Origin of the sequence: Candidatus Aeolococcus gillhamiae, from assembly GCF_016464765.1 — a bacterium.
GTDB lineage: Bacteria > Chloroflexota > Dormibacteria > Aeolococcales > Aeolococcaceae > Aeolococcus > Aeolococcus gillhamiae.
The window spans coordinates 1-53,640 of record NZ_JAEKNS010000080.1; the positions used below are offsets into that span (position 1 = coordinate 1).

Annotated in this window: 57 protein-coding genes and 2 tRNA genes; 28 read left to right on the plus strand and 31 right to left on the minus strand. The window is 69.7% G+C overall.

Going from position 1 to position 53,640, the window contains the following annotated elements:
* From JF886_RS07790 to JF886_RS07800, 3 genes are all read right to left on the minus strand, one after another.
* Positions 1-263 (minus strand): Y-family DNA polymerase (locus JF886_RS07790; protein ID WP_502711411.1); only part of this gene is annotated, 263 nt, incomplete at its 3' end.
* Complete coding sequence (locus JF886_RS07795; RefSeq protein WP_337311219.1) at positions 256-1,068, minus strand: P-loop NTPase family protein; 813 nt, start codon at positions 1,066-1,068, stop codon at positions 256-258. The genes JF886_RS07795 and JF886_RS07790, both read right to left, overlap by 8 nt.
* Positions 1,069-1,260: 192 nt before the next feature.
* A complete protein-coding gene (locus JF886_RS07800) occupies positions 1,261-2,043 on the minus strand; it encodes a hypothetical protein (RefSeq protein WP_337311221.1) in 783 nt (260 codons plus the stop codon).
* Between the two features lie 96 nt (positions 2,044-2,139).
* Here JF886_RS07800 and JF886_RS07805 point away from each other — a divergent pair, with 96 nt between their 5' ends.
* From JF886_RS07805 to JF886_RS07815, 3 genes are all read left to right on the plus strand, one after another.
* Complete coding sequence (locus JF886_RS07805; RefSeq protein ID WP_337311223.1) at positions 2,140-2,535, plus strand: hypothetical protein; 396 nt, start codon at positions 2,140-2,142, stop codon at positions 2,533-2,535.
* Positions 2,536-2,596: 61 nt separating this feature from the next.
* On the plus strand, positions 2,597-3,484 hold the full coding sequence (locus JF886_RS07810) for an SDR family oxidoreductase (protein WP_337311225.1): 888 nt from the start codon (positions 2,597-2,599) through the stop codon (positions 3,482-3,484).
* Positions 3,485-3,940, plus strand: a complete 456-nt coding sequence (locus tag JF886_RS07815) for a RidA family protein (protein WP_337311227.1) — start codon at positions 3,485-3,487, stop codon at positions 3,938-3,940.
* A gap of 25 nt (positions 3,941-3,965) precedes the next feature.
* Here the strand turns inward: JF886_RS07815 and JF886_RS07820 are convergent, their stop codons facing one another.
* A complete protein-coding gene (locus JF886_RS07820) occupies positions 3,966-4,778 on the minus strand; it encodes an alpha/beta fold hydrolase (protein ID WP_337311229.1) in 813 nt (270 codons plus the stop codon).
* A gap of 9 nt (positions 4,779-4,787) precedes the next feature.
* Positions 4,788-5,228: an Lrp/AsnC family transcriptional regulator gene (locus tag JF886_RS07825; RefSeq protein WP_337311231.1), complete on the minus strand. Its 441-nt coding sequence runs from the start codon at positions 5,226-5,228 to the stop codon at positions 4,788-4,790.
* Between the two features lie 192 nt (positions 5,229-5,420).
* On the opposite strand from JF886_RS07825, the gene JF886_RS07830 reads away from it, so the two are divergent.
* The 4 genes from JF886_RS07830 to JF886_RS07845 are packed head-to-tail and all read left to right on the plus strand — an operon-like array spanning position 5,421 to position 9,792.
* The gene (locus tag JF886_RS07830; RefSeq protein ID WP_337311233.1) at positions 5,421-6,296 is read left to right on the plus strand and encodes a hypothetical protein; all 876 of its coding nucleotides are present in this window, start codon (positions 5,421-5,423) and stop codon (positions 6,294-6,296) included.
* Positions 6,293-7,405: a 4-hydroxyphenylpyruvate dioxygenase gene (gene hppD, locus JF886_RS07835; RefSeq protein ID WP_337311235.1), complete on the plus strand. Its 1,113-nt coding sequence runs from the start codon at positions 6,293-6,295 to the stop codon at positions 7,403-7,405. Before JF886_RS07830 ends, hppD begins: the two co-directional genes overlap by 4 nt.
* A 10-nt stretch (positions 7,406-7,415) precedes the next feature.
* Positions 7,416-8,600, plus strand: coding sequence for a homogentisate 1,2-dioxygenase (locus JF886_RS07840; protein WP_337311238.1), 1,185 nt, complete (start codon positions 7,416-7,418; stop codon positions 8,598-8,600).
* 10 nt (positions 8,601-8,610) lie between these two features.
* Positions 8,611-9,792, plus strand: a complete 1,182-nt coding sequence (locus tag JF886_RS07845; protein ID WP_337311240.1) for an aminotransferase class I/II-fold pyridoxal phosphate-dependent enzyme — start codon at positions 8,611-8,613, stop codon at positions 9,790-9,792.
* A 2-nt stretch (positions 9,793-9,794) separates the two neighbouring features.
* Here JF886_RS07845 and JF886_RS07850 read toward each other — a convergent pair.
* Positions 9,795-9,887: transfer RNA gene (locus JF886_RS07850), tRNA-Ser, on the minus strand.
* 62 nt (positions 9,888-9,949) lie between these two features.
* Here JF886_RS07850 and JF886_RS07855 point away from each other — a divergent pair.
* The 3 genes from JF886_RS07855 to JF886_RS07865 all read left to right on the plus strand — a co-directional run bounded on the left by JF886_RS07855 (position 9,950) and on the right by JF886_RS07865 (position 11,863).
* Positions 9,950-10,882 carry a fumarylacetoacetate hydrolase family protein gene (locus tag JF886_RS07855; RefSeq protein ID WP_337311242.1) on the plus strand — a complete coding sequence of 311 codons (933 nt, stop codon included), beginning with the start codon at positions 9,950-9,952 and terminating at the stop codon, positions 10,880-10,882.
* The gene (locus JF886_RS07860; protein ID WP_337311244.1) at positions 10,879-11,409 is read left to right on the plus strand and encodes a DinB family protein; all 531 of its coding nucleotides are present in this window, start codon (positions 10,879-10,881) and stop codon (positions 11,407-11,409) included. Before JF886_RS07855 ends, JF886_RS07860 begins: the two co-directional genes overlap by 4 nt.
* 85 nt (positions 11,410-11,494) lie before the next feature.
* On the plus strand, positions 11,495-11,863 hold the full coding sequence (locus JF886_RS07865; RefSeq protein WP_337311324.1) for a response regulator: 369 nt from the start codon (positions 11,495-11,497) through the stop codon (positions 11,861-11,863).
* Positions 11,864-11,891: 28 nt separating this feature from the next.
* Here JF886_RS07865 and JF886_RS07870 read toward each other — a convergent pair whose 3' ends face one another.
* Complete coding sequence (locus tag JF886_RS07870) at positions 11,892-12,593, minus strand: hypothetical protein (RefSeq protein WP_337311246.1); 702 nt, start codon at positions 12,591-12,593, stop codon at positions 11,892-11,894.
* A gap of 216 nt (positions 12,594-12,809) precedes the next feature.
* Between JF886_RS07870 and JF886_RS07875 the strand changes: the two genes are divergently transcribed.
* Positions 12,810-12,899 (plus strand) — tRNA-Ser (locus JF886_RS07875).
* Positions 12,900-13,089: 190 nt separating this feature from the next.
* Here JF886_RS07875 and JF886_RS07880 read toward each other — a convergent pair.
* From JF886_RS07880 to JF886_RS07915, 8 genes are all read right to left on the minus strand, one after another.
* Positions 13,090-13,272 (minus strand): hypothetical protein, encoded by a 183-nt coding sequence (locus tag JF886_RS07880; protein WP_337311248.1) that lies wholly within the window; start codon positions 13,270-13,272, stop codon positions 13,090-13,092.
* Between the two features lie 26 nt (positions 13,273-13,298).
* The gene (locus JF886_RS07885; protein ID WP_337311250.1) at positions 13,299-13,529 is read right to left on the minus strand and encodes a hypothetical protein; all 231 of its coding nucleotides are present in this window, start codon (positions 13,527-13,529) and stop codon (positions 13,299-13,301) included.
* A 239-nt stretch (positions 13,530-13,768) separates the two neighbouring features.
* The gene (locus JF886_RS07890; protein ID WP_337311252.1) at positions 13,769-14,683 is read right to left on the minus strand and encodes an alkaline phosphatase family protein; all 915 of its coding nucleotides are present in this window, start codon (positions 14,681-14,683) and stop codon (positions 13,769-13,771) included.
* A gap of 1,173 nt (positions 14,684-15,856) precedes the next feature.
* Positions 15,857-16,801 carry an acetamidase/formamidase family protein gene (locus JF886_RS07895; RefSeq protein WP_502711412.1) on the minus strand — a complete coding sequence of 315 codons (945 nt, stop codon included), beginning with the start codon at positions 16,799-16,801 and terminating at the stop codon, positions 15,857-15,859.
* A gap of 472 nt (positions 16,802-17,273) precedes the next feature.
* Positions 17,274-18,281, minus strand: a complete 1,008-nt coding sequence (gene speB, locus JF886_RS07900; protein WP_337311326.1) for an agmatinase — start codon at positions 18,279-18,281, stop codon at positions 17,274-17,276.
* 103 nt (positions 18,282-18,384) lie between these two features.
* Positions 18,385-19,359 carry a sensor histidine kinase gene (locus JF886_RS07905; protein ID WP_337311256.1) on the minus strand — a complete coding sequence of 325 codons (975 nt, stop codon included), beginning with the start codon at positions 19,357-19,359 and terminating at the stop codon, positions 18,385-18,387.
* 158 nt (positions 19,360-19,517) lie between these two features.
* Positions 19,518-20,204, minus strand: coding sequence for a response regulator (locus JF886_RS07910; RefSeq protein ID WP_337311258.1), 687 nt, complete (start codon positions 20,202-20,204; stop codon positions 19,518-19,520).
* Between the two features lie 69 nt (positions 20,205-20,273).
* A complete protein-coding gene (locus tag JF886_RS07915) occupies positions 20,274-20,561 on the minus strand; it encodes a hypothetical protein (RefSeq protein WP_337311261.1) in 288 nt (95 codons plus the stop codon).
* A 102-nt stretch (positions 20,562-20,663) separates the two neighbouring features.
* Between JF886_RS07915 and JF886_RS07920 the strand changes: the two genes are divergently transcribed.
* The gene (locus tag JF886_RS07920) at positions 20,664-21,683 is read left to right on the plus strand and encodes a YeiH family protein (protein ID WP_337311263.1); all 1,020 of its coding nucleotides are present in this window, start codon (positions 20,664-20,666) and stop codon (positions 21,681-21,683) included.
* A gap of 6 nt (positions 21,684-21,689) precedes the next feature.
* Here the strand turns inward: JF886_RS07920 and JF886_RS07925 are convergent, their stop codons facing one another.
* Genes JF886_RS07925 through JF886_RS07935 form a run of 3 tightly spaced genes read right to left on the minus strand, consistent with a single transcriptional unit; the run spans position 21,690 to position 24,043 of the window.
* On the minus strand, positions 21,690-23,084 hold the full coding sequence (locus tag JF886_RS07925) for an MBL fold metallo-hydrolase (protein ID WP_337311266.1): 1,395 nt from the start codon (positions 23,082-23,084) through the stop codon (positions 21,690-21,692).
* 45 nt (positions 23,085-23,129) lie between these two features.
* Positions 23,130-23,270 (minus strand): hypothetical protein, encoded by a 141-nt coding sequence (locus tag JF886_RS07930; RefSeq protein WP_337311268.1) that lies wholly within the window; start codon positions 23,268-23,270, stop codon positions 23,130-23,132.
* A gap of 5 nt (positions 23,271-23,275) precedes the next feature.
* Complete coding sequence (locus tag JF886_RS07935; RefSeq protein ID WP_337311270.1) at positions 23,276-24,043, minus strand: SDR family oxidoreductase; 768 nt, start codon at positions 24,041-24,043, stop codon at positions 23,276-23,278.
* A gap of 103 nt (positions 24,044-24,146) precedes the next feature.
* Between JF886_RS07935 and JF886_RS07940 the strand changes: the two genes are divergently transcribed.
* The 5 genes from JF886_RS07940 (at position 24,147) to JF886_RS07960 (ending at position 28,335) form a co-directional block, all read left to right on the plus strand.
* On the plus strand, positions 24,147-24,521 hold the full coding sequence (locus tag JF886_RS07940) for a hypothetical protein (protein WP_337311272.1): 375 nt from the start codon (positions 24,147-24,149) through the stop codon (positions 24,519-24,521).
* A gap of 65 nt (positions 24,522-24,586) precedes the next feature.
* On the plus strand, positions 24,587-26,008 hold the full coding sequence (locus JF886_RS07945; RefSeq protein WP_337311274.1) for an aldehyde dehydrogenase family protein: 1,422 nt from the start codon (positions 24,587-24,589) through the stop codon (positions 26,006-26,008).
* Entirely contained in the window at positions 26,005-27,102 is a 1,098-nt protein-coding gene (locus tag JF886_RS07950) for a Zn-dependent alcohol dehydrogenase (protein WP_337311275.1), read from the plus strand. The genes JF886_RS07945 and JF886_RS07950 overlap by 4 nt, the downstream gene beginning before the upstream one ends.
* Complete coding sequence (fabG, locus tag JF886_RS07955) at positions 27,099-27,881, plus strand: 3-oxoacyl-ACP reductase FabG (RefSeq protein WP_337311277.1); 783 nt, start codon at positions 27,099-27,101, stop codon at positions 27,879-27,881. Before JF886_RS07950 ends, fabG begins: the two co-directional genes overlap by 4 nt.
* 1 nt (position 27,882) lies before the next feature.
* Complete coding sequence (locus JF886_RS07960; protein ID WP_337311279.1) at positions 27,883-28,335, plus strand: MaoC family dehydratase; 453 nt, start codon at positions 27,883-27,885, stop codon at positions 28,333-28,335.
* 5 nt (positions 28,336-28,340) lie between these two features.
* Here the strand turns inward: JF886_RS07960 and JF886_RS07965 are convergent, their stop codons facing one another.
* Genes JF886_RS07965 through JF886_RS07975 form a run of 3 tightly spaced genes read right to left on the minus strand, consistent with a single transcriptional unit; the run spans position 28,341 to position 31,305 of the window.
* A complete protein-coding gene (locus JF886_RS07965; protein ID WP_337311281.1) occupies positions 28,341-29,534 on the minus strand; it encodes a thiolase family protein in 1,194 nt (397 codons plus the stop codon).
* Complete coding sequence (locus tag JF886_RS07970) at positions 29,534-30,685, minus strand: acyl-CoA dehydrogenase family protein (RefSeq protein WP_337311283.1); 1,152 nt, start codon at positions 30,683-30,685, stop codon at positions 29,534-29,536. Before JF886_RS07970 ends, JF886_RS07965 begins: the two co-directional genes overlap by 1 nt.
* Positions 30,682-31,305: a TetR/AcrR family transcriptional regulator gene (locus tag JF886_RS07975; protein WP_337311285.1), complete on the minus strand. Its 624-nt coding sequence runs from the start codon at positions 31,303-31,305 to the stop codon at positions 30,682-30,684. The genes JF886_RS07970 and JF886_RS07975 overlap by 4 nt, the downstream gene beginning before the upstream one ends.
* 132 nt (positions 31,306-31,437) lie before the next feature.
* Between JF886_RS07975 and JF886_RS07980 the strand changes: the two genes are divergently transcribed.
* The 5 genes from JF886_RS07980 to JF886_RS08000 are packed head-to-tail and all read left to right on the plus strand — an operon-like array spanning position 31,438 to position 36,168.
* On the plus strand, positions 31,438-32,190 hold the full coding sequence (locus JF886_RS07980) for an ABC transporter ATP-binding protein (RefSeq protein WP_337311287.1): 753 nt from the start codon (positions 31,438-31,440) through the stop codon (positions 32,188-32,190).
* Complete coding sequence (locus JF886_RS07985) at positions 32,183-32,890, plus strand: ABC transporter ATP-binding protein (RefSeq protein WP_337311289.1); 708 nt, start codon at positions 32,183-32,185, stop codon at positions 32,888-32,890. Before JF886_RS07980 ends, JF886_RS07985 begins: the two co-directional genes overlap by 8 nt.
* A 1-nt stretch (position 32,891) precedes the next feature.
* Positions 32,892-33,770, plus strand: coding sequence for a branched-chain amino acid ABC transporter permease (locus JF886_RS07990; RefSeq protein WP_337311291.1), 879 nt, complete (start codon positions 32,892-32,894; stop codon positions 33,768-33,770).
* Between the two features lie 5 nt (positions 33,771-33,775).
* The gene (locus JF886_RS07995) at positions 33,776-34,819 is read left to right on the plus strand and encodes a branched-chain amino acid ABC transporter permease (RefSeq protein ID WP_337311293.1); all 1,044 of its coding nucleotides are present in this window, start codon (positions 33,776-33,778) and stop codon (positions 34,817-34,819) included.
* A complete protein-coding gene (locus JF886_RS08000) occupies positions 34,816-36,168 on the plus strand; it encodes an ABC transporter substrate-binding protein (RefSeq protein WP_337311294.1) in 1,353 nt (450 codons plus the stop codon). The genes JF886_RS07995 and JF886_RS08000 overlap by 4 nt, the downstream gene beginning before the upstream one ends.
* On the opposite strand, the gene JF886_RS08005 is transcribed toward JF886_RS08000, so the two are convergent.
* Positions 36,165-36,809 carry a TetR/AcrR family transcriptional regulator gene (locus tag JF886_RS08005; RefSeq protein ID WP_337311296.1) on the minus strand — a complete coding sequence of 215 codons (645 nt, stop codon included), beginning with the start codon at positions 36,807-36,809 and terminating at the stop codon, positions 36,165-36,167. The two genes, JF886_RS08000 and JF886_RS08005, sit on opposite strands and share 4 nt — an antisense overlap.
* A gap of 82 nt (positions 36,810-36,891) precedes the next feature.
* Here JF886_RS08005 and JF886_RS08010 point away from each other — a divergent pair, with 82 nt between their 5' ends.
* The 3 genes from JF886_RS08010 to JF886_RS08020 all read left to right on the plus strand — a co-directional run bounded on the left by JF886_RS08010 (position 36,892) and on the right by JF886_RS08020 (position 41,214).
* The gene (locus JF886_RS08010) at positions 36,892-38,682 is read left to right on the plus strand and encodes a hypothetical protein (protein ID WP_337311298.1); all 1,791 of its coding nucleotides are present in this window, start codon (positions 36,892-36,894) and stop codon (positions 38,680-38,682) included.
* Between the two features lie 95 nt (positions 38,683-38,777).
* Entirely contained in the window at positions 38,778-39,977 is a 1,200-nt protein-coding gene (locus JF886_RS08015) for a hypothetical protein (RefSeq protein WP_337311299.1), read from the plus strand.
* Between the two features lie 238 nt (positions 39,978-40,215).
* Entirely contained in the window at positions 40,216-41,214 is a 999-nt protein-coding gene (locus JF886_RS08020) for an ROK family protein (RefSeq protein WP_502711413.1), read from the plus strand.
* On the opposite strand, the gene JF886_RS08025 is transcribed toward JF886_RS08020, so the two are convergent.
* Positions 41,211-41,648 carry a hypothetical protein gene (locus JF886_RS08025; RefSeq protein WP_337311303.1) on the minus strand — a complete coding sequence of 146 codons (438 nt, stop codon included), beginning with the start codon at positions 41,646-41,648 and terminating at the stop codon, positions 41,211-41,213. The two genes, JF886_RS08020 and JF886_RS08025, sit on opposite strands and share 4 nt — an antisense overlap.
* Positions 41,649-41,687: 39 nt before the next feature.
* Positions 41,688-43,223, minus strand: coding sequence for a Ppx/GppA phosphatase family protein (locus tag JF886_RS08030; protein ID WP_337311305.1), 1,536 nt, complete (start codon positions 43,221-43,223; stop codon positions 41,688-41,690).
* A 67-nt stretch (positions 43,224-43,290) separates the two neighbouring features.
* Between JF886_RS08030 and ppk1 the strand changes: the two genes are divergently transcribed.
* The 3 genes from ppk1 to JF886_RS08045 are packed head-to-tail and all read left to right on the plus strand — an operon-like array spanning position 43,291 to position 47,268.
* Positions 43,291-45,384 carry a polyphosphate kinase 1 gene (gene ppk1, locus JF886_RS08035; protein ID WP_337311307.1) on the plus strand — a complete coding sequence of 698 codons (2,094 nt, stop codon included), beginning with the start codon at positions 43,291-43,293 and terminating at the stop codon, positions 45,382-45,384.
* Positions 45,377-46,819: a CHAD domain-containing protein gene (locus JF886_RS08040; protein ID WP_337311309.1), complete on the plus strand. Its 1,443-nt coding sequence runs from the start codon at positions 45,377-45,379 to the stop codon at positions 46,817-46,819. The genes ppk1 and JF886_RS08040 overlap by 8 nt, the downstream gene beginning before the upstream one ends.
* Positions 46,804-47,268: a SixA phosphatase family protein gene (locus JF886_RS08045; protein WP_337311310.1), complete on the plus strand. Its 465-nt coding sequence runs from the start codon at positions 46,804-46,806 to the stop codon at positions 47,266-47,268. Before JF886_RS08040 ends, JF886_RS08045 begins: the two co-directional genes overlap by 16 nt.
* Here JF886_RS08045 and JF886_RS08050 read toward each other — a convergent pair.
* From JF886_RS08050 to greA, 7 genes are read right to left on the minus strand one after another with little or no spacing between them, the layout of a single operon-like run.
* Positions 47,237-47,635, minus strand: coding sequence for a glycerophosphodiester phosphodiesterase (locus JF886_RS08050; protein ID WP_337311312.1), 399 nt, complete (start codon positions 47,633-47,635; stop codon positions 47,237-47,239). The two genes, JF886_RS08045 and JF886_RS08050, sit on opposite strands and share 32 nt — an antisense overlap.
* A gap of 39 nt (positions 47,636-47,674) precedes the next feature.
* The gene (locus tag JF886_RS08055; RefSeq protein ID WP_337311314.1) at positions 47,675-48,823 is read right to left on the minus strand and encodes an NAD(P)/FAD-dependent oxidoreductase; all 1,149 of its coding nucleotides are present in this window, start codon (positions 48,821-48,823) and stop codon (positions 47,675-47,677) included.
* Between the two features lie 13 nt (positions 48,824-48,836).
* Entirely contained in the window at positions 48,837-49,463 is a 627-nt protein-coding gene (locus JF886_RS08060) for a CYTH domain-containing protein (RefSeq protein ID WP_337311316.1), read from the minus strand.
* Positions 49,460-49,963, minus strand: a complete 504-nt coding sequence (locus tag JF886_RS08065) for a PaaI family thioesterase (RefSeq protein WP_337311318.1) — start codon at positions 49,961-49,963, stop codon at positions 49,460-49,462. The genes JF886_RS08060 and JF886_RS08065 overlap by 4 nt, the downstream gene beginning before the upstream one ends.
* Positions 49,964-49,997: 34 nt before the next feature.
* Positions 49,998-51,251: a serine--tRNA ligase gene (gene serS, locus JF886_RS08070; protein ID WP_337311320.1), complete on the minus strand. Its 1,254-nt coding sequence runs from the start codon at positions 51,249-51,251 to the stop codon at positions 49,998-50,000.
* Between the two features lie 4 nt (positions 51,252-51,255).
* Complete coding sequence (gene lysS / locus JF886_RS08075; RefSeq protein ID WP_337311321.1) at positions 51,256-52,851, minus strand: lysine--tRNA ligase; 1,596 nt, start codon at positions 52,849-52,851, stop codon at positions 51,256-51,258.
* 31 nt (positions 52,852-52,882) lie between these two features.
* A complete protein-coding gene (greA, locus tag JF886_RS08080; protein WP_337311323.1) occupies positions 52,883-53,344 on the minus strand; it encodes a transcription elongation factor GreA in 462 nt (153 codons plus the stop codon).
* Positions 53,345-53,640: the final 296 nt, after the last annotated feature.

The following is a 53,640-nucleotide window of genomic DNA, read 5'->3' on the forward strand; positions in this document are numbered from 1 at the left end:
CCTCCCAACCGTTCGACGTCGCCGGCGGCGACACTCACGAAGGCCGCTTGCGGGCAGAGCTGCTGGGCCTGGCGAAGCGGCTGGCCGGGAGCCACGCCGCACGCCGCGGCCGCCGTCGAGGCGGCGAGCACGGGAAGGCGCAGCTCGGGCGCACCCCCCACGATCACCGCCTCCCCACGCAGCTCCGGATGGCGGCGCAGCGCCGCCACCAGGCCGAGGTGGGGGTGGCGGGCACAGAGCCACCGCAGGGGGGCGTCATGCACTGAGATGCACCACGGTCAGCTCGGCGGCCTCTTCCTCGCGCGCCGGTGACATCACCGCCGGGTAGCCCACCACCTCGGCGGTGGCGTAGGGACGGGGATAGCGGAGCAGCAGGGTGTCGGTGGCGCCGGGCGCGAACAGGCGGCTCTTGCTCACCTCGAGCGCAACCCGCAGGCCGGTGATATCGCCATGCGACTCCTGCCATCCCGCGGGCCGGCAGGAGAGCGTCAGCGAGGACGCGTAGGCGAGCGGGGCCGCGGCCGGCGCGGGAGCGGCGACCACGCAGACGGCACGACGCCGATGGACCGCCTCGACCAGGCCGTTGAGTGCCTGCTCGATCTCGGCGTTGCGGGGATGCCCACGATCCAGCGCCACCCCCACCCAGGGCGACCCGGCGACGACCAGGGCACGGGCCATGGCCAGCCCCTCGCGCCAGCGTCCCCGGCCGGGGAGGACGGCAAGGCAGCTGCCGAGGTCAGCCCCGAGGTCGGCGAGGAAGCCGGGATCGAGGCTGGCGGCGACGTCGACGTAGACCACCTCGCCCTCACGGCTGGCCTGGGCCGCCAGCGCCTGGAGCAGGGTCAGCCGGCCACTCACCCCCGTCTGGGCCGCCTGGAGAAGGGTGATCCGACCGCGAGGCAGGCCGCCGGGGCTGAGCCGGATGTCGAGGGCGGGGATGGCGGTGAGCCAGCCGCCGTTCTCGCCACCATCCGGCTCGGGGCCGCGATGCACGGCGGCGTTGCCATAGCGCCGCTGCAGCCCGGCAACGGTGTCGGCAAGCACCCGTCCCCTGGTCTCCGCGTGCATCCACAGCTCCTCACCGTCGTTGCACCGAACCGCCTCATCGGGAACGAGGGCTCAGACCGCGGTCGGGACGTCGATGATAGCGAACAGATGTTCGATGGGCAACGGCCGGGCACGGCCGCCTGGGGCGTGGCCCGCGATGGAGGGTCAGCGAGGACCTTTCGCGTAGCTCATCGCATCACACCGGCGCATCGGTCAGCGTGAGGCAGCGTCCGCCGGCAGCTGGAGGCTGTTGACGATGGGCGCCGCTTCGGCCGCGAGCTGTGTGAGACCGGCGTCGGTGGGAGCGTCGAGAACGACGAACAGCGTCTGCGGTTGACCGGACACCGTGATGGCCGCCAGGTAGATGCGGAACTCCTCATCTCCCGCCACGCCCACGAATTGGTTCGCGCCCCAGAGCGCTCGGTTGGTGAAGAGGTCCGCACATCGCGGATTCGATGGGCAAGTGGGGTCGCCGTAGTGTGCCGAGTGGGACGCGCCGACCACCAGGCTCGTGGCCTTGATGCCCCTCCCGATCGTCGCCGGCGCTGGCGGAACGACCACGGTGAAATCCGGGTTGCTGGTCATCCACGCGACCAGCGCCTCCGGCGTGGTCCCAACGTTGGTCAGCACCGTGCCGTGTCCGGTGCCGGTGCTCTTCACCGCGGTGAGGTCATCCCAGACGGTGAAGAAGTCGTTGGGTGTGTTCGGACTCAGGCTGAGGCCACCCGGATCGTTTCCCGTGCCGTGCCAGCCGCCCCCCGGGACGGTTAAGGTGAAGCCGGGCAGCACCGTCCCATCACCCAGCACATACGTCCCGGCTCCAATGCTGCAAGGCGCGCCGTCGCTGCAATGGGTGGTGAGCGTCGGCGTTGGTCTTGCGGTGCCGGCTGGCGACGAGGCCTGCTGCGTTGGGCTGGCCGGTGCAGCGCTACTGCCGCATGCGCTCGCCGCGACGGCGAGCATCACCGTCAGCTGCCAGGTGACCGCACGTCGCATTGCACCCCTATCAAAGCGGATCGGCGTAAGGGCGGATCCTAACCGATCCCAAGCGAAGTCGGGCCGGGGCGCCCGCTTGCGCCACACTGCACCGCCATGCAGGTGACCTCGCAGTGCCGTGTCGACGCCTCCCCTGACTGGGTGCGCTCATTCCTCCTAGCAGGGACGCGTGAGGATGACGTGACCGTCGACGGCGATGTCATCGAAGTGCGCCAGCGCGACAGGCTCATCGACCTGGTGGTGCGCAACCGACTCAGCCCCGACGGCGATGGCGGGACCTGTGTGGATGTGGACGCCAACCTGCGCCTGCTGGGCCTGGCGCGTGTCGTCGGTGGTTTGTTCCACCGCCGCGTGCGCCGCACCCTCGAGCGCGGCCTCGACCGACTCCCCACCGCCATGGAGCGGGCTCTCGACGAGCAGGAGGGTGGCGGTTGCGAGGAGCGGGACGACCCGGGGGCGGCCGGGAGAGCGGAGGACGGCGCGGGAAGCTGATCACCGGCACGGAGGCTTTTCGTACCCTCCGCGGGCAGCGTCAGAGGAGGGTCGAGCCAAGGTGCGCGTCGCCATCACCGGGGGAACCGGCTTCGTCGGCAGCAACACGGCGCGCGCGTTGCTCGCCGCCGGGCACGAGGTCGTGCTGGTGTCGCGCGGAACCCGGCGGGTGGCCCCTCGCGAAGGTCTGCGCGTGGTGCGTGCCGATGTCATTGCCGGCAAGGGTCTGGCCGAGGCCTTCGCCGGCTGTGACGCCGTCGTCCACCTCACCGCGATCATCCGCGAGAAGGGCAAGCAGACCTTCGACGCCGTCATCCGGCGCGGCACCGAGAACGTCGTTGACGCGGCGCGCACGTCGGGCGTCGCACACCTCGTGTACATCAGCGCGATCGGTGCCGACCCCGATCCGGCCTTTCCCTATCACTACACCAAGTGGATGGCCGAGCAGGCGGTGCGGAGCAGCGGCGTGCCCTTCACGATCCTGCGCCCGAGCCTCATCTTCGGGCCCGGCGATGGCTTCTTCACCACGCTGTGCTCTCTGGTTCGCTACAGCATCCCGGTCATCCCCATCGCCGGGGACGGCGGCGCGCTGTTCCAACCGATCGGCATCGATGACGTGGTGCACTGCATCGCGCTGTGCCTGGAGCGCGGGCCGACGATGCGCGTCATCGAGATCGGCGGTCCCGAGCAGCTCTCCTACGAGGGCATCGTCGACGTCATCCACGACGCCATCGGCGCGGGCATGCGCATCAAGGTGCACGTCCCGGTGGGCGCATTGCTGCCCGCCGCCATGGTCATGGACAAGGTGCTCCCCAACCCTCCGGTGACACCGTCGCAGCTGCGCATGCTGGCGCGACACAACATCACCCGCATCGACTCGGTGCGCAGCGCCTTCGGCTTCGCGCCGGCTGCGTTCACCGCCAACGCCGGCTATCTCAACGAGCGCTGAGTGCTCAGCGAGCGACTGGCCGCGCTGGGACTGGAGCTCCCGCCGGCGCAGACGCCGCTGGCCAGCTACGTGATGGCCCGACGGTCCGGCGATCTCCTCTACCTCTCCGGCCACGTGTGCCGCGCCGACGGCGCGGTGGTTGAAGGAATCGTCGGTGACGACGTCGACATCGAATCGGCGCAGCGGATGGCGCGGGGCGTGGCTGTCGACCTCCTCGCCAGCGCCGCCGCTGCCCTGGGCTCGGTCGACCGCGTCGGCGGCGTGGTCCGGGTCACGGGCTTCGTGCGCAGCGCGCCGGGCTTCGCCGGCCAGCCCGCGGTGATCAATGGGGCGTCGGATCTCTTCGTCGAACTGTTCGGTGAGCGGGGGCGGCACGCGCGCAGCGCAGTCGGTGTCGGCGAGCTGCCGCTCGGCGCGGCGCTCGAGATCGAGGCCATCTTCGAGGTGTCGGGCTGAACGTCTGTCGTGGCCGTTCCCGGAGTTAGCCCGGGGCCTTGCTGCCCATCGCGATACCCGATTCGATGGCGTCGACCAGCGCCTCCGGTGCCTCCATCGGCGTCATATGACCGGCACCGGGGATCCGAACAAGCCTGGCGTCCTTGACGTCGCGCGCCAGGATGTCGGACATGGTGATGAAACAGGGCACATCGCGTTCGCCGATCACCACTGTTGTCGGCACCGTCACCCGGTCGAGCATGTCGACGGCGTGAGGGTTGACGGGCCGCGCGCAGTCCGCGCCCATCCAGTGATGTCCCGGGTAGGTGGCGACCATGGCGGCAAGTCGTTGCGCCAGTACGGGGCGCTCGTTGGCCGGTCCGAACAGCGGATGGTCGAGCCACGCTGCCCGGCCACCCTGCGGTCCCTCGGTGCGAGTGCGGGCAATCACCGCCTCCGACCCCGCCTGCGAGGCGGGATCCCAGGGCACCTCGTCGAGCACGGCGTCGACGAGGATGAGCGCGCTGACGCGCTCCGGTGCGGCGATCGCCGTCAACAGAGCGACCTGGCCGCCGAAAGACAGACCCACCAGCGCGGTCCGCGTGATGCCTAGCCCGTCGCACAACGCAATAAGGTCGTCACCGTGGCTGTACGAGACGCTGGCGTCGAAGGCTGCAGAGTCGCCGAACCCGCGGCAGTCGTAGCGCACCACCTGGTGATGGGCAGCGAGGCCGGGCACGACGTCATCCCACATGTCACGAGTGAGCGCGAAACCGTGCACCAGCACGATGGGCGGTCCCTCGCCGGAGCTCTCCCAGGCGAGCGAGCCGCCGTCAACAGTCAGCCTGCCACTAGCCATGCTTGCTCCTCAGTCCTGAGGCAGCACCAGAGGGCGCTTCACCAGCTCCTCGAGCACGAAGATGGTCTGGGTGGCGCGGATCTCCTCACTGGCCTGGAGACGCTCGAGCACCACGTCACGGAGCGTCTCGACGTCGGGGACGCGGACGACCAGGAGCGCGTCGTACTCCCCGGTGGTGAACGCGCAGTACTCCACCTCCGGCATGGAGACGAGACGGCGGCGCAGTGATCGCCACGCCGGCTGGCGACCCGAGATCAGCACCAGCGCGGTGACGCCGAGCCCCACCCGCGCGGGGTTGACGCGCACCGAGTACCCCTCCACCACTCCCGTCTCACGCAGGGTGTCGAGACGGTTGTAGGTGGCGGCGCGGGAGATGCCGGCGCGTTGCGCGAGCGCAGCCACCGAGATGCGCCCGTCCTCGGCGAGCACCTCGAGCAGACGGCGGTCCACGGCATCGAGCCCCGGCGCGGCAGATTGTGAGCGCGAAGGCCGCTGGGGGGCGGCTGTGTTGGACACTGTGTAAGGATCATGGCATTATGTGAGCAGTATGTCCAGCGAACCGAACTGTCACTGGACAGAAGTGGTCCGCAGCGGGACAATCTGGCGCAGGTCCTGCAGCCCAGGCGCATGGAGGCGAACACGATGTCGACCCTTGTCAGCGAGCCGCCGGTCTCTGTCGGCGGGTCCGACTGGGACACCTTTCTCGAGCAGGTCCGCGAGACGGTCATGAGCCATCCCGTGGTCACCAACAACGAGTACTGCATCTGGTTCGACCGCGGCGAGGCGTCGCGGGACCAGGTCCGTGACCTCATCCAGCAGTTCTCGGTGTTCAGCAACCTCTTCATCGTGGCCCAGCTCCTCAAGACCATCAACGCGCCGACCATGTCGCAGGCGCGGGAGTCGTGCGAGATCCTCGTCAACGAGCTCGGCGTCGTCTTCAACAGCGGCCGCACTTCTCCGTCGGCCAACGGCGTGAGGAGCGATGACGACAACGATCGCGAGGGCGACCCCGAGCTTGTGTCCACGGAGGGCACCGTCGACGGCGGCGTCTACCGCTTCAGCGCCCGTCACTTCGAGTGGCTGGTCAAGGTGGGTGAGGCCGCGGGCCTCGGCTTCGACGACCTCGGCAAGCGCAAGTTCGGACGCGAGGAGACGCTCTTCTTCTGCGACGAGCTGGCCCGCATCTACGGCAGCGACGACCCCGACGTCGCCGAGGGCGCCAGCTTCGCCGTCGAGCACTGGGCGGCCGCCGGCTTCTGGAAGCAGCTCATCAACGGTCTCGACGGCTACAAGAACCGCGAGGCTCCCGACCTGCGCCTCGCCTTCTTCACCTGGCACGACCGCGTCGAGGACCAGCACGCCGCGCACACGATGGACGAGCTCGAAGGTGCGTTCCAGCGCCCCGGCTTCGACCAGCAGAAGTTCCTCGAGGGCGCCGCGGAGATGCTCAACGGCGTCAAGACGTTCTGGGACGGCCTCGAGAAGCGGCGCAGGGAGCTGGAGCCCACCCCGGCGTGACCAACGCTCTGGAAACCCCGGTCGAGATCGGCACCCCGGTCCTCGAGGGTACCGACCACGTCGAGCTCTGGGTGGGCAACGCCCGGCAAGCGGCGTACCACTACCGCAACGCCTTCGGCTTCGACGTCATCGCCTACGCCGGCCCCGAGACCGGCGTTCGTGATCGCGCCTCGTACGTGCTCCAGCAGGGCAAGGTGCGGCTGGTACTCACCGCCCCGCTGCAACCCGACGGGCGCATTGCTGAGCACGTGCGCATGCACGGCGACGGCGTGCGGGCCATCGCGCTCCGCGTCGAGGATGCGCGTGGCGCCTACGAGGCCGCCACCGCGCGCGGCGCCCGCAGCGTCGCCGAGCCCACCACGGTGACCGACGGCGACGGCGCGATCACTTTCGCGTCGGTGGCCACCTTCGGTGACACGGTGCATCACTTCGTCGAGCGCAACGAGTACAGCGGTGCGCATTGGCCCGGCTATCGCGAGGAGCGCCGAACCAGCGGCGGGGTGGGGCTGCGGTTCATCGACCACACCGTCGGCAACGTCGAGCTCGGCAAGATGGACGACTGGGTCTCCTTCTACTCCGAGGTGTTCGGCTTCCACGTGTTCCAGGAGTTCGACGAGCACGACATCGCCACCCAGTACAGCGCCCTGCGCAGCAAGGTGGCCCGCGATCCGCGCAGCATGGTCACCTTCCCGATCAACGAGCCCGCGGTCGGCATCAAGGCCTCGCAGATCCAGGAGTACCTCGACTACTACCGCGGCAGCGGCGTCCAGCACATCGCGCTGCACACCGACGACATCGTCGGCACAGTCGCGGCGATGCGCGACCGTGGCGTCGAGTTCCTCACCGCGCCGCACTCGTACTACGAGGCGCTCGGCGACCGCGCCGCAGGAATCGGTGAGGACCTCGACCGCCTCGAGGAGCTCAGCGTGCTCATCGACCGCGACGACGACGGCTACCTCCTGCAGATCTTCACGCGCCCTGTGGGCGACCGGCCCACCCTCTTCTTCGAGGTCATCCAGCGCAAGGGCTGCAAGGGCTTCGGCAAGGGCAACTTCAAGGCGCTGTTCGAGGCCATCGAGCGCGAACAGGCGGCGCGCGGCAACCTCTAATCTGCAGCTGGTGAGAACCTACCGCCGGCTCGGCGACGTGCCCCGCAAGCGCCACATGCGCTTCGAGGTGGGTGGCAAGCCGATCTTCGAGGAGCTCTTCGGGCGCGAGGGGTTCAGCGGTCCCTCATCGCTGCTCTATCACCGCAACATGCCGGAGTCGGCACACGACATCAGCGAGGGACCGGCCGAGATGATGGCGCCGGAGCGTGAGCAGGTGCACGAGCACGCGCACCTCCAGGGGTTCAACCTCCAGCCCGACGGTGACGTGGTAAGCGGTCGCAAATGGCTGCTGGTCAACGACGACATCCACATCGGCCTGGCCTTCCCGGTGCGCCAGCAGGAGGTGCTCTGCGTCAACGGCAGCGCCGACGAGATCCTCTTCGTCCACCGGGGCGCGGGCGTGCTGCACACCCAGTTCGGCACGCTGGCGTTCGGCACGCACGACTACGTGGTGATCCCGCGGGGCACCATCTATCGGGTCGAGTTCGAGTCACTCGACGACGTCCGCATCCTCGCGCTGGAGGTCGCCGGGCTCGTCGACTCTCCGGATCGCTACCGGGCGCGCAACGGCCAGCTCACCGAGATCGCGCCGTACTCGGAACGCGACTTCCGGGGTCCTGATGAGCTCGAGGAGGGCGGGGACGGGCCCGTCGAGGTCTGGCTGAAGCGTGCCGGGCGGGTGAGCCGCTACCGCCTCGATCACCACCCCTTCGACCTCGTCGGCTGGGACGGCACCATCTACCCGGTGGCCTTCAACATCCACGACTTCGAGCCGCGCGCCGGCCGCTTCCACGTCCCACCACCGATCCACCAGACCTTCCAGGCGCACAACGTGGTGATCTGCTCGTTCGTCCCGCGCAAGCTGGACTGGGACCCGGACGCGGTCATGCTCCCCTACCACCACAGCAACCTCGACTCCGACGAGGTGCTCTATTACGTCGACGGCGACTACGCGGCACGGCGCGGGGTCAAGCAGAGCTCGTTCACCCACCACGTCGGCGGTGTGCCACACGGCCCCCAGCCGGGCGCGCTCGAGGCGTCGTACGAGCGTCCTCGCGAGACCAACGAGCTGGCGGTGATGGTCGACACGTTCCGCCCGCTCCATCGCACCGAGGTTGCGCGCCAGCTGGTCGACCGCGAGTATCCGTTCTCGTGGCACACCGGCGGGATGCGCGGCACCGAGTCGATCGCCTGAGCCCGCGGCGGTGAACGAGTCGCCGCTGTCGGGGTGGGCCGCGTCGCAGGTGGAGGCCGGCGGCTGGATCAGGCGCATGTTCGCCGAGGGCCAGCGCCTGCGCACCGAGCACGGCGACGACAGTGTGATTGACCTCTCACTCGGCCAACCGCTCGACGCCCCGGCGCCGGTTCGCGACGCCCTGGCCCGCGCCGGCAGCGAATTCTTCCCCGGGCGTCATGCCTACATGCCCAACCTCGGCTACCCCGAGCTGCGCGAGCGTGCCGCCGAGGACGTCGGCGCGCCCGGCGTCACCGCCGCGTGCATCGCCATGACCGGCGGTGCCGCCGGAGCGGTGTGCCTGGCGCTGCGCGCCTTCCTCGACGTCGGCGACGAGGTGGTCGGGATCGCCCCGTACTTCCCCGAGTTCCGGCCCTACTGCGAGACCGGTGGGCTGTCGTTCACGCCCGTGCGCGCCGACGACACCAGCCAGCGCGTCGACATCGATGCGCTGGTGCACGCGCTGACCGACCGCACCGCGGCCGTGATCATCAACAGCCCGAGCAACCCCAGCGGACACGTCATCGAGCACGAGGAGATGGCCGCGATCGTCGATGTGCTCGAGCACCACAACCGCCGCACCGGCCGGCGCATCCTGCTCATCGCCGACGAGGCGTACCGCAATCTCGTGTACGCGCCGGCGCGACGCGTCGAGCCATTCGCGTACTACGAGCACACCGTGCTGGCCCGATCCTTCTCGAAGGACATGGGCCTGGCGGGAGAGCGGATCGGCTACCTGGTCCTGCACCCCTCGCTGGCCGGCGAGCAGACCGATCGTGGGCTGGAGGGCTGCATGCGCGCGCTCGGCATGGTCAACGCGCCCGCGACTGCGCAGCGCGCGCTGCTCTACCTGGACTCGTGGAACATCGGTGTCGAGCAATACCATCGACTCCGTGACCACGGACGTGACGCGGCGGTGGCGGCCGGGCTGGACGTCGCCGAACCGCAGGGGGGCATCTTCCTGTGGATCCGCAGCCCCTGGCCGGACACGCTCGCCTACGTCAGCGCGCTCGCCGAGCGGCGCGTGCTGGTGACGCCGGGCATCGCGTTCGAGGTCCCGGCGCGGTTCCGGCTCTGTTTCACGAGCACGCCGGAGCGGCTGTCGCAGGCTCTCGCGACCGCCGGCGAGGTGGCGGGGAGCGCTCCGGGATGAGCTGGCGGGAAGGGGGGGATTCGAACCCCCGGAGGGACTTAACATCCCTCACCCGCTTAGCAGGCGGGCGCTTTCAGCCTCTCAGCCACCTCCCCGCGGAGAGCGCCAGTATATGGAGTGCACGGCGCCGCAACTGTCGCCGGAAGGAGTCGAAGCCATGCGCTGGGTGACGTTTGGACACGGACAGCAGGACGGCGACCGCGTGGGTGTCGTCGTCGATTCGCACGTGCACGCGCTCCCCGTGGGCGCGACGCTGCTCGGCCTGCTTCGCGACGGCGGCGACGGCCTGGCGAGCGCCGGCGAAGCGGCGCGACGTAACCCCTCTGAGGTGCTGCCGCTCGCGGAGGTGATCCTGCGTGCACCGATACCTGTCCCGCCCACCGTGCGCGATTTCTACGCCTTCGAGCAGCACGTCAAGACCGCGCGCAAGCGCCGCGGCCTGGAGATGGACCCGGACTGGTACGAGCTCCCTGTCTTCTACTTCAGCAATCCGTACGCCGTCAACGCAGATGGAGAGGACGTTGCGGTGCCACCCGGCAGCGGCGAGCTCGACTTCGAGCTCGAGGTGGCCGCGATCATCGGCCGCGGCGGCGCAGACCTGACGCCGCAGCAGGGCGAGGACAGCATCGCGGGCTTCTGCGTCATGAACGACTGGAGCGCGCGTGACATTCAGCGCCGCGAGATGAAGCTGAGCATGGGACCAGTGAAGGGCAAGGACTTCGCGACAACGCTGGGGCCGATGCTGGTGACTCCGGACGAGCTCGACGACGCGCGCAGCGGGCGCGCGTATGACCTCACCATGACCGCGACGGTCAACGGGCGCGAGTACTCGCGGGCGTCGCTGGCTGAGATCTTCTGGAGTTTCGGCGAGATGGTCAGCTACGCCTCGCGCGGGACGCGTGTGGAGCCGGGCGACGTCATCGGCTCGGGCACCTGCGGAACCGGCTGCATCCTGGAGCTCGCGCTCGTGCATGGAAACGACGAGTATCCGTGGCTGCAGCCCGGCGACGAGGTGGTCTTGACGGTGGACAGGCTGGGCACGCTTCGCAACCGCGTCGTCGCCGGCGCACCGCTGCGTCCTCTGCGATGAGCACGACGGCGCAGGGGTTCACGAACCGGCTGGACGCCGTCGAGGAGAGGCTCCGCGCCCATGCCGCCCGTGACTTCCCAACGGAGGCGCTCACCGCTCCGGATCCGCTCACGGGCGAGCGCTGGGAGGCGGGCCAGGTGTGGGCTCACGTCGCCGAGTTCATCCCCTACTGGCTCGGCGAGGCGGGGCTGGTGGTCGAGCACCGCGGCGATCAACCGGTACCATTCGGGCGCACCAAGAGCGATCGCGTGCGGATCGCCGCCATCGAGCGCGACCGGAGCACCGACCAGGGGCGCCTTTGGCGCCGAACCGCCGGCGACATAGCCAGCCTGCGCGCCTTCCTGGACGGGCTGGGTGATTCGGCGTGGAGCGCCCGCGGTTTCCATCCCACTCTCGGAACGATGGACCTCAGCCAGATCATCGAGGAGTTCCTCGTCGGCCACGTCGAACAGCACGCCGGGCAGCTCGACCAGCTGCTGCCTCCGCGAGGTGATCCGGGTCACGACCACGCGGTCGCTGCCGAATGATCGACTGCCCGTTGCCCGGACCTGCTACAAGGAGCGCAGGATTCGATTGGCTCGGTGCGGCGGTTAGGGGTGCGGCTTGGCCAAGGTGCTGCTGGCGGACGACGATCCGGACATTCGCGAGCTCGGTCGCCTTCTGCTTTCGAGGCACGGCCACCAGGTGGTGACCGCTGAGGATGGCGTCGAGGCGATCGCCATGCTCCCCCGGGAGACGCCGGCGCTCGTCGTCACCGACCTCAACATGCCCCACAAAGACGGCCGCGACGTGTGCTCCGCGGTACGGTCCTCAGCCACCCTGGGCCTGATCCCGGTGGTGATCCTCACCGCCCTGCCGCTCAACGACGAGCGCGTGGTCCAAGCGACCACCGAGTGCCACGCCGTCGTCCTTCTCAAGACGGACATCAGCACGCTCGGCGACCTCGCCGACCGGCTCGTCGCGGAAGGGACTGCCGCCTAGCTGCTGGGCGAGGCCCTGCGGGCTGGCGTCAGACGCCGTGCCGGCGGCGCAGGGCGATGCCGCCGACCACGACCCCACCGAGCAACCCCATCGCGGGCACGAACGGCACCTCGGCAATGTTTGGCGGAGGCGGCGGATTCGGGGCGAAGCCGGTGGCCTGCGCCACACCGCCGTCCTGCGCTGAGACCGTGCCCGTGGTGAACTGCTTGGCGTTCGTCTCGACCTCGAGCACCAGCGAGGTGGCTCCGGGCGGCAGTTCATGCGTGCCCGTGAAGTCCCAGGTGATGACTGCTCCAGAACCACTGCGGCTGACGTCCGCCGGGGCAACCGTGCCGTTGACGAAGCTGCTCCCGGGGGCGGAGGCACCGCTGGGGTTTTCACCGATGTCGGCGAGCACGCCCGTGAAGTCCGAGACGTTGACATGCTCGATCGGCTGCGGGGAGTTCGCCGAGTTCTTGACCTGGAGCAGGAAGTCGAGGCAGCCGCTGCAGAACACGTTGTTCGACTGGTAGACGTCCTCGGTGTAGGTGGCCGTGAACGAGCCCGATGCCGTCAGCGTACCGCTCACCGACGCCAGCAGCGTGCCGCTCTCGCTGAGGATGTCCGGCGCGCATGTGCCACCGCCACTGGGACACTGCGATGCAAAGGCCGGAGAGGCGGTCGCGACGGCACCGCCGACCCATCCCGCGGCGCCCAACGCCATCATCACGATGATCCGCACTGTCTTCATCGACCGAGTCACTCTCCTTCCCGTCCCGACGCCGGCCCGGCGCCGGGTTCTATCGCCTTCCCGGCCGGAATAGTAACGGAAAGGAATCGTGGCCGCAGCCCTTTGCCCGGCTGAATTCGGCTTATTTTCAGCCGGCGCCCTGCTGCCGCGGGGCAAGACCTTCACCCACGTGGCTCCCTTCGGCAGGACCCCGGATACCATGAGCCGGACCGCCGCGGAGGGATGCCGGAGTGGTTGATCGGAGCGGTCTTGAAAACCGCAGGGGCCGCCAAGCCCCCGGGGGTTCGAATCCCTCTCCCTCCGCCATTTTTGAACTCGCGGGCGCAGTTTCTCTGTTCATCAGCGTTGGACGCGAGAGCGACTTTGCAGCCAACTTTGCAGCCATTCGCCTGCTGAAGACCCGTCACACGGTGTTTGGGAGTTGCCAAGCCCGCTCTGCTCGCCTTGAGTTGTCTACGTGGGTGGTCAAAGCGGGACCATGCCAGGCGCCGCCGGCCTACCAGCCCTCCCAAAGGGTGTTGCCAGAGCCCTGCCAGAAGACCAGCTGGGTGGAGCCGTCGACGGCGACTGTGACGCTCGGCGACGATGTCAGCAGCCGGTCGCTGCCCAGGCGCACCTCGCGTTCACCACGCCTGGCGCCCGCGATGAACAGGATCGCCGCATCATCACGCCGCCCCACCTGCCTAACGGGTGGCTGAGGTCGCGTCAGGCGCAGCTGACGGTGACGATGGTGAGCTTGGTGCCGGCGGGGTTGAGGCGGCCGTCGAAGCGCACCTGGCCGCTCGAGGAGGTGGCACGGAAGGCCACATGCACCTTCTGGCCAGTCGCGATGGTGACCTTGTCCGTCCAACCCGACGCGGGGGCCACCGACTGCACCTGCAGGTTCGTCTGAGTGTTCTGCAGCAGGGTCACCGTGCCGGCGTTGGCTGCCGACACCGACCAGGGTCAGACCGCGCAACGGCGAACGATGCATCTCGTGATTCCCCCCAAACCCGAGCGGCTCCTTAGGCCGCTGGCCGGGGCAAAACACGGTTGGCTTGATTGACGTCAACCTTGCTATTGGTGGATTGACGCAGAGTCGTGCCCCGGCCCCAGGTCGCGCTGGTGAGGGGTCTCCGCCGATCTCAAGGAATCGTGCTCGCAGGTGCGGGTCAGCGAACGCGGTCGGAGGAGAACTACCCGAGATTGAAGGCTGTCCTCGGGTCGTTCGGCGACGGGACGCCGCCAGTTGCTGTACTGGTGGGGAGCGCAGCCAACCCCAACATTGCTTCGGTGGCCGCGAGGAGGTTGTAGTGATTGAACCAGGTTGTCGAGACGACGGCCGGTGTGTAGGGACTGATCACCAGCATCGCTACCGAACAACTCCGATACGCCATTGCATCGGCGTGCGCCGCGTCCCAGCACGTCTCCGCCTTGCGCGCATCGCGTCCGCCGCCCTCGTCCCACGTGACGAAGATCGTCGTCCCGCCGGCGAGGTAGGTAGGACTGTTGAGAATCGCCGGCAGCCAGGCCGCCAGCCACTTGTCCGTCGCGGCGATCCGGTTCGTGGAATGACATGCGCGGCCAACGTTGTGTCCATCGTCGCAGAGATTCGGACTGATAAATGCAAACGTCGGCAGGCTGTTGTTGGTCAGGTCGCTTAGCAGGTTGCCTGCAGTGACGGCCGGGCCGCCGCTTCGAGAATTGCTGAGGGAGACATCATTGGTAGGGCACGAGGCAGCGACATCGGTGAAGTACGGAGCCGGGGCGTGCTTTGGCACATAGAGGCTGGTATTCGCCGGCGAGCAAGCGGACGGCATGCTCTCCGCGTAGTCCTTCCACGTCCCACCGCTGGCGGGGGCCGAGACCTGACCGAAGAGGCTGGTCTGCGGCTGTGGGCAGCTCTTGATGCTGCAGTCTTTGCCTTGATAGAGAGCAGCCCCGGTCCAGTGGCCTGACAGTGCGCCGACGTAGTTGGTCAGGGAGTCGTGGGAGATGTTGTGCCAGTTCGTCGCGAGGCCGCACTCGCCAGCCACGGTGTTGAAGTACGGAGCCTGAGGTGAGCCGATGACGTTAGCAGCCGACTGGTTCTCCTCGAAGATCCAAATCACGTGCTGAAAGGTCGCTGGTGGCCTGGGAGCGGTCCCGGTCGCAGCGCATGGCGATGACGCGGCGGAAGTGGCCGCCTGGGCCGAGGCGACGTGCGCAGAGATGGGTATCACGGTCGAGCGCGGTGGGGCAGCTCCCCACAGCGCGGCACCAATAAGGGTGACCCCACCCATCAAGATACTCGTGGAACGGAAGGTCGAGCGCGACAGGTGGCGTTCATGCGGCGTCGAGGAAGGCGGCGCGTGAGGCAGGTGCCAGTTGTCGCTTGGAGCGCTACGCCGATGCTGCATGACTGCCCCCCTTTGCCCTGTCGACCCGCGTCCAGCCTTGTCGTCGTACGTTTCGCCACAGATCGGTGCCGGGTCGCATCGGTCCAAGTGGAGCAGGCAAGCGTACAGGAATGGGGGTGAACGCCGCAACGCACTCAAACCAACCAAAATTACAGAATGGGTGGAGTAGCTGCCCACACGTCGCCTCGCCGCTGCGAGGCAACCACGCTTGCCCACCAACCCGGTCCCCGGAAGGATCGTTAAATCCACGGTGATCAACGCGGACGCCACGGGGCTCCATCCGTATTCGATCGGCCCTCAGAGGGGAGTGGTGAATCGCCCTAGGTTTCGTGAAGACTCGCCGGGTTGGTTTCATGCCGCCGGAACGACGGCGCTGGTGGCATAGTGGTAGCGGATCAGGCAGGAGCATGCTGGGTCGGCCCGGCTCACTGAGTCTTCCGTGGGTCGGCGCGCCTCGCGTCGCGTCGTCATCGGCCTAGACGGATTCGCTCCGAGTTCAAATCGGCGGGCCCAAACGCGACGTTTTGGGACATCTTGGCCGGCGAGGTTGAGGCTCGAAACGATGACCTTCCACGCGCGTCCCACCAACGATACCAATCGGGCGGGGCCACACTGTCGGAATCGTTAGTAAGACACCCAGCTCACCGTCGGCGAGACCGTGGACAGCGCGGCCTGGTGGTTCCTGACCCCCGAACGCACTTCTCAGTCACAGCAGATGGCGTATTCGGCGGCCGCCGACGCCGGAACCAGGCCGCGCCAGATCGGCCCAGACGAGGCCACCCAGACACGCGGGCAGCTCGCTTCGAGCTGGCCGGTTGGTTCCAGTTTCAGCCGATCTTCGAGCGCATCAGCAGGGACAGCTCCGACATCTTCGACTGAGCCCGTTCAGCGCGCGGCGAGGTACTCACGCGCCACCTGCCGAAGTTGGTCGTGCACATCGAGCAGCGGCCCTTGCCGTGGCGGCAGCCACTCCTTGCGGATCTTGGCCAGCGACGTGTAGTTGGTGTCGCAGACGTTGGCCAGCGGCGCTTCCACCGCCTGGGAGACAAGCTGGTACGCGTCCATCATGGCCAGTCCGTGGTCCGACACCAGCCAGCCGACCAGGTCGACCTGGGCGATGCGGAATGCATCCTCTAGAGGGCGTGCCGAGCCCGTCGACATGATGTGAGTGTCCGACTCCAGGCGCGGCCACGGAGTCAGCCGGCCCTTGATCAGCTCGATGGCCACCACGGTGTCCATGGCACATTCGATGGCGACCCCGCACGTCTCTCCCTCCCCCTGACGCGCATGCCCATCGCCGATGGAGAAGAGCGCGCCGGGAACGTTGACGCCGAGGTAGCAGGTGACCCCAGACTGCATCTCCGGGGTGTCCATGTTGCCGCCGTGGGCATCGGGAACCAGCGCCGAGCGCACCTCGAGGTTGGCGGGCGCCACTCCCACGGTGCCGTGCATCGGCACCATCGGGAGGTCGACCGTGAACTCCCCCTCCCCCGCCTGGAACCGGCAGGTCCTGGCTACGCGATCCAGTTGCCACATCCACACAATCTCCGGGAGTGGCTCCTGCAGGGTCGCCGTGAGATGCGTGCTCGTCAACGCGCCGAACAGGGGCACCGTAGTCGACGCCGCCCAGTCCCGGCTGGGCTCGATGGACACGAAGTGCACCGCAAGGGTGTCTCCCGGCTCGGCACCCTCGACGTAGAACGGGCCGGTCTGCGGGTTGAGGAAGGGGAACTCGCACACGGACGAGACGAGGTCACCGCGAGATCGCACCCGGCCGGCGAAGCAGTCCTCGGTCCACAACTCCAGCACTGCCCCCGGTTGCACGCGCATAAGCGGCGCGGAACCTCCGAATGTCCACGCGAACTGGTCCGCAGTTGGTCGGAAGCTGATGACGCGCTGCTCGATCACGCTGGGGACACGACCGCGCCTTCGACCGGGTCCTCGTCGAAGTGCACGCGGGCCATCTCCGCCACGCCATCAGGCCGCCGGGACATCAGATAGGCCCCGGTACTGAGTGCCAGAACCGCGGCCAGGGGGAGCGACCCACCAGCGTACGCGGCACCTGCTGGGAGGAGGCCGCGATCGCTGCCCCGGGAGCCATGGCTGTGATGCTCTGGAAGAGCACCTCGCGCAGGCCAACCGCTCCGCGACGCAGTTGCGGCTGCCCAGCACGCCGGCCGGCACCGCGACTCACCTGGTCCATTTCTCCACCTCCAATCCAACTGATGAGCTGCAGACCCGGGCGAACTCTAGCCCTCATGGACGGCTGCATCAACGGAGCTGCGCCATCCCCCCGGCGACTTCACCGAACAGACGACGGACGGGAAAGGAGGGGCTGTTCGGGGCGATGCACGCTCTCGCCGGCCAGTTGCCGACGACGCCAGCACGTTCCGGAGAGCGCCTCGAGGACGATGCGATTCCCCAGGTAGGCGGTCACCTCTGACTGGTCGTATGGGGGCGAGACCTCCACAACGTCCATCCCCGCTAGAGGCACCTGCATGGCGATGCGGCGCACCGCGTCGAGGAGCTCGCGGCTGGTCAGCCCGCCGGGCTCAGGGGTGCCGGTCCCGGGAGCCATCCCCGGATCCACCACGTCCACGTCGACGGAGAGGAACACGGCGTCACAGTCGTCCAGCGCCAAGGTGATGGCTTCGTCGACGCAAGTGTCGAGCCCACGAGCAACGATCTCGGTCATCTCGAAGCTGCGCATCCCGTGGTCCGCCATCCAGTCGAGGATTGCCGGGTCCGGCCAGTAACCGCGCAGACCGAGCTGCACGAAGCGGTCACCACGGACCGCACCGGATTCGATGAGGCGGCGCATCGGCGTGCCGTGCCCCAGCAGCGACCCGAATTGGGTGTCGCCGGTGTCGGCGTGGGCGTCGAAATGAATGACCGACACCCGCCCCCAACCGACTGCCCTGGCGGTCCCGGTGACGTCGGGGAGCGCGATCGTATGGTCGCCACCGAGCACAACCGGGATCGCGCCGCCGCGGGCGATGCGCTCCACCGCCTCCTCGAGGCGCTGCAGTGACGTCTCGGTGTCCCCAGAGGGCATGAGCACGTCGCCGACGTCGACCACCCCGAGCTCCACGAGCGGGTCGACGCGCAGCGCCAGGTGCGGCCGGGAGCCGTCGTGGGCGAGGTAATCGGTGAACCTGATCGCCTGCGGGCCGAGCCGGCAGCCCGGCCGGTGGCTGGTGCCGCCGTCAAAGGGAGCGCCGATGATTACCACTCGCGCCGCCCGAAGGCTCGACAGATCGTCGAGGTCGGCGCGGGGGACGCCGGCGAAGGTGGCGTCCGGCCCGTACATGTTGCCGTGCCTCGATCTCACGGCCCGGAATTATGGGGCGACGCCGGCGGATAACGGGTATCAGGTGCCGCCACAGGCGGCGTACAGCAGCTGGCCGAGGCCGTCAGCCTCCGTCAGAGGACGGAAGCGTCAGGTGCAGCTCGGTGCCCGCGCCTGGGATGCTGCGCACCGAGACTGTGCCCCCGTGTGCTTCCACGATGTCGCGCACGATCGCCAACCCCAAGCCTGAGCCGGGCGAGCTCAGGCCCTTCACGAAACGATCGAACACCCGCGGCAGCAACTCGGCGGGGATGCCCTCGCCGTCGTCTCTCACCACCACCTCCACGGCACCGGGAAGGTGCCGCGCCTCGACGCGCACCTCGCCGCCGGGATGCTCGTGCCGTAGCGCGTTGCCGACCAAGTTGGCAAGCGCGCTGCGCATTCGCACTGTGTCGACGTCCACGGTGAGCCCCGGAGGCTCGACCGTCGCCACCAGCCGGACCTTCCCTGTGCCGGCGGCGTCCGCGAACGCCACGAAGGTCTCGTCGATGAGGATGGCGACCTCGACGGGCTCGCGGTTGAGGCGCAGGCTGCCGGTCTCCGCCAGCGCCAGCGTGCGCAGGTCGTCGACGAGGACCTCGAGGGTCCTGGTCGCAGTCAGGACCGGGCGCATGTGGTCGGCGTCGCCTGGGTAGACGCCGTCGATGATCCCCTCCGCCTGGCCACGGATCACCGTGATCGGCGTGCGCAGCTCGTGAGCGACGTCGGCGATCACCGAGCGCCGCCGCGCCTCGTCCGACTCGAGCCGGCCGGTCATGGCGTTGAAGGCACGCGCCAATGAGCGCAGCTCACTCGGCCCACGGACGGGGACCCGCGCGGAGTAGTCGCCGGCCTCGATCCGGCGCGCCGCATCGACCAGCCGCTCCGCCGGGGCGGTGAGCCGGCGCAACGCCACACCCGCCGCGATCACCGCGACGACGCCGAGGAGCAGGCCCACCGCGGAGATGACGCGGCCCACCGGCGCCGACCCCACCGCCCCGGTGGCGCTGAGCAGCAGCCAGATCAAGGCGGTGCCCGCGGCGCCGAGAAACAGCAGCAACAGCCCTGCAGCGCAACCCACCCGCCGCGCCATGTGGCGGCCGTGACGGCGCCAGTCCTCTCCGTCCCGCGGCGGCCACGGCCGGTCCTGGGGCCACCACGGCGGCCGCGAGGGCCCACCGCCCTCCCGCCACCAGCGCCCGCCTCCCGAGTGCCGGTTCAAGGGCTCTCGGCAAGGCGGTAGCCGACCCCGAAGACCGTCTGCAGGCGGCGCGGGGCGTGCGGATCCCGCTCGATCTTGCGCCGGATGTTCTTCACGTGCGCATCGATGGCGCGCTCGTACGACTCCACGGCGACGCCGTGGACGGCGTCGAGAAGCTGCGCGCGGGTGAACACCCGTCCGGGCTGGCGGGCCATGTGCAGGAGCAGCTGGAACTCGGTGGCGGTCAGCTCGACGCGGTGCCCGTCAACGGATGTCTCCATTCTCGGGACATCCAGCTCGATCGATTCGCCTACCCTGACCACATCGCCGTGCAGATGCGTCGCGTCGGCGCGGCGCAGCACCGCGCGCACGCGCGCCACCACCTCACGCGGGCTGAAGGGCTTGGCGACGTAGTCGTCAGCGCCGAGCTCGAGCCCGACGATCCGATCGGTCTCCTCGGTGCGGGCGCTCAGCATGATGATCGGCACCTCGGCGTCCCGGCGCAGTGCGCGGGCCACGTCGAGGCCGTCGAGGAACGGGAGCGTGAGGTCGAGAAGCACGATGTCCGGCCGATGGCGGCGCGCCATCGCCACCGCGGCCTCGCCGTCGGAGGCGGTGACGACGGCGAAGCCGGCGCGCTCCAGGTAATCGCGGAGGATGCGCACGATCTCGGGCTCGTCGTCGACGACCAGGACGGTCCTCACAGAGCCGTCATCGTAGCCGTGCACGAGCATGTCGACCGGGACCGCGACGGCGATCCCGGTCGCTCCGGATCAAGCGCCCGCTGCGCTCGGCGCCGGCGGCTGGCCGGCGCCGGTGTCCCCGTGGGCCTGGCGGTGCCAGGACTGCATGCGCTGGTCGAGACGACCGAGCCCGTGATCACGGCCCCTGCCGCCGCACCCGAGACCGTGACGCCCACGGAAGCCGAGGATGCGCGGCAGCATGAGGCCGCCGACGAAGGTGAGTGCGGTGAAGCCCGCGTCGTGGGTGGTGACACCCACGACGACGGCGCCGCCCACCGCGATCAGGCCGAACAGCGTTCTGGCTGGACGGAAGTACATGGCGATCTCCTTGTGACGCCCGTTGATACGACCATCAGCATCGCGCCGACATGTGAACCGGATGTGAACGCCATCCGGAGGTCTGGCGGTTAGGCTGCCACGGTGCCACAACGGCTGTCGCCACGAGGTCGGCTGAGCGGGGGCGCGATTCTCGGCGTCCTGCTGTGCGTGCTGGGTGCAGCCGTCGCCACGGGGTTGGCTCGCGTGGTGCCCCTGATCGGGGCCCCGGTGGTCGGCCTGGTGCTCGGCGTTCTCCTGGCCCTCACCGTCCGCCCGGCGAGGCGGCTCTCCCCCGGCATCAGCTTCTGCAGCCACCAGGTGTTGCAGGTCGCCGTGGCCGGCCTCGGGCTGCAGCTGACGCTCGGCCAGGCCGTCGCCGCCGGTTCCCAGTCGCTCCCCGTGCTGCTGGGAACCCTGGCGATCTGCCTTGTGGCGGCAGGGCTGATCGGCCGGTTCCTCGCGGTGCGCTCGAACCTCCGCACCCTCGTGGGTGTCGGGACGGCCATCTGTGGGGCGAGCGCGATCGCAGCGGTGACGCCGATCATCGACGCGGCCGCCGTGGACGTCACATACGCCCTGTCCACGGTGTTCGTCTTCAACGCGGTCGCGGTGGTGCTCTTCCCGTTGCTGGGCCATGCGCTGGGGATGTCGCAACAGGCATTCGGACTGTTCGCCGGCACGGCGATCAACGACACCTCCTCGGTGGTCGCCGCCGGCTCGGTGTTCGGCGCCGAGGCCGGACAGCATGCCGTCGTTGTCAAGCTGACGCGCACGCTCGTCATCATCCCCATCTGCATCGGCCTCGCCGTATGGCGGGGGCGGCGCCGCGACGGCAAGCGCGTGCGCATGCCCGGGGTGACCCGCCTGATCCCCTGGTTCCTGGTTGCCTTCGTCGCCCTGAGCGCGCTGGTGAGCGTGGTGCCGCCGTCAGCGGGTCTGCGCAACGCCTTCGGCGCCGTCGCCATCTTCCTGATCACGGTGGCGCTGACCGCGATTGGCCTGTCGACGGACCTGCGCGGGGTGCGCACGACCGGGCCGCGGCCGCTGCTGCTGGGCGCGCTCCTGTGGGTGGTGGTCAGCGTCTCCAGCCTGCTGCTCGCGGCCGCGACAGGAATCCGCTGAGGCCGATCAGGCGGAGGTGACCAGTGGGTAGCCCAGGGCCGACCATGCCTCGACGCCCTCGCTCACGTGCCAGACGTCGTCGATCCCCTCGCGCAGGAGCATGGAGACGCCGAGCGCTGACCGATAGCCGGTGGCGCAGTGCACGGCCACCGGCTCCCGGCGGTCAAGCCGGGCGGCGATCCCGGGAAGGTCCGGGGCGAGGGCATGGACCGCGCCGGGGAGATGCCCTTGCGCCCACTCGTTCTCCTGGCGCACGTCGATGACGGTGACATGCTCACCGTCGAGGATTCGTTCGGCGAGGTCTCCCATCGTGCAGCGGACCACGGTTGCTGTGGCGCGACCGTCGGCGATCCAGTCGTGCGCGTCGAGCCAGCCGCGCAGGTCGTGGAAGCCGATGCGACGCAGCTGCCGGGTGGCCTCCTCTGCTGCCGGCTCCGACGCGGCGACCAGCGCCACGGGCGTGCCGATGTCGACCACCCAACCCACCCATGCCGAGAAGGGCCCGTCGCCGGGCACGTTCAGCGACCCGGGGACGTGGGCGGCGTCGAAATCGGCGTACGCCCGGCAGTCGACCGCGATGGCACCGCCGGCGACCGCGTCGTCGAACGCCGCCACAGACAGCTGTGACGTGGTGACGGCGGCCGCGCCCGGCTCAGCCGCGCGGTTGATCGGTGCCATGCGCGCGTAGTACGCGGGGTACCGCCCCTGCTTGGCGTGGATCGCCAGGAAGTGAGCGAGGTCGCGCGCCTGCGCCAGCGGGTTGTCCCGTCTCTCTGCACCAACGGTGGTGACCCGCGCGTTCGAGGTCGCCGAACCGCAGAACGAGCCGCCGCCGTGGGTGGGCAGTACTGACAGCGCGTCCGGAAGCGTGAGGAGCTGCTGCAAAGTCTCGCGACCCATGCGCGAGAGCGCGTACGTCCAGCTCGGGCCGAGCAGGTCGGGGCGCGCCATCGTGCCGACCATGAGCGCACCGCCGGAGAACAGCGCCAGCGGGGTGCCGTCGGCGTCCACCAGGAGATAGCTGAGGTGTTCGGGCGTGTGGCCCGGGGAATGGATCGCGCGCAAAGACATCGAGCCCACGGCCAGCTCGTCACCACCGCGGAGCGTGCGGTCGACGCCGGCGATGCCGCTGCTGTCGGGGACGGCGAAGACGCAGCCGGTGGCCGCGCGCAGGGTGGGACCGCCCGACACGAAGTCGTTGTGCACGTGGGTGTCCAGGCTTGCGGCGACGCGCCAGCCGGACGCGCGAGCGGCGGCGAGGTAGCGGTCGACGTCGCACAGCGGGTCGATGACCGCGGCGTCACCGGAGTTTCGGTCGACGACCACGTAGCTGCTGTTGCCGAGCTCGGTGGCGACCCACTGCTCGACGAGGGCGGGTCGGCTGTCGACGACCGTCGTCACGGTAGCCAGTCGCTCCGTCACGTCAGAACCTGGCTCAGTCGCACTTCACAACAGTACGTCGATGGCCACCTCGACCATGAGGGTCAGGTCGGGACCCATCCCAGCCGCGCCACCCTCGCGGCCGGTGATCACCAGCAGGGTGCCGTGCTCAGGACCGAGGGTGTACCGCCCGCTGCGCAGTGGCACCCCGCTCAGCCGGGAAGGACGTGGTCGCGAAGCCTCTGCATGCCGCGCAGCCAGCGGTCGTAGTCCGAGGCCTTGCGTGCGAAGTACTCCCTCACCTCAGGGTGCGGAAGGATCAGGAAGCGCTCATCCCGCAGCCCCTCGAGGACGGCGCCGGCCACGGCCTGCGGCTCGAGCGCCCCGTCGGCCAGGAAGTCTCGCTCGCCGGCCGCGGCCAGCATGGGGGTCTTCACCCCCTGCGGGCAGAGCGCCGCCACCTGGACACCGCGCGGGCCGTACGTGATCGCCAGCCATTCGAGCACGGAGAGCGTGGCGGCCTTGGTGGCCGCGTAGGGAGCCGATGCGATGTGGTTGAGCAATGCGGCAGCTGATGCCGTGCCGAGGAAGCACCCCTCGCCGCGATCCACCATCGCGGGGATGACGGCACGCGCCGCGTAGACGTGGGCCATGACGTGCACGTTCCAGCTGCGCTGCCAATCCTCGTCCGCTGCCTCCATCCCGCCCCCGACGGCGATCCCGGCGTTGGAGCAGTAGATGTCGATGCGACCATGTGCGTCGACGGTGCGTCGCACCAGCTCGACAACATCGGCTTCGCGGGTCACGTCGGTGGAGACCGCATCCCCGCCGACCTCCACGCCCACCGCTGCCGCCGCGTCCCCGTTGACGTCGGCCACCACCACCGCCCGTGCGCCGCCGGCTGCAAATGCACGGCACAGGGCTGCTCCGATGCCGCTGCCGCCCCCGGTGACGACCACCACTCGACCGGATGCTTCCACGAACCGGTGACTCTACCCGCGCGCTGGACCTTGGCAGTTCATACGGACGATACTGACCAGCCGCCGGCTGCGGCTGTGGACCTGTGCGGCGAGGAGGATGGCGGTGCACGACACGGACGTCGAGGGCGGAGGTTCCCCGCCCACCGGCGATGACCTGAAGGAGCACCACGCCCACCGTTTCTCCCATTACGAGGAGGCGGCCAAGCTCGCCATGGTGGCCCATCCACTGCCCGGCGAGGACATCGACACCCCCTACCTGGACGACGCTCAGATGTGGCTCGGCGTGTACCGCGAGCTGCTCGCCTTCAAGGAGACGCTGCTGCGCGACACCGGACATGCGCTGGGCACCATCTCCGCCCCCGGGCGCGAGGAGGTCGGCAAGACGGACAAGGTCATCCTCGACGCCGAGGCCAGGCGATTCCGCCAACGGCTCTCCCTGTGGGAACGCCGTTGCGAGGAGCTCGCCACCAAGTCCTGACCGGCGCCGCAGCCGGCTGCCAGGACGCGTCGGATACTGTCGCACGCACAACTGAGGAGGACGGCGTGCGTCGAGGTGACCTGCTGTACGTGGGCGGCGAATGGATCGCGTCCACAGGGAACCGCTCGATAGCGGTGGTCAACCCGGCCACCGAAGAGGAGGTCGCGGCCGTCCCCGACGGCACCACCGAAGACGTCGACGCGGCGGTGCGCGCCGCGCGCCTCGCGTTCCCTGCATGGTCGGCCCTGCCGGTCGCAGAACGAACCCGTTTCCTCGCCGCGCTGCGCGACGGTATGGCCGCACGGCAGGCGGAGCTGGCGGAGACGATCACCGCCGAGATGGGCGCTCCCCTCAAGGTGGCGACCAACGTGCAGACCGGCCTCCCTCTGCAGGTGCTCGCCTCGTACCTGGACCTGGCCGGGACCATCGGCGCTACGGAGACGGTGGGCAACTCGATGGTGATGCACGAGCCCGTGGGTGTCGTGGCAGCGATCACGCCGTGGAACTACCCGCTGCACCAGACCATCGCCAAGCTCGCCCCGGCGCTGCTCGCCGGCTGCACGGTGGTGCACAAGCCCAGCGAGGTCGCCCCGCTGAGCACGCACATCCTCGCTGAGATCGCCGAGAGCATCGGTCTTCCCGCGGGCGTCTACAACCTGGTGTCGGGCACCGGTGCTGTCGTCGGTGAGGCCCTGGCGTCGCACCCCGACGTCGACATGGTGTCCTTCACAGGCTCGACGCGCGCGGGGCGGCGCGTCAGCGAGCTCGCCTCGGCGACCGTCAAACGGGTTGCGCTCGAGCTCGGCGGCAAGTCGGCGAACGTGATCCTCGACGATGCCGACATCACCGTCGCCGTCAAGGTCGGCGTGGCCAACTGTTTCCTCAACTCCGGGCAGACGTGCACGGCGTGGACGCGGATGCTGGCGCCGGCGTCGCGCTACGACGAGGTGGTGAGCCTGGCCGCGGAGACCGCGGCTGCGTACACGGTCGGCGACCCCACCGACCCGGCGACTCGACTCGGCCCTCTCGCCACTGCCGGGCAGCGCGAGCGTGTCCTCAGCTACGTCGACCGTGGCGCGGCCGAGGGTGCGCGGCTGGTGTGCGGCGGTCGAGAGGGGACAGGGCTCCCCGAGCGCGGCTACTACGTTGCTCCGACGGTGTTTGCCGACGTCGCCGCCGACGCCACCATCGCCCAGGAGGAGATCTTCGGCCCGGTGCTGTCGATCATCCGCTGCGCGGATGAGGAGGACGCGGTGCGCATCGCCAACTCCACCCAGTACGGGCTTGCCGGGGCCGTGTGGTCGGCCGACGTTGATCACGCCGTCGCGGTGGCTCGACGGCTTCGCACCGGCCAGGTCGACATCAACGGCGCGCGCTTCAACCCGAGCGCCCCGTTCGGCGGCTACAGGCAATCGGGGAACGGGCGCGAGCTGGGTCGCCACGGCCTCGAGGAGTTCCTCCTCGTCAAGTCGGTGCAGCTGCCGTGACTGTCCGCGCGGCGGTGCTGCGCGAGGCCGGCGCTCCGTTGCGCATCGAGGAGATCAGGCTCCCCGAGCCGGGTCCGGGGCGGGTGCGCGTGCGCATGGCCGCCACGGGTGTGTGCCACTCGGACCTCTCGCTGGCGCGGGGCACCCTGGCTCAGCAGGTGCCCGCCGTTCTCGGCCACGAAGGCGCCGGCCGTGTGGTGAGCGTGGGCGACGGGGTGTCCAGCGTGCGCGCTGGCGATGCGGTGCTTCTCAACTGGGCACCCCCCTGCCGGCAGTGCTGGTGGTGCGCGCACGGCGAGCCGTACCTGTGTGCGCGGTCCGGCGAGGTCGCCGCGGTACCGTACGCGCAGCTCGACGACGGCAGCCCGCTCTTCGGCGCGCTCGGGGTGGCGGCGTTTGCTACCGAGACGGTGGTCGCGGAGTCGGCATGCATCTCCGTCCCCGGCGACGTCGACCTCGTCGAGGCCGCGTTGCTGGGGTGCGCCGTGCTGACGGGCGTCGGTGCGGTGCTGCACGCGGCGGCTGTGCAGCGGGGCGAATCCGTCGCAGTCATCGGCCTGGGCGGCGTCGGCCTCTGTGCTGTGCAGGGCGCGCGACTCGCGCGCGCAGACCCGATCATCGCCGTCGACGCCGGGCCCGAGAAGGCGGAGCTGGCGCGGCGCCTCGGGGCCACCGACGTCCTCGAGCCCGGCGACGACCTGGGCAAGAGAATCCGCGCGCTGACCGGCGGCCGTGGGGTCGACCACGCCATCGAGTGCGTCGGTCGTGCGCAGACCATCCGCACCGCCTGGTCGATCACCAGGCGAGGCGGCCAGGCCACCATCGTCGGCCTCGGCGCCAGGACCGACACCCTCTCCTTCAACGCGCTGGAGGTGGCTCACTTCGCGCGCACGCTGCGCGGCTGCATGTACGGAAACGCCGATCCCGCCGTTGACATCCCGGTGCTTCTCGACCACGTCCGCGCGGGCCGCCTCGACCTCGGTACGCTGATCAGCCGGCGGGTGGCGCTCGACGATGTCGAGCCCGCCTTCGCCGAGATGATCGAGGGCCGGGGCGCGCGCACCCTCATCATTTTCGAGGGAGAGGGGACATGACCGAGAACCAGGGACCGTGGGCGGGCCGCTTCACCGACCGCGTGGCCATCGTCACCGGCGCGGCCCAGGGCATCGGCGCCGCCACCGCGCGGCGCCTGGCCGAGGAGGGGGCGACGGTGGCCGTTCTCGACCGCAACGGCGACGGCGCCAGCAGCACAGCGGAGACGATTGCGGCAGCCGGCGGAAGCGCGTTCGGGTTGGCGTGCGACGTGTCCTCTGCGCAGAGCGTCGATGACGCGGTCGCCGATGTCGCCAACCGGCATGGCCACCTCGACGTGCTCGTCAACAATGCCGGAATCACGCGCGACAACATGCTCTTCAAGATGGACGACGACGAGTGGACGACCGTCCTGCAGGTGAACCTTACCGGTGTGTTCCTGATGTGCCGTGCTGCCCAGCGGCACATGGTTCCTGCCAAGTACGGCCGCATCGTCAACCTCAGTAGCCGCTCTGCTCTGGGCAACCGTGGCCAGGCCAACTACTCCGCCGCGAAAGCGGGCATCCAGGGCCTGACGGCCACGCTGGCTATCGAGCTCGGCCCGTTCAACGTCACCGTCAATGCCGTCGCCCCCGGCTACGTCGCCACCGCCATGACCGCGGCGACGGCAGAGCGCGTCGGCATGAGCCCCGAGGATCACCAGAAGGCGGTGGCGGAGCACACGCCCTTGCGACGCGTGGCCCGGCCGGAGGAGATCGCCTCGGTCATCGCGTTCCTGGCCAGCGATGACGCGTCGTACGTCAGCGGCCAGACGCTGTACGTCAACGGAGGTGCCCGCTGAGATGCGCGTGTTCGAATCCCTCGAGGATGTCCGCGCCGCCGCCGACACCGATCTCGGTGTCAGCGACTGGCATGTCGTCAGCCAGCAGCAGATCGATGCGTTCGCCGACGCCACCGGTGACCATCAGTGGATCCACATCGACGCCGAGCGCGCCGCCGCCGGCCCGTTCGGGACCACCATCGCGCATGGCTTCCTGACGCTGTCCCTGACGCCGACGCTGCTGCATGAGATCTACGACGTCCGCGGCGTGGGCATGGCCATCAACTACGGCGCCAACCGGGTCCGATTCCCCGCCCCGCTGCCGAGCGGTTCGCGGGTGCGCGCGCGCGGACGCCTCGACAGCGTCGACGACGTGCCCGGCGGCATCCAGATCGTGACCCACGTGGAGATCGAGCGCGAGGGTGGCGACAAGCCCTGCTGCGTTGCCGACCTGGTGAGCCGCTTCCTGGCCTGAAGAGGTCAGACGGCCTCCACCAGCATGCTGATGCCCTGACCGACGCCAACGCACATGGTCGCCAGCCCGCGCTGAGCGCGGTGCGCCGGCATGGCGTGGAGAAGCGTGGTCACCAGCCGCGCACCGGAGCAGCCCAGCGGGTGTCCGATCGCGATGGCGCCGCCGTTGACGTTGACGCAACCCTCGTCGAGGCCGAGCTCGCGCACCACAGCCACCGACTGCGAGGCGAACGCCTCGTTGACCTCCGCCAGGTCGACGTCGGCCAACGTCCATCCCGCGCGAGCCAGCGCCTTGCGCGTGGCTGGAACGGGCCCGATGCCCATGACGTCGGGATGAACCCCGGCCGTCCCGGTGGTCACGTACCGACCGAGCGGCGTCAGCCCGAGCTCGCCGGCCGCGCGCTCCGACATCACGAGGACGGCGGCCGCGCCATCGTTGAGCGGCGACGAATTTCCGGCGGTGACGGTCCCCTCATTGCGAAATACCGGGGCCAGCGCGGCCAGCGTCTCCACTGAGGCATCGGGCCGGACCCCCTCGTCACTGTCGATCACCCTGCCGGAGGGCAGCGTCAGCGGAACCATCTCGGCATCGAAGCTGCCCGCGACCTGGGCGGCGTGCGCTTTGCGGTGGCTCCTGGCGGCGAATTCGTCCTGCTCCTCGCGGCTGACGTGGTAGCGATCCGCCACCTCCTCTGCGGTCTCGCCGAGGCTGATCGGCGGATACATCTCCGCCATCCTCGGGTTGACCAGCCGCCAGCCGAGGCGGGTGTCGACCATCTCCATGGCGCGCGGGAACGCCCGGTCGGGGCGCGGGACCACGAACGGGGCGCGACTCATACTTTCCGAGCCACCCGCGATGACGACGTCGGCCTCCCCAAGCGCGACCAACCTCGCCGCGGCTGCGACCGCCTCGAGTCCGCTGCCGCACAGCCGGTTGACGGTTGCCCCCGGAACCTCGACCGGCAGACCCGCCAGCAGTGCGGCCATGCGCGCGAGGTTGCGGTTGTCCTCGCCGGCCTGGTTGGCGGCGCCCCACACCACCTCGTCGACGCGCGCCGGATCCAGCGCGGGCACGCGGTGGAGCAGCGCCTTGATGACGTCGGCGGCAAGGTCGTCCGGCCGGATCGAGGCGAGCTGGCCTGCGGCACGACCCATCGGCGTGCGCACCGCCGCGGCGAATAACGCCGCGCCCGCCTCCATCAGGCGAAGGCGCTCACGCCGGTCAGCGCCTGGCCGATGATCAGCTTCTGGATCTGGCTTGTGCCCTCGTACAGGGTGGTGACCCTGGCGTCGCGCAGGTACTTGCCAACTGGGTACTCGTCGATGTAACCGTAGCCGCCGAACACCTGCAGGGCGCGGTTGGCGGAGCGCACCGCAGTCTCACTCGCGAAGTACTTCGCCTTGCTCGCCGCCAGGTCGATGCGCTCGCCCGTGTCGGCGAGGTCGGCGACCAGCCAGGTGAGCGCGCGGGCCGCGTCGGTCTCGACGGCGATGTCCGCGATCATCTCCTGCACCAGCTGATGAGCCGCCAGCGGCTTGCCGAACTGCTCGCGCTCCTGTGCGTAGGACACGGCTGCCTCGAGGCATCCGCGCGACACGCCGACGCACCCCGCCGCGAGGCTCATCCGGCCGCGGCTGAGGGCCGCCATGGCCACCTTGAAACCGCGCCCCTCCTCACCGAGTCGATTGCGATCCGGCACCCGGACCGCGTCGAGCCGCAATGACGCGGTGGCCTGGCCGCGCAGGCCGAGCTTGCCCTTGATCTCGGCGGCGCTGAATCCCTCCGAGTCGGTGGGCACCACGAACGCGGTGATCCCCCGCGGTCCCTCGCCGCCGCTGCGTGCGAAGACCAGCGCAAGGTCGGCCCAGCCTCCGTTGGTGATGAAGATCTTCTCGCCGCTGAGCAGCCAGTCGTCGCCGTCGCGCTGCGCACGCGTCACCAGGCTTCCGGCGTCGCTACCGACTCCTGGTTCGGTGAGCGCGAAGCAGCCGAGATGCTCGCCTGAGCAGATCCCCGGCAGCCACTCGGAACGCTGCTCATCGTTGCCCTCGGCGTACACGGTCTTGCCGAACAGGCCGAGGCTGACGCTGACGATCCCGCGTACCGACGAGTCGCCGCGGCCCAGCTCCTCCATGAGCAGGCAATAGCCGCGGTGGTCGAGCGGTGCGCCGCCGAACTGCTCGGGGATGGTGACGCCGAGGAAGCCCAGCGCCGCCAGCTTGCCCACGATCGCGCGGTCCACCGCCTCGATGCGATCCCACTGCGCCCGATGAGGGATCACCTCGCGTTCGACGAAGTCCGCAGCGGTCTTCTTGAGCAGCTGCTGCTCGGGAGTCAGCGAGAAGCTCACCGCCGATCCACCCCGGTACCGAGAGCCCGTTCCACCACCTGCGCGATCGTGGCCAGCGCATGCGCGGGCACCGCCTTTCGCCGTTCGATGACCAGCCAGCGCAGTCCCACGAAGTCGCCGATCCCCATCAGCGCGTAGGCCAGCGTCTCGACATCGTCGACACCGGCGATCTCGCCGTCATCGATTGCCACACGGAGCGCCTTGGCGTAGCCGTCGGCCAGCTGCCTGTACCAACCGCGATAGACGAGGCCGTCAACGTACTCCGCCTGGCGCACGATCAGGTAGAGGCCGCGATGGCGCGCCATCCACGTGAAGAATGCGGCGAAACCCGCCTGCTCCTTGGCGACGCGGCCGGTCACGCCGGCGGTGGCGCGCGCCAGAGTCTCGCGCAGCTCGTGGCCGCGCTCCTCGACGACCGCGCGCATCAGCTCGCGCTTGCCGTCGAAGTACAGGTAGAACGTGCCCTGCGCCACGTGCGCGGTCTGGGTGATCTCGGCGATGGACGCGTCGTGGTACCCACGCAGTCCGAACACCTCCTCGCCGGCCGCGACCAGGCGGTTGCGGGTGCGCTCACCGCGCGCGGTCAGCGCACCGGTCTCCGCACGAACCGCAGGCGCCATCTCCCCCTCTCCCCCGAGCTGGAAACTGATTCAGGATTCATGTTAGCATCCGGCGCCGGGCCACCCGGGGCACACAGGGGTTGGGTGATGCGACGCGTCAATGCCAGGCCATCTGACTCGTCTCCTTCCGCATTGGTCGTCTCCGACCTGACCGTCCATTTTGGTGGTGTCGTCGCACTCCGCGACGTGTCCATCGACATGCAGTCGCAGCAGATCATGGGCATCATCGGACCCAACGGCGCCGGCAAGACAACACTGTTCAACGCCGTCTCCCGGCTGGCCGCACCCAGCCACGGCACCATCACCTATCGCGGCCGGTCGCTGCTCTCGATGCGCACGCCGCAGCTCGCCGGCCTGGGCATCGTGCGCACGCTCCAGGGCCTCGGGCTCTGGACTCGGCTCACCGTTCTGGAGAACGTCATGCTCGGCGCACCGCCGGCAGCGAGCATGGTCAGTGACCTGCTGGCGCTGCCGCGCGGCGACAGGGCCGAGCGCCGGCGCGCCGACGAGGCCATGGCAGTCCTCGAGCAGCTGGGCGTCGCCGACCGCGCTCGCGCGTTTCCCGGCTCACTGGCGCACGGCATCCAGAAGCGAGTAGTGCTGGCGCGGGCGCTGATGGGCCGTCCCACCCTGCTGCTCCTCGATGAGCCCGCCAGCGGGCTGTCAGCGGGAGAGGTGGAGCAGCTGGTGGAGCTGCTGCGCACGCTCCGCGCGGACATGGGCATCGCGCTGGTGGAGCACCACCTCGACATGGTCATGGCTGTCAGCGATCGCGTGACCGTGCTCAACCTCGGCCGGGTGATCGCCTCGGGCACACCCGCGGAGATCCGGGCGAACGACGAGGTGTCGACAGCGTACCTCGGCACTTCGGTCGCCCATGCTTGAGATCGTCGACCTGACGGTGGCCTACGGGGGCGTGGTCGCCGTGGACAACCTCTCGCTCAGCGTCGCGCAAGGGAGCATCACCACAGTCCTCGGTGCCAACGGCGCGGGCAAGACGACCCTGGTGCGCACCATCTCCGGCCTGGTGAAGGCCCGCGCCGGGAGCGTGTGTGTCGCCGGCACGGAGCTGCGTGGTCGCGCGCCGGAGGACATCGCGCGGTTGGGCGTGTCCCACGTCCCGGAGGGGCACGGGATCATCAGTGAAATCACCGTCGACGAGAACCTAAGGCTCGGGGGACTGTGGCGCCGCGACCGCGCCGACCAGCGGCTCGCGGTCGAGGAGGCGTACGAGCTGTTCCCGCCACTAGTGGCGCGGCGCCACGTGCACGCCGCCAGCCTGTCCGGTGGCGAGCGCCAGATGCTCTCCATCGGGCGAGCACTCGCCTCACGCCCGCGCGTGCTGCTACTCGACGAACCCTCTTTGGGTCTGCACACGGCGGTGCTCGCCCAGATCATGGCGCGCCTGCGGACCCTTTCCCGAGAACGGAACCTGGCGGTGTTGCTGATCGAGCAGAACGCGCGCAGCGCGTTGTCGGTCGCGGATGACGCCGTGGTGCTCTCCCTGGGCAGCGTGGTAGCCCGCGACAGCGCCGAGCGACTCGCCAAAGACGACTCTCTGCGCCACGCGTACCTCGGCTTCTGAGGTGAGGACATTCCTGATCCTCACCGTCGACGGCGTGACCAACGGCTTCGTCTACGCCGCCGTGGCGCTGGCGCTGGTGATGATCTGGCGTGCCACGCGGGTGATCAACTACGCGCAGGGGGCGTTCGGCATGTTCACCACCTTCATCGCGCTCTACGCCATCTCACACGGGGTCACCTATTGGCTGGCTTTCGTGGTCGCGCTGGGGTGCGGCTTCATGCTGGGCGCGGGCATCGAACGCCTGCTGGTGCGGCCGGTCGAGTCGCGACCGCCGCTCAACGTGGTCATCCTCACGCTCGGACTGCTCATATTCCTCGAGGCGCTGGCTCCGATGCTCTTCGGTGGCCAGGTCAAGTCGTTCCCGGCGCCGTTCTCGCGTGTCGACCTGGCCATCGGCAGCACTCAGCTATTCATCTCGCCATACGACATCTTCGTGGTCGGGGCGGTGCTGGTCACCATGGTTGCTCTGCTGCTTTTCTTCCAGCGCACCTCCATCGGCCTGCGCATGCGCGCCGCCGCGTTCGGCCCCGAGATTGCGCGGCTGCTCGGTGTGCGTGTGGGGCGGATGCTGATGCTGGGCTGGGGGCTGGCGGCGGTGCTCGGCGCGCTGGCCGGGCTGCTCATCGCTCCGGCCATCTTCCTGTACCCGAACAACATGGACGAGGTGCTGGTGTTCGGCTTCACCGGGGCCATCCTCGGCGGGCTCGACAGCCCCGTCGGAGCCGTGGCCGGTGGCCTCGTTGTTGGTCTCGGGCTCAGCTACGTCGGTGGCTACGGCGGTTCCGACCTGGAGACCGTCGGCGGCCTGATCATCCTCATCGCCGTCCTAATGGTCCGGCCGCACGGCCTGTTCGCCGCGCGCAGGCAGCGCGAGGCGTGAGCGTCATGCGCGCACCGCGGTCAACGATCCTGCGCCACGGACTCTTCTTCGCGGTGCTGGCCATCGCGCTGATCGCCGTCACCTACCTCCTCGACGCCTTCACCAACTACAACATCGCCGGCGTGGCCATCTTCGCTATCGCCGCTGCCGGGCTGACCGTTCTCACCGGCATCAACGGACAGCTGTCCTTGGGCCACGGCGCGCTGATGGCCGTAGGTGCCTACACCACCGGCCTGTTGCTCAAGATTAATCCCGACTTTCCCTTCATCCTGACGCTACTCGCCTCCGTGGCCACGACCGCGGTGGCGGGCGCGATCATCGGCGTCGCTGCGGCGCGCCTGCGCGGTCCGTACCTGGCCGGCGCGACCCTGGCGCTGGCGGTCGGCCTGCCCCAACTGGCGATCCACTTCGGGAGCGTGCTGGGCGGCAACCAGGGCCTCAACGTGGCGTCGCCCACAGCGCCGGCGGCGCTGGGCGGCGACTTTCCGCAGGAGCGCTGGCTCGCCTGGATCGCCATCGTCGCCGCGGCGCTGACACTCTTCCTTCTCGCCAACCTGGTGCGCGGGGGCGCCGGGCGCACGCTGCGTGCAGTCCACGACAACGAGACGGCGGCGCGCCTGGTCGGGATCGACGTGGCGCGGGTGCAGGTGCTCGCCTTCCTGATCAGCGCCGCGTGCGCCGGCCTGGCAGGATCGCTGTTCGCCTATTGGGTCGGCATCACCGCGCCCACCGGCTTCGGGCTGCAGCTCTCGCTGCAGCTGCTCAGCGCGATCGTCATCGGAGGGCTGGGCAGCCTCGCCGGGGCGGTGTGGGGGGCGATCGTCCTCGTCTACCTGCCGGTGCTCACCAGCGGGTTGTCCGGCAACCTCAACCTCTCCAGCGACATCAGCAACAACCTGCCGCTGGCGGTGTACGGTGCGGTGCTCGTGCTTGCCATGCTGGTCCTGCCCCGTGGCATCCAGGGCACCCTGGCCGCGCTGGCGCGCGCCGGACGTCAATGGCTCACACGACGTCGTTTGTATCAGCGGACAGCGGAGGCGGACATATGAGGGCGCGGGGAACCAACTCCAGACGATGGATGACCGCGGCATGCACGGGCATTGCGGCCGTGCTGGTGGCGGCCTGTGGCAGCAGCAACAGTGGGACGGGGTCGACAAGCAACCAGGCGTCGGCGCCGGGCATCACCCCCACCTCGGTGACGATCGGTAGCACGCAGCCACTCACCGGGCCTGCCGCACCGGGGTACTCGGAGATCGCTCCGGCGGCCGATGCGTACTTCAAGTACGTCAATGCCCACGGCGGGGTGTTCGGCAGGAGCATCAACTTCAAGTTCCTCGACGACGGCTACAACCCCACCAACACCGCCTCCCTCACCCGGCGGCTCGTCCTGCAGGATCAGGTGTACGCGATGTTCGACGCGCTGGGCACACCCACCCACCTTGCGGTCGTCGACTACCTCAACCAGCAGAAGGTGCCCGACCTGTTCGTGGCCTCCGGCTGCAACTGCTGGAACAACGTCAGTGCGCATCCGTACACGTTCGGGTGGCAGCCCGACTACACCATCGAGGGGAAGATCCTCGGTGACTACGTGAAGAGGACGTACTCCGGCCAGAAGGTCGGTTACTTCGCCCAGGGCCCCAACGATGAGTTCGGCGACGACGGCGTGCGCGGGCTCAACGACGTGCTCCAGAACACCAACGTCACCGTGGTCAACCCGGTGCAGTACTACGCACCGACCACCGCCGGTGCCCAGGGCGTGAAGGCTGAGATGGCGGCCATGCAGGCCGCAGGCGTCCAGGTGGTAGTGAGCTTTTCCATCCCGCTGTTCACCGCCGCCGCGCTGGCGTCCGCAGCGAGCATCGGCTACCACCCGGCGTTCGTGGTTAGCAACGTCGGCGCTGACGTGCCGACGCTCACCTCGATCCTCACCGGGGGCGCACTCGGCGTCACGCTGCCGGCGGCGCTGCTCACGGGAATGACCAGCGACACCTATCTGCCGCTGCTCGGTGACAGCAGCAACCCCTGGGTCACCCTGTTCAAGTCGATCAAGTCCCAGTACGCGCCCAACCTCCCCTGGGACGGCAACGTGCTCTACGGCCTGTCGTCCGCGTACACCTTCGTGGAGGCGCTTCGGGCCGCGGGACAGAACCCCACGCGTGACAACCTGCGCCACGCCGTGGAGAACAGTCATTTCACCGGGCCGGGGCTTGCCCCGTTGGGGTTCTCATCGACCAACCACCTCGGGTACACCGGGGTCCAGGTGGTGACGCTCACCGGTGGCAACGTGCAGACGCTCGTCGGTCCGCTCTTCACCACCGATGACAGCGCCGGCGGCGCCGTCACCCAGAGCGGCGCATCGCCGTCCACCCCACCCCCGAACGGGATCCCGAGCGACTAGGAGCCAGGCGTGGGCCGCGGGCTGACCACCCGCGGCCCTGCCGACGCCATCAGAGACGCCAACCCACCCCACACCAGGGCCATGAGGATCGCTGTCGCCTTTTCGGCGGCCACGTCCGGACGGTCGCGCCGCCACAGGGCCACCCGTTCGCAGGCGCCGATGATTCCCTCCGCGAAGGCGCTGAGATCGTCGTGCTGCGCGCCCGGGAACTCAGCGGCCAGCTTCTGGGCCACGTAGGCGGCCTGCTGCCTGCGGATCGATTCCAGGGCGTCGGCGGCGGGACCCACCACCGAGTTCTCGCCGATGAGCATGAACCATCCCTGCCCGAATGATTCGACGAAGCCGAAGAAGGCCGCAAAGCCGGCCTCGAGGATCTGCGCAGCCCCCGAGGCGGCGGTGACGGCGCTGTCGACGTCGCGCAGCAGCTGGACGCCGGCCTGCCGGATGCACGCGGCGATCAGCCCGTCCTTGGACCCGAAATGGTCGTACAGGACCGGCTTGGTCACCCCGGCGCGCAGCGCGATCTCATCCATGGACGGGCCGCGGAAACCCCGCTCGGCGAACACGGCCTGAGCGACACTGAGAAGCTGCTCCTCGCGCTCTGCTCGAGGGAGCCGGCGGCGCAGTTCCGTGCCGATCACGATTTGACTCTAGCCGACCAGGTTACTTAGAGTAGGTTACTCGAAGTAGCACCCAAGTAACAACCTGGGCGGAGGAGCCGAGATGCTGGCAGTGGTGGTCGAGAGCCTGTCCCAGACCGGACCGATCTGGTGGATCCCGTTGGGCCTCGCGCTGGTCGGACTCGCCGCCGGCTCGCTCGCGCTCGGCAGGGCGGCACAGCCCAGCGGACCGAGGTGGCGCCGCCCGCCGGATGCGCTGAGCCGCATTACCGGCCTCCCTGCCTGGTGCGCCGCGGGGATCGCGCTCGCGGTCTGGTCGCTGGCGGTAGCGCTCGTCGGCTTCAGCTGGGACGTCGCATGGCACGCCGACCTCGGCCGCGACCAGGCTCTGTTCACCCCGCCGCACGTGATGATCCTGGTCGGCCTCGCCGGCATCGGGCTGGCGGCGGTGACCTCGATCGTCCTCGCCACCGCTGACCAGGCTCGCGTCGGCCTGCGCGTGGGCCGGCTGCGCATCCCCTGGTCGTCGCTCCCCATGGGCCTGATGGCCACAGGGGCACTGATCGGCTTCCCCCTGGACGACTACTGGCACTCCGTCTACGGGATCGACGTCACCATGTGGAGCCCCACCCACCTGCTCATGATCGGCGGCGCGTCGCTGACCCCGATCGCGGCGTGGTTGATGCTCGCCGAGGCCGGCCAGGCGGCCGCCGCGCGACGCGGCGCACGCGTGCTCTCCGAAGTCCTCGCCGGCGCGACGCTCATCGGGCTGTCGACGTTCCAGCTGGAGTTCGACCTCGGAATCCCCCAGTGGCAGGCGCTGTTCCACCCGGCGTTGATCGCGCTGGCGATGGGCGTGGGGCTGGTCGCCGCGCGCGAGGCGCTCGGCCCGGGCGGCGCGCTCCGCGCGACGATCGGATTCCTGGTGCTGCGCGGGTTCGTGACATTGCTGGTGGGACCAGTGTTCGGTCTCTCCCTGGAGCGGTTCCCGCTCTACATCGCCGGCGCGCTGGTCGTCGAGGCTGTGTACCGGTTCGGCCCGCGCCTGGCGCCCGCGCTGCGCGTCGCCGTGGCGGGCCTGCTTCTCGCCACGGTCGGCATGGCCGCAGAGTGGGGCTGGACGCACCTCTGGAGCCCGCAACCGTGGCAGGCGCGCCTGCTCGCGTCGTGGTGGGTCGTGCTCGGGCTGGCGCTCGTCGGGTCCTTCCTCGGTTCCGCGCTGGGCCGTGCCGTTGCGCACACGCGCCAGGTGATGCACTTCGCCGGGGTCGGGGTCGCGTTCGCCCTGATGGTCGGGCTGCTTGCCGTACCGTTCCCGCGACATGGCCTGGCCGCATCGGTGACCGTCACCGCGGCCGCAGCCGGCGAGCGCACGCCGACGGTCACGCGCGAAGGACTGGCCACGTTCGAGCAGGACATGACAGTTTCAGTCAGCGTGTCGCCGCCCACAGCGCTTGACGGTGCCGACGTGATGCGCGTTTTCACGTGGCAGGGCGGCAGCCTCAAGGTCAGCTCGCTGCGCGCCGTCGGCCAGGGCCGGTACGTCATCGACGGTTCCATCCCCACCGGCGGGTCATGGAAGAGCATCGTTTTCGTCGAGGACGGCGACGTGGTGGCGGCAACCCCGGTGTCGTTCCCGGCCGATCCCACGTATGGACTCGCGGCCATCCCGGTGCCTGTCTCGGCTCCGCGCACCGCGCAGCTCCAGCCCGCGAGCGCGTACCTGACACGCGAGAGTCACGGCGGCACCGCGCTGCCCGCGGTGCTCGCTTACTCGACGCTCGCGATCATCTTCGTCACCTGGTGCGTGGCGGTCATCGGTGTCGGCGAGGCGATGCGGCGGCGCCACACGGCGAGCCTGACCATTCCCGCATTCCTGCACGGGGGGCGCTGACGGAGCAGCCTGCGATCCCATCGTGGCTGGCCCGGTAACCACCTACGCGGTTGGCGCGTTATTCGGGCAACATCCGAGTCCACGGGAGTTCGGCAATGCTCAGGCAGCTCAGCCCGGTAGCAGTGCTGCTCGTCACCGCGGTCGCCATGGCCGGCTGCAGCTCACCGCCCGCGTCGACACCGAGGCCGACGCCACGAGCTACCGCGACACCCCTACTGCAGACACCCGTGCCGTCGGCATCGGCGGTCGCCGTTCCCATCGGCCCGGTTGCCGTGGTGGTCACCAACTCGTCGCGACAGGGAGCCACGTACGACGTCGTGCTCATCGGCGTCCAGGGGCAGATCGTCACGCGGGTCACCGCCAAGCTGCCGCTGCTCAAAGCGAACCAGACCGTCGAGCTTCCCCTGGTCAGCGCATCCAACGACCTCGTGTACTACCTCGACGGCGATACCGACATCCGCTCGCTGTCGCCCAGTGGGGTCACCGCGCTGGTGAAGACGATCGCACAGGGATCGGGCTCGATCCTGGCGTTCGCGGTCAGCCCCGATGACCGGCGGATCGCCGTGTCGTTGATCAACCAGGCATCGGACCCGAACAAGGACAGCGGGCGCGGCTACGTCGAGGACGTTGCCGCCACCTCCAATCATGTGGACCTGTTCAGCAACACGGCCGCGGATGCGTTTCGCTGGCCGGTGGGCTGGCACGGGAGTGCGATCGTCGACGCCGTCGGCGGCAATTGCAGCGGCTACGGCAGCTCTGCCGGCTGCGTCAACGCCTACCACCTGGTCAGCAGCGCCGACGGCGCACGCGTCGCCACCGTGTGCGAAGGACCGGCCACACAACCGGCCAACGCGACCATCAATGTGTCCCCCAACGGCCTGCCCGTCAGCGGCGGCGTTGCCTGCGTGAAGACGTTCTACTACAACGATCCGAACGCCACCAACGCGGGCTACATGCTGGCGGTGGACTGGACGGGGCACTCGACGACGCTGGCAACAGCCGACAAGACGGGGCAACTGCCCTACGGTGACTGTTACCTGGCGCCCGGCGCGGCGCAGATGGCCTGCAGCGCCAACGGCAGCCAGGCCCTCACCCTGATCTCCGCCGGTGCATCGCCGCACAACCTGGGACGGCGCTACAACGTGCTCGGCTGGATGGATGCGACGCATCTCCTCGTCGGGATCGACAGCAAGACGCTGGCGGTGCTCACCACCACCACCGGAGCCGCCGTCAGCCTCGCGCTGGCCGACGCCGACAAGGTCGACATGGCCGGCACCGATCCCGACGCACTCTGAGAGAAAGCAGCGTCGCGGATCGTTCCATAGCCCTCGCTCAACCACGCTTTAAGCAGCGCGGCACTAGGGTGTCTGGACGGGCATGACCGCCGCCTCCGATGCCAGCCGCGACCCGTACCTCCGCGTCGCCGTTCGCGCCGCCGGCGGCCTGGTGGTACGCCGCGGCGAGGGTTCCTGAGCTGAGCGGCCCCGGGCAAGGAGCGTCCGGCCTGCCTGAGCCACCCGGTTGCGGGCCACAATGAGCCCCGTGCCACCTCGCCGTGCCCCTCTGTACGCAGGCATCGACGTCGGCGCCACCAAGATCGAGGTGGTGATCACGGGCGCCGACTTCACGCCCAGCGGGCAGGCACGCATCGCCACCCCGCTTCGAGGCGGCCCCGCCGCCGTGGTCACCGCCATCGAGACCGCCGTGACCGAGGCCCTGGCCGCCTCGTCCGCCAAGCGGCTGACCGCGGTCGGCATCGGTGTGCCCGGCGAGGTCGACGCCGCCACCGGGGCGGTGTCGCACAGCCCCAACATTCGCGGCTGGTCGGCAAGCTACCCCTTGCGTGCCGAGCTGGAGAATCGCTTTGGGACTCCCGTGGCGGTCGAGAACGACGTGCGCATCGCTCTCCTCGGTGAGCACCGGATCGGCACCGCCGCGCCGTACCGCGACGTGCTGGCGGTATGGTTCGGCACCGGCGTCGGAGGGGCGCTGCTTCTCGACGGCGTGATCCGGAAGGGGCGGCTCGGTGCCTGTGGCGAGATCGGTCACGCATGCGCGTGGCCCGGCGGACGGCGGTGCAGCTGTGGACGTCGTGGCTGCCTCGAGGCGTATGCCGGTCGAGCATCGATGGAGCGCCGTGCCAAGGAGCGGGCTGACAAGGGCGACAAGACCATCCTCTTCCACCTGATGCGGAAGGCTGGGCGGACCCGGCTGACCTCGGGGGTGATCGCCCGTGCGCTCGACCAGGGTGACCGTCTGGCCAATGAGCTCATCAACGACGCCGTGCGAGCGGCCGGCCCGGTGATCGCGTCAGCCGTTAACGTGCTCGACGTCGACGCGGTGATCATCGGCGGGGGCCTCGGCACGCGCCTGGGCCAGCCGTTCGCACGGCGAATTCACCGCGCCATGCAGCCCCACCTGCTCAACGACGGCCGCAAGAGCGTGCCCGTCGTGTCAGCCGGGCTCGGCGACCTGTCGGGCGCGCTCGGCGGGGTGGTGCTCGCCGCCGAGCTCGGGACGGCGCGGGCTTAGACGGGACGGCGCGGCGCGCGACGCCTGGTTGTGGCCGAAGCCGGCTTGGCAGTGCGGCGGGACCGCGGGACCGATGCGGGCTTGGCGGCGGCTGTGACAGGCGTCGCCGCTGTGGCCTTGCGGGCCGTCCGCTTCGCGGTCGACGCCGTGCGAGGGGTGCGCTCTGCCGTGGTCGCCTTGCGGGTGGCGCGCTTGGTTGAGCCGGCCTTGCGAGCCGCTCGCTTCGCTGCGGCCTTCTTGGCGACGGCGCTCGGGCGCGCGCCGGGTTTGCGCGTCACGGTCGGGCCGGCAAACGTCTGGGCCTCCTTGAGGAGCTCGGCGAGCGCCTCAGCCTGGGCGAGGATGCGCGTGTTGATGTCGCCGAGGCGTCCGTGGGCGCGCTGGATCTTCTCCAGCCGCTTCAGAAGTCTCTCAGCAGAATTGCTTTTTGGCATCGACAATCCTCCCACACCCCAACGCCGGCGCCGAGCATGCTACTTGAACTCGACGGCAACGTCGGGGCGCGTCTTGCGGGCCCGGGGATGGGAGATGTCGCTGAGCTCACGCACGTCGCGGCGGAGCACCAGGCGGCAGCGCTCCGACAGAGCGGCCGGGATCAGCATCGGGGGCATGCCGGTGACGTCGAGGCGGCCGTCCCGGCCGAGCGCGCCGACGGCGGCGCCCCGGGCCGGGGGAAGCCGATGGTCGATGTCATCGGCGAGCGCAAGCAGCGCGCCCGCCGTTTCGAGACGCGGGCGCGAGAGGCCGCTCTCCCGGCGCAGTCGAGCTGGAACGGTGGTGCCACCCGCGCAGAGAAGGATGGCCGCGATGCTGGCCAGCTCGGCGTGCGTGAAGCCATCAAGGTCGGCGGTGGTCGCCAGGCTGGCGCTCTCCGACCACCGACCGTGGTGGTCGAGGCGGGCGCCGGCGTCGACGAGCCGGGCGGCGTGACCGGCCATCTCGAGCAGGTCACCGGTGACCTTGGGAGCGAGCGAGGCCGCCAGCGCGGTCACCAGCAGCCGCCGCCGCTGGGTTCCCGCGGTTCCGCCGCGCAGGCGCGCCAGCACCGCGCTCACGCTGGCCTCGCGCACCTGCCGCGGCCGGTTGGCAGGCATATCGAGCTGGTCGAGGATCACGCCCTGGCGCACGCCATAGCCGGAGACCAGGATGCTCTCGGCGCCGCCGAGCTCCATCAAAACCTCGATGACCAGCGCACCGCCCAGCACCGATTCGGCTCGGGTGGAGCTTATCCCCGGGACGGAGATGCGGCGGGCGGACGGGAGGCGCGCAAGCGTGTCAGCCAGGCTAGCCACGTCTCGGCGCCGCAGCTGGTAGCCGTGAAGGCGGTTGACGGCCGCCGGACCACGCCCGCGAGCGGCCTTGGCCAGGGCCCGCACCGTCCCTCCCGTGCCCACCAGGCTCTCCGCCTGGGCGAGGTCGGTGACGTCCACCGCGCTGAGTGCCTCGCGCACGTGGTCGCGCAGCGCCGCCAGCTCGTCCGGGCGGGGCGGGTCGTGGCGGAGGAACAGGTCGCCCATGCGCAAGGCGCCGAGCGGGAGGGTCATGCCCCCGCGAAAGCGGCGCCTCACGAACGCGGCGACCTCCATGCTGCCCCCGCCGAGGTCGATGACCGCGCCGTTGTCGACGGGGAGGCCGGCGACCGCGCCGACCAACGCCAGGCGCGCCTCGTCCTCGCCGCTGAGGACCGCGATGGTGAGGCCACTGCGCCTCTGGGCCTCGGCCACGAAGCCCTCCCGGTTGGCGGCGTCGCGAATCGCGGACGTCGCCACCACGTTGACGGCGCGCGCGCCGTGGCGGCGTGCGATCGTGGCGAACGCGGCAAGCGTCTGGACCGTGCGGTTGAGCGCCGCCCTGCTCAGGCGGCCGCCGGCGTCGACGTCGCGCATCAAACGCAGGGCCACGCGCGCGTCGGCGAGGACGTCGAGATGGCCCTGGTCGGTCGGGCGCACCACCAGGAGCCGCGCCGAGTTTGAGCCGATGTCGGCCACGGCGCGGGGTGCAGAGCTCACATCGGAGCGGAGTATAGGCAGCGTGCGCGGGTCAGCCTGACCGCTCCGGGGGATGCACAATGTGCCCATGGCAGTCTCCCGGCGCGACCCCCCCGCCACCAGGGCCGGGGACGTCTCGGCACCTCACGAGGTCGCGCCGCGATACCTCAACCGTGACGTCGCGTGGCTCGACTTCAACCGACGTGTGCTGGCGCTGGCCTCGCGACTGGAGGTGCCCGTCCTGGAGCGCGCCAAGTTCCTCGCAATCGCGGCGCACAACCTCGACGAGTTCTTCCAGGTGCGCGGCGCGGTGCTCGCTCAGAACGTGGAGACAGGGCTCAGCGATCGCTCGCCAGACGGGCTGACGCCAGCGGAGCAGCGCGAGCTCTTCCGCAAGTGCACCTCCGCGTTCGCCGCCGACCTCGACGAGACGTACACGAGGTCGGTGGCCCCGGCGCTCGAGGCAGCGGGTATCTGCATCTCCGACTACCACGACCTCGATCACCGCGACCGGGCCGCCCTGGACACGTACTTCGCGCAGCAGGTGTTCCCCGTGCTGACGCCGCTCGCCGTCGATCCGGCGCATCCCTTCCCCTACATCTCGTCGATGTCGCTGAACCTCGCCGTGGTCGTCGCCGACCCCGTGACACGCGACCAGCGCGTCGCCCGGGTCAAGGTCCCCCCCGCACTGCCTCGCTTCGCGGTCCTGCCCAACACCACCCGCTTCGTGCCGCTCGAACAGGTGATCAGCGCTCACCTCGATGCCCTCTTCCCGGGCATGGACATCCTCGCCCACCAACCGTTCCGGCTCACCCGTGGCGCCGACTTCCAGCTCGACAGCGACGAGGATGACCTTCTCGAGGCGGTGCGGGACGTCCTCAAGCGCCGCCGCCTCTCCCCGCTGGTGGTCCGCCTCGAGGTCGACGAGCGGATGTCGGACGAGGTGCGCGACCTGCTGGTGCGCGAGCTGGAGATGGACGAGCGTGACGTGCAGGTCGTGCACGCGCCTCTTGACCTCGCGGCGCTGTTCCAGCTCGCTGCGCTCGACCTCCCCGAGATCAAGTACCCGCAGTGGGCGCCCACGGTGCCTGCGGCGCTGCTGCCCCAGGAGGGTGGCTTCGACATCTTCGCCGCCGTGCGCGCTGGAGACGTGCTCGTGCACCACCCGTACGAGGACTTCGACGCCTCGGCAGTGGCGTTCATCGAGCAGGCGGCCTCGGATCCGTCCGTGCTCGCCATCAAGCAGACGCTGTACCGCACCTCGGGCAAGAACAGCCCGATCATCCGCTCGCTCGTTCGTGCCGCGGAGTCGGGCAAGCAGGTGGTGGCGTTGGTCGAGCTGACCGCCCGCTTCGACGAGCAGGCGAACATCACCTGGGCAGAGGCGCTGGAGCAGGCCGGCGTCCACGTCATCTACGGGATCGTCGGGTTGAAGACCCACGCCAAGGTCTCGTTGGTGGTCCGCAACGAGGGGGGGCGCGTCAATCGCTACTGCCACGTGTCGACCGGCAACTACAACCCGATCACCGCGCGCATCTACGAGGACATCGCGCTGATCACCTGTGACGGTGACATCTGCGCGGACCTGGCCGAACTGTTCAACGCCCTGTCCGGGTACAGCCGCGACGTGCAGTACCGCCGCATCGTGGTGGCGCCACAACAGCTGCGCCCCACCGTGGTGGGTTTCATCCAGCGCGAATCCCGTCCCGGCGGTCGCATCCTCCTCAAGCTGAACGGGCTCATCGACTCCGAGGTGATCGACGCCCTCTACGAAGCGGCGGAGGCCGGCGCGGAGATCGACCTCATCGTGCGCGGGATGTGCGCCCTCAACGCCGCCGCGTGCGCCGCGCCGCAGCGCCTGCGCGTCCGCTCCCTGGTGGGGCGCTACCTCGAGCACTCGCGGATCTTTCGCTTCGGCGCCGGCGATGATGCCGACTACTTCATCAGCTCCGCGGACCTCATGCCTCGCAACCTCGACCGTCGCGTCGAGGTCGCGGTGCCCGTCTTCCAGCACGGCTCGCGCAAACGCCTCGACGAGATCCTCGATCTGTCACTGGCCGACGACGTGCTCGCCTGGGAGTTCGATAGTGCGACGTGGCGAAAGGTTCCGACGACCAAAGGCATCAACGCTCAAGCCGCCCTGCAGGAGGGCGCGGCCCGGCGCAATCGGGGCGGTGGCTGACCGCTTCTCGGGAACCAGGATCCGCGTTCCGCTGGAGACGTCCGTCCCGCGGCTCCTCATCCAAGCTGGCTATAAGGTGACCAGCAGCGCGTCGAGCCGCAGCACCCGTTCGCTGTTCGACACCGGCGACCGCCGCCTCGCCGCCGGAGGCGGCGAGCTGTCGCTGAACCGGCGCGACGGCTGGCGCTGGCGTCGCGACACACTCGGCCATCCCAAGCTGACCTCCCGCGAGTGGAGCGCCCCATCGAACGCCCCGCAGGCGCAGTTGCTGGATTGGACGCGTGCTTATCGCCGCGGGCGGCCGGTCGCGGAACGCGCCGTGGTCACCATCCACAGCCGCCGCCATACCGTCGCCTCCGCACACGCGGATTCCGTGTTGACGCTCGTCGAGGAGCGCCTCGACGAGCACACGCAGACGGGAGCGACGCCACGGCTGCGTCACGTCCAGGTCGTGGAGGCCGGTGCGAACGCGACAAGCGCCATCGCCGTCCTCGCCGAGGCCTCGGTCGACGATGCGCCCGCGCTGGCGCTGCTCGGGCGGGCTCGCGCCCGCGCTCCCCGGCTGAGGATCCCTGATCCCAGCGCGACCGAAGCGCGGGACGTGTTCACGCGGAGCACCACGCTGTCTCTGATCCAGTGGCTGTATTTCGATGGCGAGCTGCCCGCCGGCTCGCCCGAGGCCCTGCGCAAGCTGCGGGTGGCGTTGCGCCGCCTGCGCAGCGACCTGCAGACGTTCGCTCCCCTCCTCGATCGGGAGTGGGCCGATGGCCTCCGCGACCAGCTCGGCCGGCAGGCGACGCGTCTTGGGGTTGTCCGCGACCTCGAGGTGCTCGGGGACCGCCTGGCGGCACTCGTCGCGCTGCTTCCGGAGGCCGAACGCCCGGCCGCGCTGCCGTTGCTCGACACCGCGGGGACGCAACTGGCCGCCGCCCGCGTCGAGCTTCTCGACGAGCTCGGACGTGCGGAGTATCTCGAGGTCCTCGACCGCGCGGTGGACGCGGTCACCGCACCGCGATGGAAGGACGGCGACGGCGACCCCCGGGCGACACGCCTGGCGCGACGGCCCTGGCGGCGGCTGCGCAGCTATGTCGAGGCGCTGAGCGACACGCCTGACGACGCGGAGCTGCACAGGGTCCGCATCCTGGCGAAGAGGGCCCGATACGCGGCCGACGCATGCGTCCCCGCGGCAGGGGCGCCGGCGGCCGAGTGCGCCGCACAGCTGGCAGCGTTGCAGACGGTGCTCGGCGAGCACCACGATGGCGTGACTACCCGGGACTGGTTGCAGCGCGAGGCGGAGGCGATGAGCGGCGTGTCGTTCATCGCCGGCGAGTTGGCCGCGCTGGAGCTTCCCAACGTTCGCCGAGCGTCCAAGGTGTGGCGCGACGAATGGGCGAAGATCTCACCCTCGCGGAACTGGCGATGGCTGCGCAGCTAATCCACGTGGTGCGCCACGCGCACGCCGGCGAGCGCAGCGCGTGGACGCACGACGACGACCTTCGTCCCCTCTCGGACCGTGGCTGCATCCAGGCGGAGCGCCTCGCGACAACATTGAGTGCGACGCCGCCGTTGGTCATCTATTCGAGCCCGTCGCTGCGGTGCATCGCCACCGTCCTGCCGCTGGCGCACGCGCAGCGCCTGCCGCTGAGCACGCTCGGCGTGCTCTACGAGGGCGGCAGCGCGACCGCGATGCTCGAACGTCTCGCGAAGGAGCGCTCACCCGTGGTGGTGGTGTGCACGCACGGCGACGTCCTTGCCGACCTGCTCGAGCTGATCGCCGCCAGCGGCGTCCAACTGGCCGCGACCCGCGCCGAGAAGGGCTCCACATGGACCATCGAGGTGGACGACGGCCGGATCACCGCGGCGCGGTACGCACCGCCTCCCTGACCGAGGAACGGAGCTCAGCGCTGCGACTCGGCTCCGACTGTGAGCGCAGGGCGAGCCGCACGAGGTCGACTCGATCGGTGGTGATCGAATCCACGCCGGCGCCGGCCATCATCCGCGCCGCCAACGGGTTGTTGACGGTCCACGTGTTGACATGCAGGGCGAGGCGGTGCGCCTCCTCGACGAGCTGCTCGGACACCACCCAGTGGTGGACGCAGATTCCCGCCGCTCCCGCGTCGGCGCACGTCTGCCGAATGTCCTGTGGCAGCCGATCACGCCAGGGCAGGCCACCGAGGCGGCTTATGCTCTCACGAGGCGCACAGCGCAGCTGCATGGCAGCGCGATGGATCTCGGCGGCACTGCGACGCAACCCGCTGACGTTGGCGTGGCTGCGCCAGAGCGACTTTCCTCAGGACGCCGCGCAGCGCGCCGCGTCGAGCCATCCCGGCAGCGGTTCGTCGTTGAGGATCCGGTCTGCGAGCGCCCGGGCAGCGTTGACGGCGAAACCCATGCCGTGGCCGGTGTAGCCCGCGCAGACATAGATGCGCCGGCAAGCGGGCGCCAGGCCGACCAGCGGGAGGCCGTCCTCGCTGAACCCCATCGTTCCAGCCCAACGATGGGTGACGGCCGCGGCGACGCCGAGCTCGCGCAGGTGCGCATCGAGGTGGGCCTGCACCACCTCAGTCGTGCCGAGCTGGTAGCCGATCTCCGCCGCCGGCGCGCGGTGGCGGAACCCGCCCACCAGGACGGCACCGTCGTCACGCTGGCGCCAGTAGCGATGGCCCCACTCCGCGTAGACAGGGCGCGGCACCAGGGCGGCAACCGGGGCCGACGCGAGCATCTGGGCGCGGACGGGCCGGATCGGGATGGCGGGCAGCAGCTGGGCGGTCCACGCGTTGGTGGCCAACACCACGAGTGAGGCCTCGACGGAGGCGTCTTCGAGGTGCACCGTCGCGGTGTTTTCGCCATCCTCGACAGCAACGACGGGATGGTTCTCGAAGACACGCGCGGCTTGAGGGATCGCCATGCCGCCGACCAGGCGCACCGGGTCGATCTCCCCGTCGCTGGGGTTGACGAGCGCGCACGTGGCCCCGGGCACGTCGGACGCCCGGCTGATCACGCCGGGGAGGCGGTCCTCAGCGAGGAGGGTCGCGGCGGCCTCGAGGCTGGCGGCCTCAGCTGCGTCGAGGGCTGCGGTGACGCTGCCACGCACATGGTGGGCGGCGTCGAGGTTCGCGGCGGCGGCAGCGACCAGGGCGTGGTTGGCGATCGTGAACGCCCACACCTCCGCCGCCGTGGTCCGGCCGTAGCGCTCGACGGCGCGGGCGTAGTTCTCGGCGACGCCCGCCAGGAGGAAGCCGGCATTGCGGCCGCTCGCGCCGGCGGCGAGGTGGTCGCGCTCGAGGAGGATGGCGTCGACGTCATGGCGGCGCAGGACGTCGAGTAGCGCCACCCCGGTGATGCCGCCGCCGACAATGACAACCTCGGCACGCCGCGGCGGCCGGCCGGGCGGCGCGATGGTGGGCGGAATTCCCCAGACGGGACCGGCAACGGTCATGGCCGTGAGGTGTTCACGTCGAGACCTCAGGTGGGTCGTGGCCCAGGGCTCGCAGTGCGCGCAGGTACTTGGGTGTGGTGTCCACCACGGCGCCGCGGGCCAGCAGCAGGGCCACCATCCGATCGGCCAGCGCCTGGCCGTCGGCGGCATGCTCCACCTCCACCTCCGCGAAGCGCGAAACGGTGCGGGCACCGTCGCGGACGGTGACGCGGTCATGGACGAGCTCGACGCTGCCGCTGGCGTCGGCGACGTCCACCTGGTGGCGAACGGTGTCGAGCTCGGCCACCGGGTGCAACATCGCAGGGTCGATCCACTGCACGACGCATGCTCTCATGGCCTCTGGGATGCGCTCGCCCCCGGCCTCGATCTCCAACTCCTCGCGCACCACGGCGTCACCCTCGCGACGTGATCGCCCCTTGTACGTCCAGACGCCGTTGCGATGGCGCAGCCCCACCCCGGTGTGCGCGAGATCGAGGTCGTCGCTGTCCCAGTACACGGCGTGCAGATGGTTGTCGCCCTGGTCGACAACGCTGACGCCCTCGAGCGCAGTCATCGACGGCAGCACGAAGTCCTCGGTGATGGCAAGCTTGACCTCGCGCTCCTCGGCGGCCGGCCCGGAGGCGCCGGGTGCGTCCGTCACTCGGGCTCGTCGGTGTAGTCAGCGAAACCGGGCCATGCCTGGTGCATCCGTCCCAGCAATGAACCCGGGATGGGCAGGTAGGTGCCGGTGGCCTCGGCGACGACGGTGCCGTCCGCGAGCGACATCCGTGACTGCGCCTGCATCACCCTGCGAGTGAACCGGGTCGTCCAGGCCTCCACACGCAGCGCCACCCCGAGCGGTGCCACCTCGCGAAAGCGCGCCTCCATCCGCCCCGTCACCACCCAGCGGCGGTGGAGCACCGAGCATCGTCCCATCACGTCGTCCAGCACCGCTGCGATCAGGCCGCCGTGGACGAAACCCGGAAACCCGGCGTGCTCCTCGCTGGCCACCCAGGAGGTGATCACACGGTCGCCCGCGAGGTGGTACTGAAGATGCAGGCCGCCGGCGTTGCGCAGACCGTGGACGAAGTTGCGCTGGTACTCACTGTGGTCATTGAGCCACGCCTGGTCGAGGGTCTCATCGTGCTCGGGGTCGCTCATGAGGGGCAGCGTAACGAGCCGGCTTCGCTGGGCGTCAGCGTAGCCGGCTCGTGCCGCCCATGTAAGGCTGCAGCACTGCAGGGATGGTGACGCTGCCGTCGGCCTGCTGGAAGGTCTCGAGCACCGCGTCGAGTGTGCGCGGCACGGCCAGCCCGCTGCCGTTGAGGGTGTGGACGTACTGGGGTCGCTCACTCGCCGCGCTGCGAAAGCGGATCTGGGCGCGCCGTGCCTGGAAGTCACCGAAGACGCTGCACGACGACACTTCGAGCCAGCGCTGCATGCCGGGCGCCCAGGCTTCGACGTCGTATTTCTTCCATTGCGCAAAACCCATGTCACCGGTGCACATGAGCAGCACGCGGTGAGCGATGCCGAGGCGTTGCAGCAGTGACTCGGCGTGGGTCGTCAGCAGCTCGAGCTCGGCGAGCGATCGTTCGGGAGTCGTGAACCGCACCATCTCCACCTTGTCGAACTGGTGCAGCCGGATGTAGCCGCGGGTGTCCTTGCCGGCCGCACCCGCCTCGCGGCGCCAGCAGGGGGTGAAGGCAACGTGCGCGATGGGAAGGTCGGCGCCGTCGAGGATCTCCTCGCGGTAGAGGTTGGTGACCGGCACCTCGGCGGTGGGGATCAGAAAGAGGTCGTCGTCGGTCTTGTAGGCGTCGTCCTCGAACTTGGGCAGCTGCGCGGCGCCGACCATGGCGCTGCGCCGCACCAGGTACGGCGGGGCGATCTCGCTGTAGCCGTGGTCGATGGTGGCGACGTCGAGAAAGAAGCTGATCAGCGCGCGCTGCAGGCGGGCGCCGTCACCTCGGAGGACCGCGAAGCGCGCGCCACTGAGTTTGGTGGCCCGCTCGAAGTCGAAGATTCCGAGCGTCTCGCCGAGCTCGTAATGGGTCCGCGGCTCGAAGTCGAAACGCGTCGGCTCTCCCCAGCTGCGCACCACCACGTTCTCCGCCTCACTGGTCCCGTGGGGAACCGACGCGTGCGGCGGGTTGGGGACATAGAGGAGCAGCTCCTCCACGCGCGCTTCGAGAACGGCGAGCTCGGCCTCGCCGGATTGGATGCGCTGCTTCACTTCCCCCAGCGTGGAGCGCTGCTCTGCGGTCGGTGCGCCCCGGATGCCCGACGAGGCGCGCTTCTGTTCGGCGCGCAACCTCTCCACCTCGGTGCGCAGCCGCCGGGCCTGCGCATCGAGCGCGAGGATCTCATCGATCGGCGCCTTCTCTCCCTTGAGGCGCGCACCCTCACGAATCGACTCGGGGTCGTCGCGCAGCCTCTGCAGCGGGATCACCGGCTCAGCTCTCCTCGGCTCGTCGTGACGGCGAGAGGTGGGAGTCCTCCTCGTGAGTCCCGTCGCGGCGGCGGGGCCGCATGGTCGGGAACAGCAGCACGTCGCGGATCGTGGCGGCGTCGGTGAGCAGCATCACCAGGCGATCGACGCCGATGCCGAGGCCACCGGCGGGCGGCATACCCACCTCGATGGCCTCGAGGAAGTCCTCGTCCAGGTGGAAGGCCTGCTCATCACCGGCAGCGCGCAGACGCGCCTGGTCCTCGAATCGAGCACGCTGGTCGATGGGATCGTTGAGCTCGCTGAAAGCGTTGGCCACCTCGCGCCCGGCCACGACGAGCTCGAACCGCTCGACGAAGCGGCCGTCGTCGCTGCGCTTGCGTGCCAGCGGCGACACCTCCGCGGGGTAGTCGAGCACGAACGTCGGGTCCCACAGCTCGTTCTCGACTCGCTGCTCATACATCTCAGTCAGCGCGGTGCCCGGACCGGCCCCCGGTGGCAGGTGCACGCCGAGCGACCTGGCTCGGTCAGGGAGCTCGTCCCAGGCATCGAGCGGATCGAACCCGAATGCCTGCGCGACCAGGTCGACCATGCGCGCGGCGCGAAAGGGAGGCGTCAGCACCAGCTCCCTGCCGCTGAAGGAACGGCGCAGTGGATCGTCGCACGGGACCGTGCCGCCCTCTTCGTCCGAATGCTGTGGGCCGAGAGCATTGGCGGCGTCGACGATCAGGGACTCGGTCAGCTCGCGCATGCCGTTGTAGTCGGTGTACGCCTCGTACGCCTCGAGCATGGTGAACTCGGGGTTGTGACGCGGCGACAGGCCCTCGTTGCGAAATACCCGGCCCATCTCGTACACGCGCCGGTAGCCACCGACGAGCAGGCGCTTGAGGTGCAGCTCGATGGCGATGCGCAGGTAGACGTCGGTGTGGAGAGCGTTCCAGTGGGTGACGAATGGACGCGCGTGGCCGCCGCCGGGGATGGGTTGCAGAATCGGCGTCTCCGTCTCGAGGAAGCCGCGGCCGTCGAGCGTGCGGCGCAGCGCGCGAACCACCGTCGTGCGCGCCGCGAAGTGGCGACGCTGCTCGACGCTGGCGAGCAGGTCGAGGTAGCGCTTGCGGTACCTCGTCTCCTGGTCCTGGAGGCCGTGGTACTTCTCGGGAGGCGGCTGCAGCGCCTTGACGAGCAACGTGACCTCATCGGCCACGACGGTGGGCTCGCCGCGCCGCGTCCGCATCACCTTGCCACGCACCCCGACGATGTCGCCGAGGTCGAGCAGCTTCACCACCGCGAACTGCTTCTCGCCGACGCGGTCGAGCCGCATCCACACCTGCAGACGGTCGTCCTCGGCCTCGATGTGCGCGAAGCAGCTCCTGCCCTGCTGGCGGTACTGCATCACGCGCCCGGCGACGCGCACATCCGGGCCCTCCGCGGCATCCTCACCGTCAGCCGGGGCGGGTGCGGACGCTTCGAAATCGGCGAGCACCCGCCTGGCCCCGTCCAGGGTGACGGAGGGGACGAAGTCGACGTTGTAGGCAGGAACGCCGAGCGCGGCCAGCTCGTCGATCTTGCGGCGGCGTTCGGCAGTGAGGTCGTCGGCGGGCATCGCGGCCCAATCTTGCGGCTTTGCAGTGCGGTCAGGAGACGCGGACGATCTTCACCCGACGCGGCCCACCAGGACTCTGCACGTCGACCGACTCGCCGTTGCGGTGACCGATCAGCGCTTTGCCGACCGGCGACTCCATGGAGATGCGCCCGCTGGCGACATCGACCTCGGCCGGTCCGACGATGGTGAACACCTGCTTGCCGAACTCGTCCTTCAGCTCCACCTCGGAGCCGATGCGCACCACGCCGCCCTCGGTTGACTCCTCGATGGTCACGGCGTTGCGGAGCATGTTCTCCAGGGTGAGGATCCGCCCCTCCACCATGCCCTGCTCGTTCTTGGCGTCCTCGTATTCTGCGTTCTCGGAGATGTCGCCAAAATCTTTGGCGTACTTGATGCGCTCGGCGATCTCGGCGCGGCGAACGGTGCGCAGCTCCTCGAGCTCGACCTCGAGCTTCTGTTGTCCTTCCGCAGTGAGCAGAACCGGTTTGTCCATGGAGTGAGACCCCTCGCCCGCGGGAGCGTGGGTCGCCCCCTGCGGATTGAGCGGCGGAGTATAGGCCAGCCCGCCCTGTCACGGATGTGACGAAACGCCTACGTTCGTTGACCCTCTCTGGCACCGGGTCTATGATTTCGGCGTTGCCGTGACATCCCCCCAGCCCCCCCTCTCGGGGCGTCTCTGGTACGCCAGGGGCGCCCTCTTTTTATAGGGGCGAGGCAGATCCTCGCCCCTCATCAGCGCGAAGTGAATTCGCGCTGATACACCCCACTCCTCGGCGCGCTCGGCGCGCC

What these genes read in the sequence shown, in the direction of transcription:
- JF886_RS07795 (WP_337311219.1), bottom strand. Translation starts at nt 1,068, where the DNA reads ATGCACGCGGAGACCAGGGGACGGGTGCTTGCCGACACCGTTGCCGGG.
- JF886_RS07800 (WP_337311221.1), bottom strand. Translation starts at nt 2,043, where the DNA reads ATGCGACGTGCGGTCACCTGGCAGCTGACGGTGATGCTCGCCGTCGCG.
- JF886_RS07805 (WP_337311223.1), top strand. Translation starts at nt 2,140, where the DNA reads ATGCAGGTGACCTCGCAGTGCCGTGTCGACGCCTCCCCTGACTGGGTG.
- JF886_RS07820 (WP_337311229.1), bottom strand. Translation starts at nt 4,778, where the DNA reads ATGGCTAGTGGCAGGCTGACTGTTGACGGCGGCTCGCTCGCCTGGGAG.
- JF886_RS07830 (WP_337311233.1), top strand. Translation starts at nt 5,421, where the DNA reads ATGTCGACCCTTGTCAGCGAGCCGCCGGTCTCTGTCGGCGGGTCCGAC.
- JF886_RS07855 (WP_337311242.1), top strand. Translation starts at nt 9,950, where the DNA reads ATGCGCTGGGTGACGTTTGGACACGGACAGCAGGACGGCGACCGCGTG.
- JF886_RS07860 (WP_337311244.1), top strand. Translation starts at nt 10,879, where the DNA reads ATGAGCACGACGGCGCAGGGGTTCACGAACCGGCTGGACGCCGTCGAG.
- JF886_RS07870 (WP_337311246.1), bottom strand. Translation starts at nt 12,593, where the DNA reads ATGAAGACAGTGCGGATCATCGTGATGATGGCGTTGGGCGCCGCGGGA.
- JF886_RS07895 (WP_502711412.1), bottom strand. Translation starts at nt 16,801, where the DNA reads ATGCGCGTGCAACCGGGGGCAGTGCTGGAGTTGTGGACCGAGGACTGC.
- speB (WP_337311326.1), bottom strand. Translation starts at nt 18,281, where the DNA reads ATGTACGGGCCGGACGCCACCTTCGCCGGCGTCCCCCGCGCCGACCTC.
- JF886_RS07915 (WP_337311261.1), bottom strand. Translation starts at nt 20,561, where the DNA reads ATGTACTTCCGTCCAGCCAGAACGCTGTTCGGCCTGATCGCGGTGGGC.
- fabG (WP_337311277.1), top strand. Translation starts at nt 27,099, where the DNA reads ATGACCGAGAACCAGGGACCGTGGGCGGGCCGCTTCACCGACCGCGTG.
- JF886_RS07960 (WP_337311279.1), top strand. Translation starts at nt 27,883, where the DNA reads ATGCGCGTGTTCGAATCCCTCGAGGATGTCCGCGCCGCCGCCGACACC.
- JF886_RS07965 (WP_337311281.1), bottom strand. Translation starts at nt 29,534, where the DNA reads ATGGAGGCGGGCGCGGCGTTATTCGCCGCGGCGGTGCGCACGCCGATG.
- JF886_RS07975 (WP_337311285.1), bottom strand. Translation starts at nt 31,305, where the DNA reads ATGGCGCCTGCGGTTCGTGCGGAGACCGGTGCGCTGACCGCGCGCGGT.
- JF886_RS07985 (WP_337311289.1), top strand. Translation starts at nt 32,183, where the DNA reads ATGCTTGAGATCGTCGACCTGACGGTGGCCTACGGGGGCGTGGTCGCC.
- JF886_RS07995 (WP_337311293.1), top strand. Translation starts at nt 33,776, where the DNA reads ATGCGCGCACCGCGGTCAACGATCCTGCGCCACGGACTCTTCTTCGCG.
- JF886_RS08000 (WP_337311294.1), top strand. Translation starts at nt 34,816, where the DNA reads ATGAGGGCGCGGGGAACCAACTCCAGACGATGGATGACCGCGGCATGC.
- JF886_RS08010 (WP_337311298.1), top strand. Translation starts at nt 36,892, where the DNA reads ATGCTGGCAGTGGTGGTCGAGAGCCTGTCCCAGACCGGACCGATCTGG.
- JF886_RS08015 (WP_337311299.1), top strand. Translation starts at nt 38,778, where the DNA reads ATGCTCAGGCAGCTCAGCCCGGTAGCAGTGCTGCTCGTCACCGCGGTC.
- JF886_RS08020 (WP_502711413.1), top strand. Translation starts at nt 40,216, where the DNA reads ATGAGCCCCGTGCCACCTCGCCGTGCCCCTCTGTACGCAGGCATCGAC.
- JF886_RS08025 (WP_337311303.1), bottom strand. Translation starts at nt 41,648, where the DNA reads ATGCCAAAAAGCAATTCTGCTGAGAGACTTCTGAAGCGGCTGGAGAAG.
- ppk1 (WP_337311307.1), top strand. Translation starts at nt 43,291, where the DNA reads ATGGCAGTCTCCCGGCGCGACCCCCCCGCCACCAGGGCCGGGGACGTC.
- JF886_RS08045 (WP_337311310.1), top strand. Translation starts at nt 46,804, where the DNA reads ATGGCTGCGCAGCTAATCCACGTGGTGCGCCACGCGCACGCCGGCGAG.
- JF886_RS08055 (WP_337311314.1), bottom strand. Translation starts at nt 48,823, where the DNA reads ATGACCGTTGCCGGTCCCGTCTGGGGAATTCCGCCCACCATCGCGCCG.
- JF886_RS08065 (WP_337311318.1), bottom strand. Translation starts at nt 49,963, where the DNA reads ATGAGCGACCCCGAGCACGATGAGACCCTCGACCAGGCGTGGCTCAAT.
- lysS (WP_337311321.1), bottom strand. Translation starts at nt 52,851, where the DNA reads ATGCCCGCCGACGACCTCACTGCCGAACGCCGCCGCAAGATCGACGAG.
- greA (WP_337311323.1), bottom strand. Translation starts at nt 53,344, where the DNA reads ATGGACAAACCGGTTCTGCTCACTGCGGAAGGACAACAGAAGCTCGAG.